The following is a 56,849-nucleotide window of genomic DNA, read 5'->3' as shown; positions in this document are numbered from 1 at the left end:
CTCGGCGGTGTCGCCCGGTCGGTTCCAGTACCCCTGGAAGACCTGGGGTCCGCGCAGAAGCAACTCACCGGCCTCACCGAGCGGTCGGTCGACGGACGGGTCTTCGGGGTCGACCACACGGATGTCGGTGCTCGGGAACGGCACGCCCACGGTGCCTGGACGACGTGACGGCCCGATGGGGTTGCCCAGCGCCACCGGAGACGACTCGGTCATGCCGTATCCCTCGACGAGCAGGCCACCGGTCGCAGCCTCCCACCGGTCGACGGTCGCGACCGGAAGACTCATGGCCCCCGAGATGGCGAAGCGCACGCTGGTGAGGTCGATCGTGCCGCGGGCGGCGGCGCGGGCGAGCTGGTCGTAGATCGGCGGAACGGCCGGCAGGAACGTCGGCGGGCTCTTCTTCGCCGCGGCGGCCACCAGCTCGAGGTCGTACTTCGGGAACAGCACGAGCTTCGCGCCGATGCTCATCGCGAAGGTCAGGCACAGGGTGAGCCCGTAGGCGTGGAACAGCGGCAGCACGCCGTAGAACGTCTCTTCGCCGTCATGCAGCCCCGGAACCCAGGCGCGCCCCTGCATCGCGTTCGCGCGCAGGTTGGCGTGGGTGAGCACGGCACCCTTCGGCGTGCCCGTCGTGCCGCTGGTGTACTGCAGCAGGGCGATGTCTTCGAGCTGCGGACCCCGATGCTTACGCGAGAGCGTGCCCCGCGTGAGCAGCTTCGCCCACGCCGTCGGGCGCTTCGAGGTGGGCGCGGCCGTGAGCTGCGCACGCGCGGCGCGCGCCTTGGCGACCGGCAGGCGCAGGGCGAGGCGTTTTCCGAGCGGAAGGGCGGCGGTGATGTCGACGCTGACGATGTGCTCGAGCGCGAGGTCGGAGGGGAACTCCGCGACGGTGTCGGCGATCTTGTCCCACACGATCGCGAACCGCGCGCCGTGGTCTTCGAACTGGTGACGCAGCTCGCGCTGCGTGTAGAGCGGGTTGTGCTCGATCACGATCGCGCCGAGCCGCAGCGCCGCGTAGAACGCCACGACGTGCTGCGGGCTGTTCGGCAGGATGAGCGCGACGCGATCGCCCGCGCGCACGCCGAGCCGGCGCAGCCCCTCGGCCGCACGCGACACCTGGTCACCTAGTTCGCGGTAGGTCGTCGTCGCGCCGAAGAACTCGAGCGCGGTCTTCTTGCCGTACGCGGCAACGCTCGCGGCAAGCATCTCGGGCAGCGTCTGCGACGGCGCGTCGATGTCGAGCGGCACCCCCTCGGCGTAGGAGGTCGACCACGGACGCGAGGCGTAGGGGGAGTCCTGCATGCTCCCATCCTTGCGCGGACCTCCGACATCGCGGCGGAGGGGCGCCTGTGCGGATGCCGGGAACCCGGCCGGTCTGCATCGGGCCGGCGACACTGGCCATCAGGCGCGGACGGGCCTACCCTGGCGGGCATGTGCCGCAACATCGTCCCCCTGCACAACTTCGAGCCTCCGGCGACGGATGCCGAGTGCCACGACGCCGCGCTCCAGTTCGTGCGCAAGATCGTAGGCACGACGAAACCGTCACGGGCCAATCAAGAGGTCTTCGATCGCGCCGTCGCCGAGATCTCGGCATCCGTCCGGCATCTGCTCGACGACCTCGTCACCGCTGCCGCTCCGAAGGTGCGTGAGGAGGAGGCCGCCAAACGGCAGGCCCGGTCGGCGGAGCGCTACGAGGCGATCCGGGTGTTCCAGGAGCAGAAGCGTGCGGCTCGGGCCGGCTGAGAGCTGACACGACGACGCGACGCCCGCCCTCACCGCGAAAGCGAGGACGGGCGTCGAGCAGGAAAAGCTCAGACGAACTCGGTGTGGCGACGACGACGCGAACGCAGGTACGCGCCGACCGCGAGCAGACCCGCCGCGAGCACCGCGGCACCGATCGGCAGGGCCGCACCCGTCGTGGCGAGGGGCGATCCGTTGCCGCCCTGACCGGCGCCCGTGCCGGCACCGGCACCGGCGCCCGCCGACTGCGAGGGCTCAGGCGTGGGGGCCGTCGTGGGAGCCGTGGTCGGGGCCGGAGCCGCGGCCGCCGACACCGTGACCGAGGTGGTCTTGGTCGTGCCGGTCTGCGTTCCGCGGACCGAGACCTCGTAGGTGCCCTCGGCGTCAGGTGCCGTCGCCTCGAACCGGGACGATCCCCGCAGCGCGTCACGCTGGCCGAGGTCCGCGGCATCCGTCACCGCACCCGTGAGCTGCCAGTCGGCCGCGAAACCGTCGGCCGCCACGATGAAGGTGTCGCCGGGGCGCACCTCCGACGGAACCGACACGGTCGCCTCGGCGCTCAGCGCGGCGAGGTTCTGCTCGAGCGCGAGACCGTTCGCGGCGGTGAAGAACAGGTCGGTCTGATCGGTCAGGCCCACCACGTTGGCCGCGCCCGGACCGTAGCCCGCGATGCGCACCTGCGCTCCGGTGTGCTGCTGCGAGCCACCCTCGGGCGAGGTGCCGTAGGCGACGATCATCGGCTGGCCGTCGGCGGTCAACAGGTGCGTGTTCAAACCGGGGATGGCCGAACCGACGATCTGGCTGGTGTGGGCGTGGTCGGCGGTCACGACGACGAGGGTGTCGCCCTGGGTGCGCGCGAAGTCCATCGCGACCTGCACGGCCTCGTCGAGGTCGACGGTCTCACCGATCTGGCCGCACGCGTTGGCGGCGTGATCCTGCTTGTCGATGCTCGCGCCCTCGACCTGCAGGAAGAAGCCCTCGTCACCGTCGAGCAGGTCGATCGCCTTCGAGGTCAGGGATGCCAGCGACAGTCCGCTCGCGAGACGCTCGGGGTTCTCGGTGCACGACACGGCCTCGGGCAGGTCGCCGCCCGCGGTGAGGTCGGTGGCCTCGGGCCCGTTCCACCGCACCGGGAAGTTGCCCTCGCTGAACAGGCCGAGCAGCGGCTGGTCGGCGTCGGCCCCGGTGACCGCGTCGAGGCCGGCGGCGTCATCGACGAGGGTGTAGCCGCGGTCCTCGGCCTGGGCGAACAGCGTCTCGCCCTTCCAGGCGCCGGCCGCGGCGGTCTGCGTGAAGCTCGCCGCGCCGCCACCCAGGGTGACGTCGGGGCGCACGTTCAGCAGCTGCTCGCTGATCGAGCCGAGGCCGCCGTTCTCGAGAGCCTCCGACGAGCACTTCTCAGTGGTCTGCTCGGGGCCGTAGCAGCCGCGCGCCGAGATGTGCGCGATCTCCGCGCCGGGGGTCGCGTCCTGGATCTCGGCGGTCGAGACGTTGCCCGTCTTCAATCCGTTCGCTTTCGCGATCTCGAGCAGGGTGGACTGCGGCTTGTTCTGGAAGTCGACGCTGAGGCGCCCGTTGACGGTCTTGGTGCCGGTCGACCAGGCGCTGGCCGTCGAGGCCGACTCCGAGGCGTAGTTGGGCTGACCCTGCTCGTTCACCGAGTAGGTCGTGTACTGACCCGTCAGCGGCAGCGCGTCGATACCGGCGAAGCGCCCGCCCGCACCCTCGGCGTAGTTGCGGGCGACCGTGATCTCGGAGTCGCCCATGCCATCGCCGATGAGCAGGATGACGTTCTTGGCGGGGCCGTCGACGATCGACTCGCGCAGCGCGTCGGTCATGTCGCCGTCGTTGCGCGTGGCGCCGCCGTGCTCGGCCACGTCGCCGGGGGTCGCCGCGAGGGCGGGGGCGGCGAGCATCGCCACCGAGGTCGAGGCGGTCAGCGCCACCGCGACCGCGGCGGCGGCCGTTCTGAGGCGTCGAGAAGTGCGTGAGTCCATGGGGGAGTCCTTCGTCCTGTCGAGGCGGTCGTCGACCGCTGTTCCAGACCATCGACGTGAGGGCACCTCAGCCCCGCGCACAGGTGAAGATCAGGTGTCCGATCGGTTGCCACTCGTCCACTTCGGCTCGGTGCGGGGGAGCCGTCCGTAGGCTCGCAGCGATGACCCCCGCCGCCTCGCCTCCCCCCGGCCGGCGCGCCGTCGAGCGCGCGGTGCGGCTGCTGCTCGCGCTGTTCCTGCTGTGCAGCGCGTGGGCGACCACGCACGTGGATGTCGATGCCGGCGATCACGAAGGCACGGCCCACGCGGCCGTCACCGTGGGGTCGTTGGCGCACGCCGACTCGGACGGCGCACCGGCGGTCGATCTCGTCCCTCCCGTCGAGGCGGATGCCGTGCACAGCTCGACCGCTGACGGCACCACGGTCCTCGTGCTCGCTCTGGCCGCCGCGGTCGCCGTGGTGCCGTTCGTCACCCGGCGCGGACCGCGTTCGGTCGACGTCCCCGACGCGCCCCCGCCGCGGCATCCCCTCTCCCTCTCCTCCGTCTCCCGTACCTGATCCGACACGCAGCCGCCCCTCCGCGGCTCGACGGTCGTCACCCGATGGCCGGTTCCCTGTCGATTCAGCTTCGGGAGACCCCCATGTCCGCTGTTCCCGCGATACCTCGTGCCGTCCGTTCCTCGCCGCGCGGTCGCCGACAAGTGCGCCTGGCCGCCGACGACCTCGCCGAGATCATCGAGCTCGCTCTCGCGAGCCCCGGGCCCTCGACGGTCGCCACTCTCGAGCAGATCGCCGGTCACGACAGCGACGGCGCGAGCGAGGTGATCGCGCGGATCCTCGCCCGCACCCGCCCCACCCCGCGTCGCGCTGCCGCCGGTCGTGGCCCGCGCCGCGGCATCCGGATCGAGGGGGTCGTGCCCGCGGGCCTCAGACCCCTCGGCGGAGCCGACGCGCCCGCGCGAGCCGACGGGACCATCAGCGTGGTCGGCGACCCCGGAACCGGCAAGTCCACCCTGATCCGCTGGACGGCGCACCGTCGCGCCCGCCCGCTCGCGACAGTCGACCTCGACGGCGACGAGGCGGTCGATCAGCTCGTCGACGGGGTACGGCACGAGGTGGGTCCCGGCATGACCGTCGCACTGCTGAACGCCCACGGGCGCGAGCCCTCCGCCGTGGCGAGTCTTCTGGCCGCCATCCCGCGGGGATGCCTGACCCTGGTCGAGACAACGGTTCCGGATGCCGTGCCCCCGACCGACCACATCATCACCGTCGAGCTTCCCTCGGTCGACGCGATCGCCGAACTCCTGCACACCGAGGTCGACGGACTCGACCCGCGCGAAGCCCAAATTCTCGCCGCGCTCAGCCTCGGTGAAACGCCCCGCGCGCTCGTGCGCGGGATCGAACGCGCGCGCCGCTTCGCCGCGACGACCACCGTGCCCGGGGCCCGGGCGCTGCGCACGGTCACGCAGGAGAGGTTCGCGGCCCTGCCGCCCGCACGACGTCGCGCGGCCGCCGAGGCGCTGCTGCGCGACGGTCAGCTGAGCCAGCGGGCGGTCAGCGAGCTGACCGGTGTCAGTCGCGACACCCTGCGGCGCTGCGCGGTCTGAACCGGGCGGCGTGCGGCGTCACCGTCGAGTGCGCGCGGAACGGCATCCGGAATCGAGTGCCGAGCAACCGGCGCGTGCGAGGGGAGCGTCCGGTGACGCGCGTGTGAAGACACCCCCGCCGAACGCGGCGACGCCCGCCCCCGCGAAACGGCGGGGACGGGCGTCGACGTGGATGATCGGGCGATCAGACCCCGAAGTACAGCTCGTACTCGAAGGGGTGCGGGCGCTGGGCGATCGGCTGGATCTCGTTCTCGATCTTGTACTCGATCCAGGTGTCGATGAGCTCCTGCGTGAAGACGCCACCGGCGAGCAGGAACTCGTGGTCGGCGCGCAGAGCCTCGAGCGAGTCGAGCAGCGAGTTCGGAACCTGCGGGATGTTCCTGGCCTCTTCGGCGGGGAGCTCGTAGAGGTCCTTGTCGACGGGCTCGTGCGGCTCGATGCGGTTCTTGATGCCGTCGATGCCGGCCATGAGCTGCGCCGCGAACGCGAGGTACGGGTTGCCCGAGGCGTCGGGAGCGCGGAACTCGATGCGCTTGGCCTTGGGGTTGGTACCCGTGATCGGGATGCGGATGGCCGCGGAGCGGTTACCGGCCGAGTACACCAGGTTGACCGGCGCCTCGAAGCCCTTCACCAGACGGTGGTAGCTGTTGAGGGTCGGGTTGGTGAAGGCGAGGACGGCGGGCGCGTGCGCCAGCAGACCACCGATGTACCAGCGGGCGACGTCGGAGAGTCCGCCGTAGCCGGTCTCGTCGTAGAACAGCGGCTTGCCGTCGTTCCACAGCGACTGGTGCGTGTGCATGCCGGAGCCGTTGTCACCGAAGAGCGGCTTGGGCATGAAGGTCGCGACCTTGCCCCACTGCTCGCAGGTGTTCTTGACGATGTACTTGAACTTCAGGATGTCGTCGGCCGCGTGCAGCATCGTGTCGAAGCGGTAGTTGATCTCCTGCTGACCACCGGTACCGACCTCGTGGTGCGAACGCTCGAGCGCGAAGCCCGCCTCGATCAGCTTGAGGGTGATGTCGTCGCGCAGGTCGGCGGTCTTGTCGACCGGCGAGACGGGGAAGTAGCCGCCCTTGTAGGGGGTCTTGTTGGCGAGGTTTCCGCCTTCTTCTTCGCGACCGGTGTTCCAGGCGCCTTCTTCGGAGTCGACCGAGTAGAAGCTCGAGTTCTGCTTCACCTCGTAGCGGACGTCGTCGAAGATGTAGAACTCGGCCTCGGGGGCGAAGAACGCGGTGTCGGCGATGCCGGTGGAGGCGAGGTACTTCTCGGCCTTCTTGGCGACCTGACGCGGGTCCTTGCCGTAGATCTCACCGTTGCGGGGGTTGTAGATGTCGAAGATCATGACGAGGGTCTTGGCCTCGCGGAACTGATCGACGTACGCGGTCGTCACGTCGGGGATCAGCTGCATGTCCGACTCGTGGATGTTCGCGAACCCGCGGATCGACGAGCCATCGAACAGCTGTCCGACGGTGAAGAACTCCTCGTCGACGGTCGAGGCGGGGATGTTGAAGTGCTGCTGCACACCAGGAAGATCCGTGAAACGGATGTCGAGGAACTTGACGTCCTCGTCCTGGATGAACTTGAGCACCTCGGACGAATCTTTGAACATGAAGACTCCAGAGGTAGAACATTCGGGATCATGCCGGCCTCGGCCAGCCTCCTCGACCCTACCCAGAACCGGTGTCCCGGTCATATCTCGCGTGTTTCCGGGATGTTACGTCGGCCCGATTACGCTGGATGCCGTGACCCTCCCCGCAGAGAACGACTATCCGGGCCAACGGCTCGGCCTTCCCCGCGAAGGACGCGGCTCGATCGCGCGCCCGGGCCGGAGGATCGCCGCCCTCCTGATCGACGTGGCGAGCGCGGGACTCATCGGGTTCGCCTTCTTCTCCACCCCCGACCCAATCACGGGAGTGCCGTTCGCGAACCCCGTCGCGACCAACCTGATCTTCTTCGCCGTGCAGATCCTGTTCATCCCGCTCATCGGCGGAAGCCCCGGGCACCGGATCATGGGGATGCGCCTCGAGCTGGCATCCGGAGGCTGGGTCGGCCTGTGGCGCCCGATCGTCCGCACGATCCTTCTGGCCCTGATCATCCCCGCGGTCGTCTTCGACTCCGACCAGCGCGGCCTCCACGACAAGGCGGTCGGAACGATCCTCGTCCGCAGCTGACACGAAACGGCCCCCGCCTGAGCGGGGGCCGTCATCGTATGGGGGTCAGCGCGGGCGCGGAGCGCGCATCTTGGTGGGGTCGACGCCCTTGGGGATCGGCAGCGACGACAGGCCCTGCGACACCGACGACACGCGCTTGATGACGGCGGCCATCGTGGAGCGGTCGACCTTCTTGGGCAGCGCCTTGATGGTCGAGGCGAGCTTGGCGATCGGCACCTCGTCGTCGCCGTGACCGACGTAGAGCACCGTGACCGGCACACCGGCGGCCACGCGCAGCACGCGCGAGCGCTCTTCGCCGACCAGGCGGGTCAGGCGGCTGCGGTTGCCCTCGCCGATCAGCACGACGCCCCCGCGGCCGATGGCGCGGTACAGCGCCTCCTGCGTGCGCGGGTTGACGCCGACGGGCGCCTCGGAGGCCTGCCAGTTGCGGCCGAGCGACGACGACAGCACGTGACCGGTCGCGCCGGGCATGCCGTCGATCTTCTTGTACATGGCCGTCGTCGACAGGCGGGTCATCGTGATCATGCCGGCCAGGATGCCGGCGAGCAGACCGGTGACGGCCCACAGGATGACGCTCCACACCGCCAGCGGCGGGATCAGGAAGCCGACGAGAACGCCGAGGGCGATGCCCACCAGCACGATGCCGGCGAGCAAAAAGGGCAGCCACTTGTACTCCTTCTGCGTGAAGGTGTACAGGGTTTTCAGCTGCGAGAAGAAGCCCGGACGCTTCTCGGGCGTGGTGGTGCGAGCGGCCATGGTGACGATTCTATCTTCGACGCGGACTCTTCCTCCCCAGTGCGCGAATCGGCCCGATCGTCCACGGATCGAGGGGGCGGCTCCGCGCGGCCGAGGGGAGGTCGGCGACCATCGGCGCATGAGCACCGCCACGGCATCCGTCCTCGTCGAATCCTTCGACGCCTACCTTCGGCGGCGCGCCCTCAGCGCCGTCGCACTCGTCCCCGGCGAGGCCGTGACCGCCGCCGTCGGGCTGCTGCGCGGCTGCCGCGCCGTCGTCGGGAGGATCGCGGGCACCACGTGGTGGCTCACGGCGGAGGGGCGCCCCGTGGCCATCCCCGACGAAGCCGGAGGCGATCCCATCGAAGAGACGGCGTCGTGTCTGGAGCGATTGACGGATGCCGCCGGAGACGACGACACGCGAGGCCTCTTGGTCCGCGCGCACGAGACGGTGCTCACGAGACCTCCGCGGGAGTGGGACGCCCTCGAACGGCGGCTGTTCGCGCACGCGACGCCCGAGCCGCTCGTGCTGGGGCCGCTGACCCCCGCGCACGTCGCTCCGCCGTCTCCAGGCGTTCGCTTGGACGAGGGCGAATCGCCGCTGACGCTGCGGCTCGTCGACGCTGATCTGGCCGAAGCCGTCCGTGAAAGTCTCGCCGAGCTGCGCACGCGGTGGCGGTCTTCGCCACGGATGCGTATGGCGCTGATCGGTACGGCGACGGCGGCCGTCCTCACCGTCACCCTGGCAGTTCTGCTCCCGACGGGCGAGCAGCAGCCCGCGTCGGCGACCGCCACGTCGGTCGTGGCGGATTCGCCGACGCCCACCCCGACCGTCGTGCTGTCGACGGCCGAGCCCACCGACGAACGCCTTCCTCTCATCGACGACGTGATCGAGGGCGCTCGCGCGCTGTTCGGCGAGATCGACGCCTGCCAGGACGAACCGGCCTGCGTAGCGGCTCACGAGGAAAACTCGTCGTTCCCGCGCGAACCCCTGCTGCCGATGGCCGCGGCGGGGCAGATCTCATTGATCGACGACTTCGGGGGAGTGGCCGTCGTCTCGATCGAGAGCGCCGACGGCACGCAATACGTCACGCTCGTGCGCCAGAAAGACCGATGGCTGGTCCGCGCCGTCAGAACGGTCGCGGACCAGCCATCATGAGCTGGTGCTCGGTGGGATCAGATCCCGAGGTCGCCCTCGAACTGCGCCGCCTCGAGACGGGCCTTGACCGTGCCCAGGAAGCGGGCGGCGTCGGCACCGTCGATGATGCGGTGGTCGTACGACAGGGCCAGGTAGACGTACGAACGGACCGAGATCGCGTCCTTGCCGTCGACCGAGACCACACCGGGCTTCTTCACGACGGCACCGAGGCCGAGGATCGCCGACTGCGGCAGGAACACGATGGGCGTGTCGAACAGCGCGCCGCGCGAACCGGTGTTGGTCAGCGTGAAGGTGCCGCCGGCGAGCTCGTCGGGCTTCAGCTTGTTGTCGCGCGTGCGGGCGGCGAGATCGGCGATCTCGCGAGCCAGTTGAGCGATGTTCTTGTCGCCGGCGTCCTTGACGACCGGGGTCAGCAGGCCGCGCTCGGTGTCGACGGCGATCGACACGTTCTCGTGGGCCGGGTAGACGATCTCGTCGCCCTCGACCGTCGAGTTGATGATCGGGTAGGCCTTGAGGCCCTCGATCGCGGCGATGGCGAAGAACGGCAGGAACGAGAGCTTGTCGCCCGTCTTCTGCTGGAACTCGCCCTTCATGCGGTCGCGCAGCGCCGACAGCTTGGTCACGTCGACCTCGACGACGGTCGTCAGCTGGGCCGTGGCCTGCATCGACGCGACGGCGCGCTCGGCGATGACCTTGCGCAGACGCGACATCTTCTGCGTCGTGCCGCGCAGGGGCGAGACCTCCACGGGAGCGGGGGCGGCCGGGGCCGACGCGGCGGGAGCCGCAGCGGCGGGAGCCGACTTGGCGGCCTCGGCGGCCTTGAGCACGTCTTCCTTGCGGATGCGTCCACCGACGCCGCTGCCCTTGACCGAAGCCAGGTCGACGCCCTGCTGCTGAGCGAGCCGACGCACGAGCGGGGTGACGTAGGTCACGTCGTCGTTGGACGACGCGGCCGGAGCGGCGGCAGCCGGAGCCGCGGCGGGCGCGGGCTGTTCGGCGGGCTTCTGCTCGGCGGGCTTCGCCTCGGCGGCGGGGGCGGGCTGCTCGGCCGGCTTCTCCTCCGCGGCGGGCGCGGGCTGCTCGGCCGGCTTCTCCTCGGCGGCCGGGGCGGCGGGCGCCTCGGGCTGCGCGGCCGGAGCGGCACCGCTGCCGATGCGGGCCAGAGCGGCGCCGACGTTCACGGTCTCGTCTTCCTGGACGAGGATCTCCTGCAGCGTGCCGGCGACCGGCGACGGGATCTCGGTGTCGACCTTGTCGGTCGAGATCTCGAGCAGCGGCTCATCGACGGCGACGTCGTCGCCGACGGCCTTCAGCCAGCGGGTGACGGTGCCCTCGGTCACGCTCTCGCCGAGCTCGGGGAGCTTGACCTCGGTCGAGTCGCCGCTCGCGGCGGGCGCCGACTCGGCCGCGGGCTGCTCGGCGGCGGGCTGCTCAGGAGCGGCCTCTGCGGGGGCCGCCTCTGCGGCGGGAGCAGACTGCTCCTCGGCCGGGGCCTCCTGCGGGGCGTCGTCGGACGAGGCGGCGCCGGAGCCGTCACCGATCTTCGCCAGGACGGCGCCGACCTCGACGGTCTCGTCTTCCTGCACGAGGATCTCTTCGATCACGCCCGAGACGGGCGAGGGGATCTCGGTGTCGACCTTGTCGGTCGAGATCTCCAGCAGACCCTCGTCCTCCTGGACGGTGTCACCGACCTGCTTGAGCCAGCGGGTGACCGTTCCCTCGGTGACGCTCTCCCCGAGAGCGGGGAGGACGACGGAAGTGCTCATGAATATGTCTCCTTCGTACCGGATGCGGTATCTAGCTTAGTGACCGGTTTGTGGTCAGAGTGCGTGCAGCGGCTTGCCCGCGAGTGCCAGGAAGGCCTCGCCGAGCGCCTCGCTCTGCGTGGGGTGTGCGTGGATGAACGGGGCGATGTCTTCCGGATGCGCTTCCCAGCCCACGGCGAGCTGGGCCTCCGAGATGAGCTCGCCTACGCGGTCGCCCACGAGATGGGCGCCCACGACGGGGCCATCGACGCGGCGGACGATCTTGACGATGCCCGAGGTGCCGATGATCTCGCTGCGGCCGTTGCCCGCGAGGTTGTACTCGTACGCCTTCACGGCCTCGGATCCGTAACGATCCTGAGCCTGCGCCTCGGTGAGGCCGACGGAGGCCACCTCGGGGTGCGAATAGGCGACGCGCGGAACGTCGACGTCGGAGACCAGCACGGGGGAGAGCCCCGCGATCTCTTCCGCGACGAAGATGCCCTGCTGGAACCCGCGGTGGGCCAGCTGGAGTCCGGGGACGATGTCGCCGACGGCCCAGACGTGCGGGGCGGCGGTGCGCAGGCGCTCGTCGGTCTGCACGAAGCCGCGGTCGAGCACGAGGCCGGCCTCCTCGTAACCGAGACCGGCGGTGACCGGACCGCGACCGACCGCGACGAGCACATAGTCGGCGACGAGTTCGCTGCCGTCGTCGAGCGTCACCGTCACGGCGTCGGCCGTCTGGGTGAGCGTGTCGTAACGGCGACCGAGCTGGAACGCGATGCCGCGCTTGCGGAACGCGCGCTCGAGGGCCTTGCTCGACGAGACGTCCTCGGCCGGCAGCAGGTGCGGCAGGGCTTCGACGATCGTGACGTCGACGCCGAACGAACGCCAGACGCTCGCGAACTCCACGCCGATCACGCCGCCGCCGAGCACCACGACGCGGTCGGGGATGACGTCGAGGTCGAGGGCCTGCTCGCTGGTGAGCACGCGTCCGCCGATCTCGAGGCCGGGAAGGCTGCGGCTGTACGAGCCCGTCGCGAGGATCACGTCGGTGCCGCGGTACACGTCGTCGCCGACACGGACGGCGGGTCCGGCCTCGAGCGAGCCCTCTCCCGACACGACACGGATGCCGCGGGCCGAGATCAGTCCCTCGAGGCCCTTGAACTTCTTCGCGACGATTCCTTCGCGGTACGACCGCACGCGCGCGGGGTCGATACCGCCGAAGGTGACGTCGACGCCGATGTCCGCCGCGCCGCGTGCGGCGTCGGCCACCTCACCGGCGTGCAGGAGCGCCTTGGTCGGGATGCATCCCCGGTGCAGGCATGTGCCGCCGAGCTTGTCCTTCTCGACCAGCACGACGTCTTTGCCGAGTTCGGCGAGACGCAGGGCCGCCGCGTAGCCGCCGCTGCCGCCGCCCAGGATGACGACGTCGGCGGTGTGGTCGGTCATCGCGCGCCGCCCGCGGAGATCATCTCCACCAGCGAACGCACGGTGGCGCCCGTCACGCCCTTGTCGGTGTACCCGAAGGGCGCCGCCTTGTTCATGCCGACGCCGGCGATGTCGAGGTGCACCCAGGGGATGCGAGGCGCGTCGGCCGCATCGGACACGCGACCGACGAAGTGGCGGAGGAAGAGCCCCGCGAACAGCGATCCACCGGCGGGGTCGCCGATCTTCGCGTTCTGCAGGTCGGCGATGGGGGAGTCGAGGTCGTCGACCATGTGGTCGGGCAGGGGCAACTGCCACGCGAGCTCGGCGGTGCGCGCCGACGCCGCGAGGTACTCGGCCACGGCCGCTTCCTCGCCCATGACGCCGGTGTGGCGGTTGCCGAGGGCGACGGTGATGGCGCCCGTGAGGGTCGCCACGTCGACGATGAGGTCGGGGTTCTCGCGGCTGGCCGCGGCGAGACCGTCGGCGAGCACGAGGCGCCCCTCGGCGTCGGTGTTGAGCACCTCGACGGTGGTGCCGTCGAGGGTGCGCAAAACGTCACCCGGGCGCGTCGCGCGACCCGATGGCATGTTGTCGGCGATGCACAGCCAGGCGCTGACCTTGACCGGCAGCTCCATCTCGGCGGCGGCCTTCAGCACGGCGAGGACCGTGGCGGCTCCGCACATGTCGTACTTCATCCCGACCATGGACGCCGGCGGCTTCAGCGACAGCCCACCGGTGTCGAACGTGATGCCCTTGCCGACGAGGGCGACGTGACGCTCGGCGCCGGCCGGCGCGTAGTCGAGGCGCACCATGCGCGGCGGGCGGTCGGATCCCTGCCCGACGCCGAGGATGCCGCCGTAGCCGCCCTCGCGGAGAGCGTTCTCGTCGAGCACCTCGACCTCGACCGGCAGGCCCTTCACGGCCTCGACGGCCGCGTGGGCGAAGTCGGCGGGTCCGAGCCACTCGGCGGGGGTCGTCACGAGGTCCTTCACCAGGGCCACGGCGCCCGAGACGGCGGCAACGGCCGCGATGTCGGCGTCGGACGGGGCGTCGGTGCCCGTGACCGTCACCTGGGTGGCGCGGGGCTTGGCGGACTTCTTCTTGTAGTCGGCGAACCGGTAGCCGCCCAGAGCGGCTCCTTCGGCGAGCGGCTTCCAGGCCGAGGCGACCAGCGACTGCACGGCGACGTGCGCGAAACCGGTGAGCTGTCGCAGCCCCGTGCCCGCGGCATCGCGCAGGGCGGCCTCGCTCGGGTCGGTGCCGGCGCCCGCGACGGCGACCGGGGTCGACACACCCGGAACGTGCACGCGCTGGAACGAGCCGGCCGCCCCCGTGAACCCCACCGCCGACAGTGCGGCGAACAGTCCGGACCAGCCGTCCGGATCGGGCGCTCCTTCCGAAACAGTCGGGACGATCAGGAGGATCGCGTCGGCATCGGATTCGAGGGAGGGGGCGGAGGTGTACGCCACGGAGGGGAACGGCATGGGATCCATCCTAGGTTCGCCCGTGTTCGCTAGCAGCGGGACGCACCGCCGCCGACGCATTCGCGACCGCTCGTAGAGTGGAAGCATGCCCTCATCCGTCCCGCTGTACGACCGCGCCCCCGCGGCGCCGCCCGTGCCGTCGGGCCTGCCGCTCGTGATCGCTCTCACCGGGTTCACCGACGCAGGCGGGGCCGTGTCTCGTCTGGTGGAGTACTTCCGAGACGACCTTCAGCCGAACCCCGTGTTCGTCTTCGACAACGACGCCCTCCTCGACTACCGGGCGCGTCGGCCGGTCATCACCTTCGTCGAAGACCACCTGACCGACTACCGCCCCGCGCGCCTCGAGCTGTCACTCGCGCACGACTCGCTGGGGCACCCGTTCCTCCTGCTCGCCGGCTACGAGCCGGACTTCCTCTGGGAGGCCTTCGCCGAGACGGTCCTCGAACTGTCGGCGGGTCTGCAGGTGTCGTCGGTCAGCTGGGTGCACGCGATCCCCATGCCCGTCCCGCACACGCGCCCCATCGGCACCACCGTCAGCGGCACGCGCCCCGACCTCGCCGAGGCCCACTCCGTCTGGCGTCCGCACACGCAGGTGCCCTCCACCGCCGGACACCTGCTCGAATACCGCTTCGCCGAGGCGGGCGCCAAGGTCGCCGGCTTCGCTCTGCTCGTTCCGCACTACCTCGGTGACACCGAGTACCCCGCCGCCGCCTTGGCCGGGCTCGACAGCCTCACTGTGGCGACCGGCCTCGTCTTCTCCGGCGAGGTGCTGCGCGAAGAGAACCGCGAGTTCATCGCCAAGGTGACCGAGCAGGTCGAGGGCAGCGACGAGCTGACCCGCATGCTCGAGGGACTCGAGGAGCGCTACGACGCCTACATGGCCGGCTCCACCTCGGCCACCCCGATCATCCACACGGGCGACCTGCCCAGCGCGGACGAACTCGCCGCGGAGCTCGAGCGCTTCCTCGCCTCGCGCCCCGGCGACGACGACCGCCGCGGCAAGCTCGGCTGAACCCGGCGGCGAACATCCCGGATGCCGGGGGACTCGGCATCCGTCACGCTCTTCTCCCGCAGCGGCAGGCGGTGCTCTCGACCTGACCTGACCGACGGGAATGCGCGGGGGCGCGCAGACGTTGTCTACGCATAGATCCCCGGTCCACGTCAAGTCCCGGTCTGGGGATGTGAGACAATGAAGAACCTGACCCGTTGTCACCCGGTCCAGGAGCCCCGCTCCTCGGCTCGGGACTTGACAAGGGTCTTACTAGTGTCCGAGAACGACCGGCGGCCGTGCAACGTACGTTCCCGGTGAAAGGCGAAACGTGGCAGGCACGACAACCAAGACCCGCTCCCGGAGTGCGAAGGACACCGAGCTCGAGAACTCCGAGGAGACCGTGACGGCGTCGACGACGACGACCGCGAAGAAGGCTCCCGCGAAGAAGGCCCCCGCCAAGGCCAAGGCTGCGCCCGCGAAGGCGAAGACGAAGGCCAAGAAGGACGACGACCTCGAAGACGAAGAGGACGCCGAAGTCGAAGCCGACGTCGACCTCGAAGTCGACGACACCACCGACGCCGACGATTCCGACGACGCGGCCAAGCCCGACGCGAAGAAGACCGACGACGACGATGACGACGAGACCCCGGCGGCGCCCGCCGAGGCTCTTCCCACCGGCGCGATCGTCATCTCGTCGAGCGACGAAGACGACGTCCCCGTTTACTCCGCGCAGATCACCGGCGCCACCGCCGACCCGGTCAAGGACTACCTGAAGCAGATCGGCAAGGTCCCGCTCCTGAACGCGGCCGAAGAGGTCGAGCTCGCGATGCGCATCGAGGCCGGTCTGTTCGCCGAAGAGAAGCTGTCGAACATGTCGGCGGCCGAGAAGACGGGCCAGCTCGGGCTCGACCTGCAGTGGGTCGCCCGTGACGGTCAGCGCGCCAAGAGCCACCTGCTCGGCGCCAACCTCCGCCTCGTGGTCTCGCTCGCCAAGCGCTACACCGGTCGCGGCATGCAGTTCCTCGACCTCATCCAGGAGGGCAACCTGGGCTTGATCCGTGCGGTCGAGAAGTTCGACTACACCAAGGGCTTCAAGTTCTCGACCTACGCCACCTGGTGGATCCGTCAGGCGATCACCCGCGCCATGGCCGACCAGGCCCGCACCATCCGCATCCCGGTGCACATGGTCGAGGTCATCAACAAGCTCGCGCGCGTCCAGCGTCAGATGCTGCAGGACCTCGGTCGCGAACCCACGCCCGAAGAACTGAGCCGCGAGCTCGACATGACCCCCGAGAAGGTCATCGAGGTGCAGAAGTACGGCCGCGAGCCCATCTCGCTGCACACGCCCCTCGGTGAAGACGGAGACAGCGAATTCGGTGACCTCATCGAGGACACCGAGGCCGTCGTCCCCGCCGACGCGGTGGGCTTCACCATGCTGCAGCGCCAGCTCGAGTCACTCCTCGACTCGCTCAGCGAGCGCGAAGCGGGCGTGATCCGCATGCGCTTCGGCCTCGGCGACGGTCAGCCCAAGACCCTCGACCAGATCGGCGACACGTTCGGCGTCACGCGCGAGCGCATCCGCCAGATCGAGTCGAAGACCATGGCGAAGCTGCGTCACCCCAGCCGCTCGCAGTCGCTGCGGGACTACCTCGAATGAGCGCGGAGGCCAACGCCGGCAAGGCGCTCACCGTCACCGTCGAGGGCACCTCGTACGCCCGCATCCCGATCCGCACGCGGGTCGTCATGCCGGGCGACGACCTCGACGCGTTCATCCTCGAGTACGCGAAGGATGCCGTGCAGCCGGGCGACCTGCTGTTCGTCACCGAGAAGATCGTCGCGATCACGCAGGGCCGATCGTTCAAGCTCGACACGATCAAGCCCCGCAAGCTCGCGCTCTTCCTGTCGAAGTACGTCACCCGCACGCCCTACGGCATCGGCCTGGGCATGCCCGAGACGATGGAGATGGCGCTGCGCGAGTGCGGAACGCCCCGCATCCTGTTCGCCGCGGCCGTCTCGGCCGTGACCAAGGCGTTCGGGCGCAAGGGTGACTTCTACCGCATCGCGGGCGACAAGGCGCGCGCGATCGACGGTCCGACCAAGGGCACGATCCCGCCGTACAACCAGGCCGTCGTGCTCGGACCCGAGCGCCCCCGCGAGGTGGCCGCCCGCCTCAAGTCGCTGCTCGGCGGCGACCTGCAGGTGGCCGTGGTCGACATCAACGACCTGGGTGGCAACATCCTCGGCTCCACGATGGACAAGGCCGGCGAGAAGCGCCTCGTCGCGATCCTCAAGGACAACCCGCTCGGTCAGGGCCACGAGTCGACCCCGCTCGGCATCGTGCGCCACACCTGAGACACCTCGTCGGAAGGCCCGTCCCGTTCGCGGGGCGGGCCTTTCGCGTTCCCGGATGCCGCCACCTCGACAACCGAGGTGGCGGGGCCTGTCAAAGCCAGGGACCTCCCAACCGAGGTGGCTGAGCCTGTCGAAGCCACCGGACCCTTCGACAAGCTCAGGGACCTCCCAACCGAGGTGGCTGAGCCTGTCGAAGCCACCGGGTTCCACGCCCTCCCCGAACCCAGGTGGCTGAGCCTGTCGAAGCCACCGGACCCCACGCCCTCCCCGAACCCAGGTGGCTGAGCCTGTCGAAGCCACCGGAGCCCAACGCCGGCCCCGGACCCTTCGACAAGCTCAGGGACCTCCCCAACCCAGGTGGCTGAGCCTGTCGAAGCCAGGGACCTCCCAACCGAGGTGGCTGAGCCTGTCGCAGCCCCCGGACCCTTCGACAAGCTCAGGGACCTCCCAACCGAGGTGGCTGAGCCTGTTGCAGCCCCCGGGCCCTTCGACAAGCTCAGGGACCTCCCAACCGAGGTGGCTGAGCCTGTCGAAGCCCCCAGACCCACGCCGGCCCCGGGCCCTTCGACAAGCTCAGGGACCTCCCGCACCGAGCAGAAGAGGCCCGGCCCCACGCGGGGGACGGGCCTCTCGGCATCCGGGATCAGAACCCGATGGCGGCCTGGTAGCGCGGCTTGTGTCCGGTGCGGATGCCGGTCACGCTCGGCTTGTTCTCGTACACGCCGGCGCCCCAGTTGCCCTCGACGAGCACAGGGCCGTCGGGGCCGACGACGATGTCCCAGCCGACGTACTGCACCTGCGGAACGACGCGCGCGACCTCGTCGACGAACGCCTTGACCTCGTCGATCATCGGCAGCTGGAAGTCGGCGATGCGCGCGCCCGAGTCGGGATGCAGCTCGTGCACGTGACCGTGCGAGTCGTAGCCGGCGCCCAGGGCGTGGCCGTTCTCGTCGAGCATCGTGTAGAAGCCGCCGAAGGTCATCTGGTCGCTGACCGCGCCGCGGCCGAACTTCTGCGCCATGGCGAGGATGTGGGTCTTCTGTCCGTCGAAGAACGCGGTGACCCGGGTGGTGTTGACGGTGCCGGGGCAGACGGCCGCGAGGTCGTCGTGCTGGCGGATGACTTCTTCGACGAGGATTTCGCCGCGCTCGAGCAGTCCGCGGTGGAAAGCGCTCCAGTCGTCGACCTCGGCCGCGTGGTAGCGGTGCACGCCGGTGCCGGCCTGACCGACCGGCTCCTTCGTGACGATGGTGCCGAGGCGCTCGGTGAAGGCGCGCAGGTCGTCGGCGTTGCCGGCATCCACCACCATCCACTCGCGGCGCAGGACCTCGCTGAACTTCCGGTCGAACTCGACCTTGTCCTGGAACAGGCCGCGGTAGTCGGGGTGGTCGTACTTCTGCGAGATCTGGTTCGACACCGGGTGCGTCATGTACGTCGAGCGCTCGGCGGGGGTGAGGATCGCGAAGTCGTAGTCGATGTAGTCCTGGAAGCCGACGTTCTTCACACCGGCCTGGTAAAGCATGTCGGCGACGACGAGCGGCAGGGCCTTGCCGTGCTGGCTCGAGGCCTCTTTGGCTCGTTCGACGACCGAGCCGACATCGATGCGGCGGGCGCGTCCGGCGAGGTAGCGGAGGCGCGTGACGGGGGAGAAACCCTTGTGAGGCATGAGGCTCCGGGGTCGGGGATCACGGACCTCGTTAGTCTAGAGGGGTGACCTCCACGCTCCCTGCCCGCTTGCCCGAGGCCGGGGGAGTGGCACCCGTGGCCCTCGTCTCCGAGTCCGCCCTGCGCCGCAACGCGCCCCTCGCCCTCGCCGCCGGCATCGCGACCGGCGGCGACGACGTGCTCGCCGCCGACGCGTGGGGGCACGGTGCCGAGTGGGTGCGTTCGGTGCTGGAGGATCTCGGAATGGATGCCGCCCCTCTCGATGCCGCGGTCCTGTTCGGCATGCCCGGCTCGCACGCGCAGCCCGTTCTGTCGCTGCGCGGGCGCGCGCTGGGCATTAAGCCGCTGCTGCGCGGGGAGGGCGTCTCGTACGGTTACACGCATCGCGCGCCCCACGACACCACCGTGGCCCTCGTCACCGGTGGCTACGCCCAGGGGGTGGTGCGCTCTCTCGGCAATGCCGCCACCGTCGCGATCGGCGGACGTCGGCATCGCATCGTCGGGCGCGTCGCGATGGACGTCTGCGTGGTCGACGTCGAGGACGCGACCGTCGAGCGCGGGGCCGAGGTCGTCTTCTTCGGCGACCCGGCCGAGGGGCATCCCTCGCTCGAGGAGTGGACGGATGCCACGGACCTCGGCGCCGCGGAGATCGTCGCCCTCGTCGGCGTCCGTGCCGATCGGCGGGTGAGCGCATGAGCGCCGTCTACCGCGTCGACCTCGACGCCTTCGCGCGCAACCTTCGTCGCGTGCGCGAGGCGGTGGCTCCCGCGGCCCACATGCTCGTCGTCAAGGACGACGCCTACGCGCACGGGCTGGAGCCGATCGTGACGCGCGCCGTCGCCGAGGGCGTCCGCTGGATCGGCGCCTTCGACGTGGTCACGGGGGCCGCTGTCCGGCGCATCGCCGGGCCCGACGTGCGGATCCTCGTGTGGCTCATCGGCGGAGCCGACGATCTGGTAGCGGGCATCGCGGCCGACCTCGATCTTGGCATCGGCGACGAAGCACTCCTCGACGACCTCTCCCGGCTCGAGGCCGATCGGCCCGCCCGCGTACACCTCAAGATCGACACGGGCCTGCACCGCAACGGCATCCGTCCGGAACGGTGGGAGGCCGCTCTCGCGCAGACCGCAACGCTGGTCGCGGCGGGGCGCGTGGCGTTCGAAGGAATCTGGTCGCACATCTCCGAGGCCTCGGATGCCGATGACGACGACGCCCGAGCGCTGTTCCTCGCCGCGCGCGAGACGGCCCGCGCAGCGGGACTCGACCCGCGTTTCTCGCACCTGGCCGCCAGCGCGGCCGGTTTCGCGAGGGGCGAGTTCCGCGAAGACCTCGTGCGGGTCGGCGCGTTCTCGTACGGCATCCGTCCCTCCGGAGGCCCGGGGGAGCAGGAGCTCGGCATCGAGCCGATCGCGACGCTGTGGGCCACCGTGACGACCGTGGACGCCGCGGGCGTGCACCTCGACGTGGGGAGCCTGCACGGGCTGCCCAGCGCTCTGGGCGCACGCTTCGACGTGCTCGCCCCCGAGGGACCGCGACGGGTCGAGGCGATCGCGCCGACCGAGACGGTGCTCGCGCCGTGGGCCGGCGCCGCGCCGGGGGATGAGATCGCCCTCTTCGGTCCCGGCGCCCTCTCCAGCGCGACCGATCTCGCCGAACTCATCGACACGATCGGTGAGGAGATCGCGCTCCGCGTCTCGCCGACCGTCGCACGCACCTACGTCTCGACCGCCCCCTGAAACGCGGAACGGGCCCCGTCGCACTCGAAGGAGTGCGCGGGGCCCGTTCCGACGTGATGGTCTCAGTCGGCGGCGTTGAGTCGCGCCGTCTCGTCGTGCCACGAGGTGGCGATGCTGCGGAGCTTCTCTTCGTACTTGCGGCCGTGGTGTGCGCAGAACAGCAGCTCGCTGCCGTTCACCTCGGCGGCGATGTAGGCCTGCGCGCCGCAGGAGTCGCAGCGATCCGCCGCCGTCAGGCGGTGATCGAGGACGGCTGACGCTTCGGGTGCAGTCGTGGTGGTCATGTCGGGTGCCCTCCTCAGGTGGTCGTGGGCGAGTCTCCATATACAACCACGCGGATGTTTCCCTTATGCCGCGGCTTGATCACATTTCGCTGTGCGCGTACGGTGACCCGACCTCGCTGTGTGTCTGGCAGGCGATGTCGGTACCCCCGATTACGCTGGGAAATCGTGACGTCCGAGTACTCCGCCCATCATCTGCAGGTCCTCGAGGGCCTCGAAGCCGTGCGCAAGCGCCCGGGCATGTACATCGGGTCCACCGACTCGCGTGGTCTCATGCACTGTCTCTGGGAGATCATCGACAACTCCGTCGACGAAGCCCTCGGCGGCCACGGGTCGCGCATCGACATCGTGCTGCACGCCGACGGCAGTGTCGAGGTGCGCGACCGCGCCCGCGGCATCCCGGTCGACGTCGAGCCCCGCACCGGCCTCACGGGTGTCGAGGTCGTCTTCACCAAGCTGCACGCCGGCGGCAAGTTCGGCGGCGGCTCGTACGCGGCATCCGGGGGTCTGCACGGCGTCGGCGCCTCGGTCGTCAACGCGCTCTCGGAGCGCCTCGACGTCGAGGTCGACCGCGGCGGCAAGATCTACGCGATGTCGTTCCACCGCGGCGAGCCCGGGCAGTTCGCGGGCGACACCCCCGACTCGACCTTCACGCCCTTCGAGCGCAGCAGCGAACTGCGTGTGGTCGGCAAGGCGCCGCGCGGAGTCACCGGCACGCGCATCCGCTACTGGGCCGACCGGCAGATCTTCACGAAAGACGCCGCGTTCGGTCTCGACGAGCTCGTGCAGCGCGTGCGCCAGACGGCGTTCCTCGTGCCGGGCCTCGAGATCGTCGTGCAAGACGAACGGGGCGAGGAGCGCGTCGAGACGAGCTACCGCTTCGACGGCGGCATCTCGGAGTTCGCCGAGTTCCTCGCGCCCGACGCCGCGGTCACCGACACCTGGCGGCTCACCGGAACCGGCACGTTCACCGAGACCGTGCCGGTGCTGCAGCCCGGCGGATCGATGATCCCCACCGAGGTCGAGCGCGAGTGCGAGGTCGACATCGCGGTGCGCTGGGGCACCGGCTACGACACCACGACCCGCTCGTTCGTGAACATCATCGCCACCCCCAAGGGCGGCACGCACCAGCAGGGCTTCGAGCAGGGGCTCATGAAGGTGCTGCGCGCGCAGGTCGAGCAGAACGCCCGCAAGCTCAAGGTCGGCAATGACAAGATCGAGAAAGACGACCTGATGGCCGGCCTCACGGCCGTCATGACCGTACGCCTGCCCGAGCCGCAGTTCGAGGGCCAGACCAAAGAGATCCTCGGTACGCCCGCAGTGCGTCAGATCGTGGCATCCGTCGTGCAGAAGGAGCTCGCGTCGCGCTTCGCCTCGCCCAAGCGCGACGACAAGGCGCAGACCGCACAGCTGCTCGAGAAGATCGTCTCCGAGATGAAGGCGCGCATCTCGGCGCGCACCCACAAAGAAACGCAGCGGCGCAAGAACGCCCTCGAGTCGTCGTCGCTGCCGGCGAAGCTCGTCGACTGCCGCTCCAACGACGTGAACGACTCCGAGCTGTTCATCGTCGAGGGCGACTCCGCCCTCGGAACGGCCAAGCTCGCGCGCAACAGCGAGTACCAGGCGCTGCTGCCCATCCGCGGCAAGATCCTCAACACGCAGAAGGCCTCGATCAGCGACATGCTGTCGAACGCCGAGTGCGCCTCGATCATCCAGGTGATCGGCGCCGGCTCCGGCCGCTCGTTCGATCTCGACGCCGCGCGCTACGGCAAGATCATTCTGATGAGCGACGCCGACGTCGACGGCGCGCACATCCGCACGCTGCTGCTGACGCTGTTCTTCCGGTACATGCGACCCCTGGTCGAAGAAGGCCGCGTGTTCGCCGCCGTGCCGCCCCTGCACCGCGTGATCGTCATGAATCCGGGCTCCAAGCCCAACGAGACGATCTACACCTACAGCGAGCAGGAGCTGCACGCCCTGCTCGCCAAGCTCAAGCGCGGCAACAAGCGCTGGCAGGAGCCGATCCAGCGTTACAAGGGTCTGGGCGAGATGGATGCCGACCAGCTCGCGACCACGACCATGGACCGCGCCGGCCGTATGCTGCGCCGCGTGCGCGTGCAGGACATGGAGGCCGCGGCATCCGTCTTCGACCTGCTCATGGGCAGCGACGTCGCCCCGCGCCGCGAGTTCATCATCGACTCCAGCGACCGCCTGGCGCGCGAGCGCATCGACGTCTGAGCCTGCCGGGGTCCGTCGTCGAGCGGGCTCGCCGTCCTGCGGACGAGAACTCCGACACGCCGTCCCGCCGACGGCCGAACCGGCGTGTCGGCACCCGCGTCCGCACGACGGTCGAGCACACGGCCTCCGCCGCCGTCCTGCGGATTCCGCCCCCGACACGCCGCCGCTTCGGCCGGTCGGACCGGCATGTCGCCGACGGCGTCCGCACGAGGGTCTCACACGGCCCGCGACCGCCCTGCCGCCGCCCCGCCGCCGTCCTGCGGACGAAAACCCCGACAGGCCGTCCCGCCGACGGCCGGACCGGCGTGTCGGCACCCGCGTCCGCACGACGGCAGCCGCGACCGACCCGGCCCCGCCGGGCCGCGGGCTCAGCGGACGACGGTGCCGATCGCGCCGACGACGGCGTCGAGGGGCTGACCTGAGGCGTCGCGCTTGGCGCCGGCATCCGGCAGCGCACGCACCGAGCCGTCGGGGCCCACCGCGCGGGGATCGGTGCCGACCCACGCGAGCACGAGGGCGTCTTCGCCGCGCAGGAGGCGCTGAGCGCGCACTCCGCCGGTGGCGCGCCCCTTGGCGGGGAACTCCGTGAAGGCCGAGACCTTGGCGCTCCCGGCATCGGTGCCCGGCAGCGCGGCCGACGATCCGGCCACGGTCACCACCACCGCGTCGAAGGCCGAGGCCCCGACGACGGCGAAGTCGATCACCCGTGCGCCGTCGGAGAGGCGGATGCCGGCCATGCCGCCCGCCGATCGTCCTTGGGGTCGCACGGAGGAGGCCTCGAAGCGCAGCAGCTGCGCATCGCTCGCGATGAACACGAGCTCGGCGTTGTCGCCGGCGGGAGCGGCGCCCACGACCCGGTCGCCGTCGCGCAGCGAGATGATCTCGATCTCGTCCTTCGTGCCGAGCTCGGTCGCGGCGACCCGCTTGACGACGCCCTGCTCGGTGCCGAGCGCGATGGTGGGGGAGTCGACCAAGGGCACGAGGGCCACGACCTTCTCGCCCTTCGCGAGCGCCAGGTACTGCTCGACCTTCGTGCCCGCGGCGACCTGCACCGAGTTGGCGGGGACGGACGGCAGATCCACCGGCGAGAAGCGCACGAGACGCCCGGCGGAGGTCACCGCGCCGATGTCGCCGCGCGTGGTCGTGTCGACCGACGAACGGATCGCGTCGTGCTTCGACCGGCGCGCGGGCGGCACCACACCGCCGGCGGGGGCGTCGGCGACGAGCTCGGCGCGCACCATGCGTCCGGTGGCCGACAGGTACACGCGGCACGGGGCGTCGGCGATCTGCAGATCGACGGCGGCGGCCGCGGCCCTCGCCGAACGGGGCTGTACAGGTCCGCCGTTGAGCAGCATCGTGCGGCGCGGGGTGCCGTAAGCGTCGGCCGCGGCATCCAGTTCTCTCGCCACCTGCTGGCGCAGCAGCGTCTCGCTGCCCAGCAACTCGACCAGCTGCGCGATCTCGGCGTTCAACTGGTCGCGCTCGGCCTCGAGCTCGATGCGCGAGAACTTCGTGAGGCGACGCAGCCGCAGCTCGAGGATGTACTCGGCCTGCGGGTGCGAGAGGTCGAAGACCTCCTGCAGGCGCGTGCGCGCTTCTTCGCTGTCATCGGACGAGCGGATGACCTGGATGACCTCGTCGATGTCGAGGATCGCGATGAGAAGACCCTCGACCAGGTGCAGGCGCTCGCGCTTGCGCGCCAGACGGAACTCGCTGCGCCGCGTGACGACGCGGATGCGGTGATCGATGTACACCCGCAGCATCTCGCGCAGGCCCAGGGTCTGCGGCTGGCCGTCGACGAGGGCGACGTTGTTGATGCCGAAGGAGTCCTCGAGGGGCGTGAGGCGGTAGAGCTGCTCGAGCACGGCCTTGGGGTCGAAGCCGGTCTTGATGCCGATCACCAGGCGCAGGCCGTTGTTGCGGTCGGTGAGGTCGGTGACGTCGGCGATGCCCGTCAGCTTCTTCGCCTGCACGGCGTCTTTGATCTTCTCGATCACGCGCTCGGGACCGACGAGGTAGGGAAGTTCGGTGATGACGATGCCGGTGCGGCGCGGACCGAGCGACTCGATCGAGGCCTTCGCGCGAGTGCGGAACGTGCCGCGACCGTTCGTGTACGCGTCTTTGATGCCGTCGAGACCCACGATGATGCCGCCCGAGGGCAGGTCGGGGCCGGGCACGAACTCCATGAGCTCTTCGACGGTGGCATCCGGATGCTGCAGCAGGTGGATCGCGGCGGCGACGACCTCGATGAGGTTGTGCGGCGCCATGTTCGTCGCCATGCCGACCGCGATGCCCGTCGCGCCGTTGACCAGCAGGTTGGGGAAGGCGGCCGGGAGCACCTCGGGCTGCTGGAACTGACCGTCGTAGTTCGGGATGAAGTCGACGACGTCCTCGTCGAGGTTCTCGGTCAGCGCCATCGCCGGGGGAGCGAGGCGCGCCTCGGTGTACCGGGGCGCGGCGGGACCGTCGTCGAGCGAGCCGAAGTTGCCGTGGCCGTCGACCAGGGGCACCCGCAGCGAGAAGTACTGGGCCAGGCGCACGAGGGCGTCGTAGATGGGGGCGTCGCCGTGGGGGTGGAGCTTTCCCATCACCTCGCCGACGACGCGGGCGCTCTTGACGTGCCCGCGGTCGGGCCGCAGCCCCATCTCGGCCATCTGGTACAGGATGCGGCGCTGCACCGGCTTGAGTCCGTCGCGGGCGTCGGGGAGGGCCCGCGAATAGATGACCGAGTAGGCGTACTCGAGGAACGACCCCTGCATCTCGGTCGAGACATCGACGTCTTCGATGCGCTCGACGACGGGTGACGTCGCGGATGAGGAGGAACGGGAATCGGGCATAGGTGCGGCCTCGGGTCGGGCGGGCGTCGCGTCAGGACGGGGATCGGGAGTCGTGTGGAAGACTTGCCGAGATGACACTCAGCCTACCGGCGGACCCGCCGCGCTCCCGGAGCCTCACCGGTGTGGTGGAGCAGTCGATCGCCGCCCTGGCCGGCGAATCGGAGTGGTTCAACCCCGCGCGCAGTGCCATCGTGTTCCTCATCGACGGCCTCGGCTCGCACAACCTCGCCGCCCGTCGCGGTCACGCGCGCTTCCTCGGCTCGGTCGGGGGCCGGCGCGACGTGGCGCGCACCGTCTTCCCCTCGACCACCGCGGCGGCTCTTTCGAGCCTGCTGACGGGCACCGATCCGGGCGTGCACGGCATCGTCGGCTACCGCGCCCGCATCCCCGGCACCGATCTGGCGCCCAACCAGCTGCACGGGTGGGAGACCGACGGCCTCGACCCGCACACCTGGCAGCGCAGCGAGCCACTGTTCGCCCGCCACGCCGCCGCGGGACGACCGAGCTTCGTCGTGTCCCGCCCCTCGTACACCGGCACCGGCTTCACCGAGGCGACGCTGCGCGGGGCGGAGTTCTTCCCCTCCGACGATCTCGACGAGCGCGTACGTCTCGCGGCCGACCTGGCTGCGCGGCATCCGGGATCGATCACGTATCTGTACGCCCCCGAACTCGACACCGCTGGTCATCGTGACGGGTGGGAGTCCGACCGCTGGACCGACACTCTCGAGCGGGTGGATGCCGCGGCCCGCCGCCTCGCCGAGGGTATCGACGCGCACACGGGCGTGCTGGTCACGGCCGATCACGGCATGGTCGACGTGCCGGCGCACAAGCACGTGCTGCTGCGCGAGGGCGACGCACTGCTCGACGGCGTCGACATCGTCGGCGGCGAGCCGCGCATGCTCCACCTGTACACGGCCGAGGGGCGGGCGGATGCCGTGGCCGCGGTCTGGCGCGAGAGCGAGGCCGCGCGAGCCTGGGTCATGGCCCGCGACGAGGCGATCGAAGCAGGGCTCTTCGGCCGGGTCGACGACGAGGTGCGCCCCCGAATCGGAGACGTGCTCGTGGCCGCGCGCGGCCGATTCGCCTACTACGACGACCGCGAGGCCGACAGACGACCACAGCGCATGGTCGGCCAGCACGGATCGCTCACCGACGAGGAGCGCACGGTGCCGCTCCTGCGCCTCGGCGCCTTCGCCTGACGCGAGGCCGAGACGCGGCATCCGGATGCCGTCGTGCGGATCTCACGCGCGACGCGCCGTCGACAGGCACGACTCGTCCCGCGGGTCGGATGTCCGATCCGCAGGACGGCGGGGTGTCAGCTCTCGTCGGAGCGGGCGCCGAACACGATCTCGTCCCACGACGGCATCGACGGACGACCCTTCGTGCGTCGCGCGCCATCCGCCTGCGGGCGCTCGGGCTCCGGCGTCTTCTCGTCGGCGTCGTCGACGTAGCCCGACTCCGCGGCGTCGAGCAGCGCCACCGGCGGGGCCGAAGGACGCGGCTCGGGCTCGACCTCGGTCACGCCCGGAAGCGGCTCGCGCTGTCCGCGGCGCCGACGCAGGGCCTCGAGCAGATCGGCCGTCTCGGATGAGGCGACCGGGGCGTCGGGGGAGCGCTTGATGGCCGCGGCCTGCACGGCCGGGGCGACGGGACCGGTGGCCTCGACGCCCGGCTCGTCGTCGATGTCGAGACGACGCGGCCCGAAGGCTCCGCTGTCGAAGCGCGAGTCGTCTTTGGTCATGCTGTCGAGCGCACGCAGTCGAGGGATGAGTCCCTCGGGCAGCGAGCCCTGGCGGGACAGCTGGATCGCATCGGCGTTCTGCGGCGACAGGCTGCTGCGGCGCGGGTCGAAGCCCCAGCGGGCGTCGTGATCGATGCCGTTCGCGGTGAACTCGAGCTTGACCATCCAGCCCGTGCTCTCCTTCCAGCTCGTCCAGCGCTCGGCCGACGCTCCGGCCTCGGCGAGCTTCGCGCGCACGGCGGCGCCGAACGTGACGGGGGCGTCGTGCTCGAGCGTGCCGCCCAGCAGCACGGGCACGGCGAGGGCCTGAGCGACGACGTGCTCGCGCTCGGCCAGCACCGGGCCCTCGAAACGCTCGACGTCTTCGACGCGGGCGTTCAGCAGAGTCGCGACCTCGCGCGCCGACATCCCGGAGCGGATGTGCGCCTGGATCTCGCGGGGGCTCGGCCGGGGGGCACGATCGTCGTCGGCGCGGTCGCGGCGTGCGCGGCGCGCCTCGGCGCGCAGCACATCGTCGATGGCGAGGGCGAATCGCTCGCCCGCCTGCGTCGCCACGACGAGGACGTCATCTTCGGTTCCGATGACTTTGAGCTGCTCCATACGAAACACCCCTCCGATCTGCGGTCAGGGCCCATGCTGACATGCGCGCCCCGTGCTTTCGGGAATATCGCGGGCGCGCCGCGAGTTTCCCGTCTCGCCAGGACACGCACGCCCACCGGCGAGCATTTGCTTATCGGGATCGGGTCATGCAAACTATGGCCGCCCGATCGGGCACCCGATAGGGCACAGCACCACGAAATCCGGAAGTAGAGACCTGCACGCATGGCAACCGATTACGACGCACCGCGCAAGACCGAGGACGACAGCGAGTCGATCGAGGCCCTCAAGGAGCGCGTGCCCGACAAGGCGTCGGGGTCGATCGACAACGAGGATGCCGACAACCCCTCGGGCTTCGAACTGCCCGGCGCCGACCTTTCCGACATCGAGCTCGATGTCGTCGTCCTTCCCCCTCAGGAAGACGAGTTCACCTGCATGAACTGCTTCCTCGTGAAGCACCGTTCGCAGATCGCCGAAGAGAGCGGCCCCGGCTTCATCTGCCTGGAGTGCGCAGCCTGACCTGAGCGCGCTGGATCGCCGCCACCAGGCGGTCCGGCGTGCGGGTGGACACCACCCACATCGGGGTCGGATCGTCGGGGTCGGTCACGGGTACCGTGACGATGCCGTCGATCCCGCCCCGGATCACATGCCACGCCCGGTGGTCGAGACCACTCCCACGGGCGGTGCGGGCCTCTTCCGCGACGACGCCGGCGGGAACTCCCAGCAGATCGACGGGAATGTGCGCGCGACCGGCTCGCAACTCCCCGTCGCGCACCTCCACCACGGGCGAGAACGCCAGCAGGGCGACGACGATCGCGACCGACACCACCAGCCCGATGAACAGGGCGAGGGTCGTGTCGAGCGGCGAGAAGACGACGGCGGCCATCGGGCCGCAGACGGCGGCTGCCACCAGCGCCCACAACGACGGACTCAGGCGCTCGCGGTACTCGGCTGCGGTGCGGATGCCGCACCTCCTCTTCTGCATTACCCTCGGGGGGTGACCGAAACGGTGGACGTCCCAATTGTCGCATCCGAGCCCCCGGTCTTCGCCCACCCCGGCGACGCCGGAGCCGACCTGACGGCCGCCGAGGCCGTCCGCCTTGAGCCCGGCCGGCGCGCGCTCGTGTCGACCGGCGTGCGCATCGCGCTGCCCGAGGGATACGCCGCGTTCGTGGTTCCGCGCAGCGGCCTGGCCGCCAAGCACGGCATCACCATCGTGAACTCCCCCGGCACCATCGACGCGGGATACCGCGGCGAGATCAAGGTCGCCCTGCTGAACACCGACCTCGACGAGGCCTATGACATCGCGGTCGGAGACCGCATCGCCCAGCTCATCGTGATGCCCGTCCCGCCCGTGCGCTTCGTCCCCGTCGACGAACTTCCCGACAGCGTGCGCGGCGACGGCGGTTTCGGATCGAGCGGATACCAGAGCTTGCAAGGGAGCACCCGATGACCGACGACGAGTCGCAGACCACCACCACCGCCGCAGACGAGGCGGGCACCGATCTGGCCCCCGCGACCAAGAGCGCGCCCCTCGACCGCGAGAACGCGGGCCCGTTCGACGAGTCCGAGGCCAACCCCGTGCGCCCCTACATCGACCTGGGCGGCATCAAGATCCTGCCGCGAGAGGGCCTCAACCTGCGTCTCGAGGTCGAGGAGCAGACAAAGCGCATCGTCGCCGTCGGTCTCGACTACGCCGAGTCCACCCTGCAGGTGCAACCGTTCGCCGCGCCGCGCACGAGCGGCCTCTGGGAGGAGACGCGCGAGCAGATCCGCCAGCAGGTGAAGCAGCAGGGCGGCCGTGTCGAAGAGCGTGAGGGCCCGCTCGGGCCGGAGCTACTCGCCGAGGTCCCCGTGGCCGGAGCCGACGGCGCGGGCAAGCGCCTCGCGCGCTTCGTCGGTGTGGACGGACCGCGCTGGTTCCTCCGCGGCGTCATCGGGGGAGCGGCGACCAGCGACGTGGAGGCCGCGGCCGCCGTCGAAGACCTCTTCCGCTCGATCGTGGTGGTGCGCGGCTCGTCGCCCATGCCCCCGCGCGATCTCATTCCTCTCCGGATGCCGTCGACCCCCGGCACGGCATGAGCGACGACTCCGTCCGTCCCGGGCGCGAGGACGACCGCGTCCCCCTCGACCCGCCGTCGGCGGCCGACAGCGTGAGCGCCGCACTCGGCAACGCCGCGCGCCGTGCGGGCCTCGACCCCGCCAAGCACTCCAGCACCGGCGCGGCCGTCTGGGCGGCGATGGGCGGGGTGCGCGGCATCCTGGAATCCGTCCTGCCGTCACTGGCGTTCGTCGTGCTCTTCACGGTCACCATCGACCCCGAGACGCGCCAGGGCAACCTGTGGCTCAGCTTGGGCGTCTCGGTGGGTCTCGCGGTGGTCTTCACCCTCGCGCGTCTCATCGCGAAGTCGCCGCCCAACGCCGCGATCGGCGGTCTGCTGGCCACGGTCGGCGCCGCCGTGCTCTCGCTGGTGACCGGCCGCGGGCAGGACAACTTCGTGCTCGGCTTCTTCACCAACGGCGCGTACGGCACGGCCTTCCTCGTGTCGGCGCTGGTGGGCTGGCCGCTGATCGGTCTCGCCGCGGGGTACCTGCTGGGCGAGGGCACGCGGTGGCGCGCCGACAAGCGCAAGCGCCGCGCCTACACGTGGCTGTCGATCGCCTGGGCCGCGCTCTTCGCGGCGCGCCTGGCCGTTCAGCTCCCGCTGTATTTCGCGGGAGACGTGACCGCGCTCGGCACTCTGAAGATCGTCATGGGCCTGCCGTTGTTCGCGCCGATGCTCGCCGTGACGTGGCTCGTGGCGCGTGCTCTGCACCCCAGGCGCGAGTCCTGATAATATCTTGACATCAAGATAAATCCGACGCCCTGCGCGGTTAGGTCGACCTTCCTGGTTTCGACCGAGCGGCACGGGGAAGATGGAGAAATGCGGGCCTGAAGCCTGCGCATTCGCCGACGAAGGAGACGATCGTGTCCACGGTTGACAGCTTCGGTGCAAAGAGCACCCTGACGGTCGGCAGCACCGACTACGAGATCTTCCGGGTCGACACGGTCGCCGGTTACGAGAAGCTCCCCTTCAGCCTGAAGGTGCTGCTCGAGAACCTGCTCCGCACCGAAGACGGTGCCAACGTCACCAAGGAGCAGATCCAGGCGCTCGGCTCGTGGGACCCCACGGCCGAGCCCGACACCGAGATCCAGTTCACGCCCGCCCGCGTGGTCATGCAGGACTTCACCGGTGTGCCCTGCATCGTCGACCTCGCCACCATGCGCGAGGCCGTCACCGCCCTCGGCGGCGACCCGAACAAGATCAACCCGCTCTCGCCCGCCGAGATGGTCATCGACCACTCGGTCATCGCCGACCTGTTCGGCAGCGAGAACGCCCTCGAGCGCAACGTCGAGATCGAGTACGAGCGCAACGGCGAGCGGTACCAGTTCCTGCGCTGGGGCCAGACGGCGTTCGACGACTTCAAGGTCGTTCCCCCGGGAACCGGCATCGTGCACCAGGTCAACATCGAGCACCTGGCCAAGGTCGTCTACGACCGTGCTTCGACAAGCTCAGCAACCGGTGAAGAGGTCCTCCGCGCGTACCCCGACACCTGCGTCGGCACCGACTCGCACACCACGATGGTCAACGGCCTGGGCGTGCTCGGTTGGGGCGTCGGCGGCATCGAGGCCGAGGCGGCCATGCTCGGCCAGCCCGTGTCGATGCTCATCCCGCGCGTCGTCGGCTTCAAGCTCAGCGGCGAGATCCCCGCCGGTGTGACCGCGACCGACGTCGTGCTCACCATCACCGACATGCTCCGCAAGCACGGCGTGGTCGGCAAGTTCGTCGAGTTCTACGGCGAGGGCGTCGCCTCGGTGCCGCTGGCCAACCGCGCCACCATCGGCAACATGAGCCCCGAGTTCGGTTCGACCGCCGCGATGTTCCCCATCGACGACGTCACGATCGACTACCTGCGCCTGACCGGCCGCGACGAGCAGACCATCGCGCTCGTCGAGGCGTACGCCAAGGAGCAGAAGCTCTGGCACGACCCCGACCGCGAGCTGGCCTTCAGCGAATTCATGGAGCTCGACCTGTCGACGGTCGTCCCCTCGATCGCCGGCCCGAAGCGCCCCCAGGACCGCATCCTGCTGTCCGAGGCCAAGTCGCAGTTCGAGAAGGACATCCTCAACTACGCCGACACCTCGATCTCCGACTCGATCGTCGATCTCGAGGTCGACGGCACGTTCCCGGCATCCGACCCGGGTTCGGTCCCGGGCGAAGAGCACGAAGACGTCACCGACAGCGACGTGCTCATCTCGTCGGGCCACCCCGTCAACGCCTCGAAGCCCGTCAAGGTCACCACGCCCGACGGACAGTCGTACCTGCTCGACAACGGTGCTGTCACGCTCGCGGCGATCACCTCGTGCACGAACACCTCGAACCCCTCGGTCATGATCGCGGCGGGCCTGCTCGCCAAGAACGCCGTCGACAAGGGCCTCAAGCGCAAGCCGTGGGTCAAGACGACGCTCGGACCGGGCTCGAAGGTCGTCACCGACTACTACGAGAAGTCCGGCCTCGACAAGGCGCTCGAGGGCCTCGACTTCTACACCGTCGGCTACGGCTGCACGATCTGCATCGGCAACTCGGGACCCCTCATCGAAGAGGTCTCCGAGGCCGTCAACGAGAACGACCTCGCCGTCACGGCCGTCCTCTCAGGCAACCGCAACTTCGAGGGCCGCATCAGCCCCGACGTGAAGATGAACTACCTGGCCTCGCCGCCCCTCGTGGTCGCGTACGCCCTCGCCGGCTCGATGAACTTCGACTTCGAGACCGACGCCCTGGGCAAGGACCAGAACGGCGACGACGTCTTCCTGAAGGACATCTGGCCCGCTCCCGACCAGGTGCAGACGATCATCGACGCGTCGATCTCGCGCGAGCAGTTCATCCAGCAGTACGCCACGGTCTTCGAGGGCGACGAGCGCTGGAAGAACCTGCCCACCCCGACCGGCCCGATCTTCGAGTGGGATGCCGACTCCACGTACGTCCGCAAGGCTCCGTACTTCGAGGGCATGACCATGCAGCCCGACCCGGTGCGCGACATCACCGGCGCGCGCGTCATGGCGACCCTGGGCGACTCGGTCACCACCGACCACATCAGCCCGGCCGGCAACATCAAGGCGGGCACCCCCGCCGCGCAGTACCTGATGGAGCACGGCGTCGCGCAGAAGGACTTCAACTCCTACGGCTCGCGTCGTGGAAACCACGAAGTCATGATCCGCGGCACCTTCGCCAACATCCGCCTGAAGAACGAGATGGTCGCCGCCGTCAACGACGGTCAGGTCATCGAGGGCAGCTGGACCCGCGACTTCACGCAGGAGGGCGGCCCGCAGACGTACATCTACGACGCGAGCCAGAACTACCAGGCGCAGGAGACCCCGCTGGTCATCTTCGGCGGCAAGGAGTACGGCTCCGGCTCGTCGCGCGACTGGGCGGCCAAGGGCACCAAGCTCCTCGGCGTGAAGGCGGTCATCACCGAGAGCTTCGAGCGCATCCACCGCTCGAACCTCATCGGCATGGGCGTCGTCCCGCTGCAGTTCCCCGCCGGCGAGAGCTGGAAGTCGCTGGGCCTCGACGGCACCGAGATCATCTCGATCGAGGGGCTCGAGCAGCTCAACGAGGGCGTCACCCCGAAGACCGTGAAGGTCACCGCCGAGCCGAGCGAGTTCTCGCCCGAGGGCAAGCAGACCATCACATTCGACGCCGTGGTCCGCATCGACACCCCCGGTGAGGCCGACTACTACCGCAACGGCGGCATCCTGCAGTACGTGCTGCGTTCGCTGGTCTGACCCACGAACGACGGTGCCCCGGGAGCCTCGAGCTCCCGGGGCACCGTCGTTCGCGCAGAGAGTACACGGCGGCCGAACGCAAGCCGTTGCCGGGCCCGCAGCACCCCCGGAGACTAGAATCGACCCGTACGCGCGCCCCCGCGCGCACCGCACGAGAGGAGTCGTATGGCTCTCCTACCCGGTATCCATGGACCGCGCGACCTCGACGCGCTGAACCCCGACCAGCTGCGTCAGCTGGCCGCCGAGGTCCGGTCCTTCCTCGTCGAGAACGTCGCCCGCACCGGCGGGCACCTCGGTCCGAACCTGGGCGTCGTCGAGCTGACGATCGCCTTGCACAAGGTCTTCGACTCGCCCTCCGACCCGATCATCTTCGACACGGGACACCAGTCGTACGTGCACAAGATGCTCACCGGTCGCCAGGACTTCTCGCTGCTGCGCTCGCGCGGCGGCCTCGCCGGCTACCCGCAGCGCTCCGAGAGCGAGCACGACGTCGTGGAGTCGTCGCACGCCTCCAGCTCCCTCAGCTGGGCCGACGGCGTCTCGCGGGCCTTCAGCCGCACCGGTCGCCGCGATCGTCATGTCGTCGCCGTCGTCGGTGACGGCGCCCTCACGGGCGGCATGACCTGGGAAGCGCTGAACAACATCAGTGACGACAACGATCGCAACCTCGTCATCGTCGTCAACGACAACGGTCGCTCTTACGCCCCGACCATCGGGGGCATGGCGCGGTACCTCAACCGCGTGCGCACGAACGACGCCTACCGCACGCTGCACCGCGGCTCCGACACGCTCTTCCGTCGCCTGGGCCCCGCGGCACGTGCCGTCTATCGCGGCGTCCGCGGTGGCACACACGGCTTCTTGTCGCGCTTCACCAACAACGAGGCGCTGTACAGCAACCTCGACATCAAGTACCTCGGCCCCATCGACGGCCACGACTTCGAGTCGCTCATCGAGACCCTCGAGCTGGCGAAGTCGTACGGTGCTCCGGTCATCGTGCACGCCATCACCGACAAGGGCAGCGGTTACGCCCCGGCGATGAGCGACGAGGCCGACCAGTTCCACGCGGTGGGCAAGATCGACCCGATCACGGGCGAGGCACTGGGCTCGGGCGGCGGTCTGCAGTGGACCGACGTCTTCGCCGAGGAGCTCTTGAAGGTCGGCGCCGAGCGCCAGGACATCATCGCGATGACCGCGGCCATGCTCCGCCCCACGGGTCTTCAGCACTTCGCCGAGAGATTCCCCGAACGGGTGTACGACGTCGGCATCGCGGAGCAGCACGCCGTGGCATCCGCCGCCGGTCTCGCCTTCGGCGGTCTGCACCCCGTCGTCGCGATCTACGCGACGTTCATGAACCGGGCGTTCGACCAGGTCATGATGGACGTCGCCCTGCACAAGGCCGGCGTCACGTTCGTGCTCGATCGCGCCGGGGTCACCGGCCCCGACGGCCCGAGCCATCACGGCATCTGGGACCTCGCGATGCTGCAGCTGGTCCCCGGCATCCGCATCGCCGCCCCGCGCGACGCCGCGCGCCTGCGAGAAGTATTCCGTGAGGCGACCGCGGTCGAAGACGCGCCCACCGTGGTGCGCTATCCCAAGGGCAAGGTCAACGACGACGTCGAGGCGATCGAGCGACTTCACGACGGCGTCGATGTGCTGAGCCGCGGCTCGAGCGAAGACGTGCTGCTGGTCGGCATCGGTCCGATGGTGCACCTCGCCCTCGAGGTCGCGGAGCGTCTCAAGGCGCAGGGCATCGGCGCGACGGTCATCGACCCGCGCTGGGCGATCCCGGTGCAGCCCTCGATCGTCGAGCTGGCGCGCGAGCATCGACTGGTGATCACGATCGAAGACGGCATCCGCGTCGGCGGCGTCGGCACCCGCGTGCGGCAGGTGCTGCGCGAGGCGGGCGTCGACACGGCCGTCGACGAGCTCGGCATCCCCGACGAATTCATCGACCACGCGACGCGCGAGCAGATCCTCGACGACGCCGGCCTGACGGCGGCGAAGATCGCGCACGACGTGGTCGCCCAGGTGCTCGGCACGCGCATCCCCATGGCGCGGCAGACGCCGACCGGCTCGATCCCCACGATCGAGCAGTGGGAGAAGTCGCGCCCGTAAGCGCTCGATCGACGCGGAACAGGCCGGGATGCCATCATCCCGGCCTGTTTCACGTCTCGGCCCCACATCACGGCGTCACGAGAACAGGGCGATGCACAGAGAACAGGACGAAACGGCCGCAAACGCCCTGTTCTCGTCGCGCCGCCTGTTCTGGTGACGGCGCACCGCCCGCACGACCGACAGCGGCGCCGCCCCATCGGGGACGACGCCGCTGTCGTCTCCGGGGTCAGGCCCCGATGCCGCGGATGGGCGGGTGGTGGAACGTGTCGCCGAAGGCGCGCTCCGACGCCCCCTCGCGGTCGAGGTAGGGCGAGGCCCCACCGTCGATGAAGGGCCAGCCGGCGCCGAGGATGAGGCACAGGTCGATGTCCTGCACCTCGGGGACAACGCCCTCGTCCAGCATGATCTTGATCTCCTGGGCGAGGCCGTCCTGCACGCGGGCGAGGATCGTCTCGGGCGCGACGGGCGTCTTGCCGGTCACGAGCACCTTCTGCGCGGCCTTGGTCCAGCCGGTCACCCGACCACCTTTGTCCTTCTCGACGACCTCGGGCAGGGCCGCGAGCTCGTGGAAGTTCTCCGACGAGAAGAACCGGTCGGGGAACGCGTGCGCCATCGTGTCCTGCACGTGGGCGGCGACCTTCCAGCCGACCAGGTCGATGAGCTGGAACGGCCCCATCGGCAGACCGAGGGGCGCGAACGCCTTCTCCACCACCGTGATCGGTGTTCCCTCGTAGACCGCGCGAGCGGCCTCTCCCATGACCTTGGCGAGCAGGCGGTTCACGACGAACCCGGGCGCGTCCGCCGTGAGCACGGCGTTCTTCCCGAGTCCCTTCGCCACGACGAACGCGGTCGAGAGAGCGGCGTCGGATGTGGCATCCGTCTTCACGACCTCGATGAGCGGCATGACCGCGACCGGGTTGAAGAAGTGGAAGCCGACCAGGCGCTCCGGGTTCTGCAGCACCGAGCCGATCTCGGCGACCGAGAGCGACGAGGTGTTCGTGGCGAGGATCGCGTCGTCGGCGACGATCTTCTCGATGGCCGAGAAGACCTCCTGCTTGACACCCACCTCTTCGAAGACGGCCTCGATGACGAAGTCGCAGTCGGCGAACTCCGACCGGTCGGTCGTGCCGTGCACGAGGGCGCGCAGCTGGTTGGCCGTGTCGCCGTCCAGGCGGCCCTTGGCCTCGAGCTTGCCGATCTCGTCTCGAATGGATGCCACGCCCTTGTCGACCCGCCCCTGATCGAGGTCGGTGATGATCACGGGCACCCGCAGCTTGCGCACGAACAGCAGCGCGAACTGCGAGGCCATGAGGCCGGCGCCGATGACGCCGACCTTGGTGACCTTCTTGGCGAGCGCCTTGTCGGGGGCTCCGACGGGACGCTTGGCGCGCTTCTGGACGAGATCGAAGGCGTACATGGATGCCGCGAACTGGTCGCCCGTGATGAGCTCGGCCAGCGCCTCGTCTTCGCGCGCGAAACCCTCGGCCTTGGTGCCGCTCCTCGCCTTGTCGAGCAGGTCGAGCGCGACGTAGGGGGAGCGGGGCACGGTGCCGATCTTCGACTCGAGCATGCCGCGGGCCATCTTGATCGCGATGGGCCACTTCGTCAGGCGCTCGAGCTTGCCGGGCTCGTTCTTGCGCTCCACCCGGACTCGCCCGGTGAGCACGCCGTCGGCCCACCGCAGCGAGTCCTCGAGGTAGGAGGCCGCCGGGAAGATGGCATCCATGATCCCGAGATCGAACGCCTGCTGGGGCTTGAGCATGCGGTTCTGCTTGAGCGGGTTCGAGATGACGACCTCGAGCGCGTTCTCGATGCCGATGAGGTTCGGCAGCAGGTAGGCGCCGCCCCAGCCGGGGATGATGCCGAGGAACACCTCGGGCAGCGCGACCGCCGCGGCCGACGAGTCGACCGTGCGGTAGGTCGAGTTCAATGCGATCTCGAGACCGCCGCCGAGGGCGAGGCCGTTCACGAACGCGAACGAGGGCACGCCGAGCTCCGACAGCGAGCCGATCACCTGGTGACCGCGCTGCGCGATGAGACGGGCGACGTCTTTCGAGGGCAGCTTCGCCACGTCGGACAGGTCAGCGCCTGCCGCGAGGATGTACTGCTTGCCCGTGATCGCGACCGCGTGGATCTCGCCCTTGTCGGCACGCTCCTTCAGCGTCTCGAGCGTCTGCCCGAGCTCGGCGAGGGTCGCGGGTCCCAGCGTGTTGGGCCGGGTGTGGTCGCGACCGTTGTCGAGCGTGATCAGCGCCAGCACGTTGCCCGAGGGGAGCCGCACGTCGCGGACGGGGGAGTGGGTCACCACCTCGTCGCCGGTGAGGGCGTCGAGGGGCGTGAAGTCGATCGAGGTGTAGTCGGTCACTTGCGCTTCTTCTTTCCGTCGAAGAACGGGTTCTCCCAGATGACCGAGCCGCCCTGTCCCAGGCCCACGCACATGGCGGTGAGGCCGTAGCGCACGTCGGGACGCTCGGCGAACTGCGCGGCCAGCTGGATCATGAGACGCACTCCGGATGCCGCGAGCGGGTGGCCCAGGGCGATGGCACCGCCCCACGGGTTCACGCGCGGGTCGTCGTCGGCGATGCCGAAGTGATCGAGCAGCGAGATCACCTGGATGGCGAAGGCCTCGTTGAGCTCGAACAGGCCGATGTCGTCGATCGTGAGCCCGGCCTTCTTGAGGGCCTTCTCGGTCGAGGGGATCGGTCCGATGCCCATGATCTCGGGCTCGACGCCCGCGAACGCGAACGAGACCATGCGCATCTTGGGCGCGAGGCCGAACTCCTTCACGGCGCCGGCGCCCGCAAGCAGGCTGATGGTCGCGCCGTCGGTGAGCGGCGACGACGTACCTGCTGTGACCCGCCCGTGCGGGCGGAACGGCGTCTTGAGCGTCGCGAGGCCCTCGACGGTGGTCTCGGGTCGACGACCCTCGTCCTCCGTGGCGAGGCCCCAGGCGCCCTCGGCGTCCTTGACGGCGACCGAGACCAGGTCGGGCTGGATCTTGCCCGCCTCGTAGGCGGCCTGCACCTTGTGCTGGCTGGCGGCGCCGAAGCGATCGGCGCGCTCTTTCGTGAGGTGCGGGAAGCGGTCGTGGATGCGCTCGGCGGTGACGCCCATGTTCAGCGCACCCGGGTCGACGAGCTTCTCGGCCACGAAGCGCGGGTTCGGGTCGACGTTGCCGCCGATGGGGTGGCGGCCCATGTGCTCGACGCCGCCGGCGAGGGCGAGGTCGTACATGCCGACGCCGATCGAGGCGCCCATCGTGGTGACGCTCGTCATGGCGCCGGCGCACATGCGCTCGATCGCCAGGCCCGGCACGGTCATCGGCAGACCCGCGAGGATCGCCGCCGTGCGTCCGAGGGTCAGTCCCTGGTCACCGGTCTGCGAGGTCGCGGCGATCGCCACGTCGTCGATCCGGTCCTTGGGAACGTCGCCGTTGCGCTCCATCAACCCGATGATCGCCTTGACCACGAGGTCGTCGGCGCGGGTGTTCCAGTACATGCCTTTTTCGCCGGCGCGCCCGAAGGGGGTGCGCATTCCGTCGACGAAGAAGACGTCCGTCATCTCGGCCACTCTGCCTCCATAGTTTGGGATGACCCCAGCCTAGGAAGACCGATCAGGGGAGAGGAATCGGTTGTCCGAACCTACGAATCCGTGCCGGACGGCTCGTCGACCTCGTTGACGGAATCTACAAAGCTATCGACGATCACCTGTGCGGTCTGCTCAATCTGCCACGGGCGGGCACCGAGCTCGGCGAGAGCCGCGCCGACGGCCTCGACCGTCATCTCCGCGGGCGGCGCCCACGCCACGCGGCGCAGCGTCTCGGGGGTGAGCAGGTTCTCAGTCGGCATCCGGAGCTCTTCCGCCCGCGCCTCCACCGCCGGTCGCGCCGCCTTCAACCGCTGATCGGCGTCGGGGTTGCGATCGACCCACGCGCGGGGCGGGGGGAGCGTGTCGCTGGGCACGCGGTCGGGCGGCAGATCGGTGGCCTCGCGACCGGCGACGATGGCGTTCCACCACCGGTCCAGCTGCGTGCGGCTCGCCCGGCCGTTGAATTCCTTGACGCCGGCGAGGGCCTGCTTGGTGGCGGGGTCGGCCATCACGACGGCGACCAGAGCGCGGTCGGGCACGAGGCGTCCGGGGGCGACGTCCTGCTCACGGGCGTAGTCCTCGCGCGCCTGCCAGAGCGAACGGGCGACGGCGAGCGACCGGCGACCGCGCACGCTGTGCAGACCGCTGAGGCGGCGCCACGGGTCGTCGCGCGGCGGCTTGGGCTCGCGATCGAGCACGGCCTGGAACTCCTGGCGGGCGATCTCGGTCTTGCCCTGCTCGATGAGTTCGGCGTCGAGCACGTCGCGCACGTCGATCAGGTGCTCGACGTCGAGGGCGGCGTACTCGAGCCACGATGCCGGCAGGGGGCGCGTCGACCAGTCCGCGGCCGAGTGGGCCTTGGCCAGCGTGATTCCCAGCGTCTGCTCGACGACCGCCCCGAGGCCCACGCGCTCGTGACCGAGCAGGCGCGCGCCGAGCTCGGTGTCGAAGATGCGCGGCGGCTCGAGACCCCGCTCGCGCAGCGACGGAAGGTCCTGGCTCGCCGCGTGGAACACCCACTCGACGTCGCCGATGGCGTTCTGCAGGGGCGAGAAGTCCTCGATCGTCGACGGGTCGAAGAGGAACACCCCCGCCTCACGGCGGAAGACCTGAATGAGGTAGGCGCGCTGCGAATAGCGGAACCCCGAGGCGCGCTCGACGTCGACGGCGACCGGGCCGGTGCCACCCGCCAGGGTCTCGCAGGCGGCGAGGAAGCGCTCGGCGTCCTCGATGACGTTGTACTCAACCACGCGTGGGCCTCCGGGCTCCGAACACGGCAACGCCCTCCGACCCCGGGGGGAGGCCGGCGAGCATGCACACGAGCTCCGCCCACGCCTCGAGGTGCGGGCGGAAGGGACCGCGCGGCGACCATGACGCGCGAAGTTCGATCTGCGATCCCTCACCCTGGGCGGCCAGCGCCCCGAAGCCGGTGGAGAGCGTCTTGGTGGCGGTGCCCGACTCGGAGTGCCGGTCGGCACCGCGGGAGTCGAGGGCGTCGATCAGCCACGACCAGGCGACCTCGGCCAGCAGCGGGTCGATCCCGATCTCGGGCTCGAGAGGAGCCTGAGCGAAGCAGACGATGCGCCACGCCCCACCCCACGGCTCGGGCTCGTCGGGGTCGTGCAGCAGGATGAACCGGCCCGTGCCGAACGGCGAGTCGGTGGCGTGCTCCTCGGGCCGAACGTCGCCGGCGAGGGCGAGCGAGAACGGGGCCAGACCCGTCGGGGAGGGGATCTCTCGGACCACGAGATCGTCGCGGAACGAGGTGTCGCGTACCTCCGCTGCAGCTCGCGCGAAGGGGCTGTCGGCCTCCGCCGGGCGCTGGTCACTCACGGCAGCAGACTAGAGTGAGGCCACGATGAACGCTCCCAGGCGCGCCGCGGGTTCCCGCGCATCGCGGCGCACGACCACCGGCCTCGGCATCGCCCTCTCAGCTCTGAGCGTCACTCTGGCGGCCTCGGCCGCCGCTCTCGGCGCCGTGTCCCTCCGCGTCGCGCGCACGGTTGTGCGCCCCGCCGGACGCCGCCCCGACACCCGCATCGTGCGCCTCGACGCCGCCGCCCAGACGATCACGCTCGCGCGCACCCCCGACACCTCTCTGCCCGGCCGCTACGGCCTGTTCACCGTGGGCTCGGCCGACTACCTGCGCCTGGGCTCGATCGTCGGCAGCGACGAATCCACCGTCACGCGCAAGCTCCTCACCCACGTGCCCGCCGACGGCGACCTCGCGGCCGAGGCGGCGTTCAGCGGCTGGTACTTCGACAAGCCCGAGCAGCTGCACCTCCCCGTCGAAGAGGTCGACATCGACACCCCGGTCGGCGCGTGCCCCGCGTGGCTGTTCCCCGCGGCATCCGCCACCGACGTCTGGGTCGTGCAGGTGCACGGTCGCGGCACCACCCGCGCCGAGGCCCTGCGGGCGGTGCCGGTGTTCCACGACCTCGGGATCACCTCGCTCGTGGTGTCGTACCGCAACGACGGCGACGCCCCGCACAGCGCGTCGGGCACCTACGCGCTCGGGGCGACCGAATGGCGCGACCTCGACGCGGCGATCGGCTACGCCCGCCGCCACGGCGCGAAGCGCGTCATCCTCATGGGCTGGTCGATGGGCGGCGCGCTCTCGCTCCAGGCGGCGCTGGAATCGCCGCACGCCGATGTGATCGCCGGTCTCGTGCTGGAGTCGCCCGTCGTCGACTGGCGCACGGTGCTCAGCTTCCAGGGCCGCATGATGCGCCTGCCGCTGCCCGTGGTCACGCTGGCGCAGTCGACGATCGCCTCGAACTGGGGTGCCGCGGTACTGCGCAGCGGCGAACCGATCCCGCTCGATCGCCTCGACGGCGTCGCACGGGCCGCGGAGCTGCGGCATCCGACGCTCATCCTGCACAGCGACGACGACGGCTTCGTGCCCTCCGACGCCTCGCACGCCCTCGCGGCGGCTCGCCCCGACCTCGTGACGATGGAGACGTTCACCGTCGCCCGGCACACGAAGCTGTGGAACTACGACGAGATGCGCTGGACCACGGCGATCCGCGACTGGGTGCGCGCGCAGGATCTCACCCGCGACTGAGCGCGGAACGACGGATGCCGGGTCTCAGGCCTCGCGCTTGGCGCGCACCTGGCGCTTGACGCGCATGAGCATGCCGGTCATCCCGGCGATGCGGAGGGGGCTCACCGCGCGGGTGAGTCCGATGCTCTGCGGGAAGTCGTCGGGCACCGCGAGCACCTCGTCGGCCGACAGTCCCGTGAGCCCTTGCGACAGAATGCTCGCGAACCCGCGGGTCGTGGGCGCCTCGGCCGGAGCCGTGGCGTGCATCGCCACCCGCTCGTCGCCGTCGACGGTCACGATGATGTAGACCGGCGACTGGCACTCGACGACGCGCTCGCGCATCTCGGGGTGGTCGGCGTACTCGGCCGGCACCTCGGGGAGCTCGTGCGAGAACTCCAACAGCAGCTCGAGGCGGTCGGGCTCCTCGAGTTCGAGGAAGTCGTCGCGGATCTCGGCCAGGCGGGCGGGGAGGGCGGTATCGGACATCTCCGTCATCCTCCCACGCCCGCGGCATCCCGGATCAGCGGGAGGGGACCTCGCCGGGCTCGGACCCGGCGACGATCGGCACGCGCACCGCGCTGCCCCACTCGGTCCACGACCCGTCGTAGTTGCGCACGTCGTCGAAGCCGAGCAGGTGCTTCAGCACGAACCACGTGTGGCTCGACCGCTCGCCGATGCGGCAGTAGGCCACGACCTTGTCTCCGTCGGCCAGCCCCGCGCCGTCGCGGTAGATGGCGTCGAGCTCGGCACGCGACTTGAACGTGCCGTCCTCGGCGACGGCCTTGCCCCACGGCACGCTCTGCGCGCTCGGGATGTGACCCGCACGCAGAGCGCCCTCTTCGGGGTAGGCGGGGGCGGTGGTGCGCTCACCGGAGTACTCCTCGGGCGAGCGCACGTCGATGAGCGGGTTGCCGAGGTGGGCGAGCACGTCGTCCTTGTAGGCGCGCAGCGCCGAGTCGTCGCGCTCGACGACGGGGTAGTCGGTGGGCTCGACGACCGTCTTGTCGGTCGTGATCGGGCGACCTTCGGCGATCCAACGGTCGCGGCCGCCGTCGAGCAGGCGCACGTCTTCGTGGCCGAACAGCGAGAACACCCACAGGGCGTAGGCGGCCCACCAGTTGTTCTTGTCGCCGTAGATCACCACGGTGTCGTCGCGCGAGATGCCCTTGCGACTGAGCAGCTTCGCGAAGCCCTCGCCGTCGACGTAGTCGCGCACGACGGGGTCGTTCAGCTCGGTGTGCCAGTCGACCTTGACCGAGCCGGGGATGTGACCCGTCTCGTACAGCAGCACGTCTTCGTCGGACTCGACGACGACCAGGCCGGGCTGACCGAGGCGCTCCTGCAGCCAGTCGCCCGTCACGAGCCGGCCGGGCTCGGAGTAGTCGGCGAATTTGGGGGACGTGGTGTCGAACTCGACGGTCACGGAGAACTCCTCGGTCAAGGCGGCGGATGCGGCGGCATAGGGTGGACACCGCACCTTCGACCCTAGATCCGCGGCGTCGGGGCATGCACCCCCTCGTAAGACTGCGACACAGGACGGCCATGACCTCTACGCCCGCGACGACCGGCCTCATCCACCTCACCGATCGAGAGCCCGCGGTGTCGGGAGCCGAGATGGTGAACGCGCTGGTTCCGCCCCCGCAGTTCGACGGCGCGACCTTCGAGTCGTATCGGGCGGATGCCGCGTACCCGTCGCAGCAGGAGGCGAAGGAACTGCTGCAGACCTTCGCCGGCGCGCAGTCGGCTCCGGCGAGGAAGGGCGGCTTCTTCCGCCGCGCCGAGAAGACACCGCCCGTGAAGCCGGGGGTCTACCTCGACGGCGGCTTCGGTGTCGGAAAGACCCACCTGCTCGCCGCGATCTACCACGCGATGCCGGCCCGCCGGAAGTACTTCGGCTCCTTCATCGAGTACACCGCGCTCGTGGGCGTGCTCGGCTACGCCAAGGCGGTCGAACTGTTCCGCGGTTCCGACCTGCTGTGCATCGACGAGTTCGAGCTCGACGACCCGGGCGACACGATGGTCATGACGCGCCTGCTGGGCGAGCTCGTGGCATCCGGAACCCGCCTCGCGGCGACCTCGAACACCCCGCCCAACGCCTTGGGCGAGGGCCGGTTCGCCGCGCAGGACTTCCTGCGCGAGATCCAGTCGATGTCCGACAGCTTCCGCACCATCCGCATCGACGGCACCGACTTCCGCCAGCGCGCCGTCGACGGAGAGGCCCAGACGCTCTCCGACGAGGCGTACCGCGAGGCGCTCGACGCCGCGGCTGCGGGGGGAGTGGCATCCGACGACTCCTTCACCGATCTGGTGACCCACCTCGCGCGCGTGCACCCGTCGCGCTTCATCCGGCTCATCGACGGAGTGGACGTCATCGGCCTGCGCGACGTGAAGGTGCTGCACGACCAGTCGGCGGCCCTGCGTCTGGTCGCGTTCGTCGACCGCGCCTACGACGCGCAGATTCCGATCCGCGCGACCGGAGAACCCCTCAGCAGCGTCTTCAGCGAAGAGATGCTGGGCGGCGGATACCGCAAGAAGTACCTGCGCGCGGTGTCGCGTCTGGTCGCGCTCACGCATTCGTAAAGGGCGTTCATCAGCGGCTCGCGGCCACGCGAAACGCGATGTTTACCGGAGCGGCCGGGCTGTAACGCCCCCGAAACACGACTCGAACGCCCGCGGAAACCGGGGCTGACGAAACTGTGGGGACCCGACGCTACACCTGCGTCCCCGCAGAGAGGTTTCCTCCGAGATGGATCAAGGCAACACCGCATTCATCCTGATAGCAGCGGCACTCGTGCTGCTCATGACGCCAGGACTCGCGTTCTTCTACGGCGGCCTCGTCAAGGCCAAGAGCGTCATCAGCATGATGATGATGAGCTTCGGCGCGATGGGCCTCATGGGCGTCCTCTGGGTGCTCTACGGCTACTCGATCGCGTTCCCGACCACCGCTGAGGGCACGACCCAGTTCCCGTGGGCGATCGACCCGACCAACTTCAGCCTCGCCGGCGTGCTCGAGACGCCCGAGGGTGCGGCCTACCCGCCGCTCGCCTTCGTCGCCTTCCAGGCCACGTTCGCCATCATCACCGTCGCGCTCGTCTCGGGCGCCATCGCCGACCGCGCCAAGTTCGGTGCGTGGATGATCTTCGCCGGTATCTGGGCCACGGTCGTCTACTTCCCGGTCGCCAGCTGGGTCTTCAACTTCGGCCTCGCCGACGACGCCTCCTTCGCCTACGGCGGCTGGATCACGCACGGCATGCAGGACGTCTTCGGCGTCGGCGCGATCGACTTCGCCGGTGGTACCGCGGTGCACATCAACGCCGGTGCGGCCGCCCTCGCCCTCGCCCTGGTGCTCGGCAAGCGCGTCGGGTTCCAGAAGGGCGCTCACGTTCCCCACAACCCGCCGTTCGTGCTCCTCGGCGCGGGCCTGCTGTGGTTCGGCTGGTTCGGCTTCAATGCCGGTTCGGAGCTCGCCGCCGACGGCACCGCGGCCCTCGCGTTCGTGAACACGATCGCCGCCCCCGCCGCCGCTCTGCTCGCGTGGCTGATCGTCGAGAAGATCAAGGACGGCAAGCCCACCTCGGTCGGTGCCGCCTCGGGTGCCGTCGCCGGTCTCGTCGCGATCACCCCGGCCTGCGCCGCGCTGACTCCCTTCTGGGCGATCGTGCTCGGCCTGCTCGCCGGTGCCGTCTGCGCCCTGGCCATCGAGCTGAAGTTCAAGCTCGGCTTCGACGACTCGCTCGACGTGGTCGGCATCCACCTCGTCGGTGGTCTGCTCGGAACGCTGTACCTGGGCATCTTCGCCAACACCAGCGGCCTGATCTACAGCGGCTCGTTCAACCAGCTGATCGTCCAGGCGATCGCGGCCATCGCCGTTCTGGTCTACTCCTTCGTGCTCGCGTTCGTCATCGGTTTCGCAATCGAGAAGACGATCGGCTTCCGCGTGAAGAACGAAGACGAGATCGCCGGAATCGACACCGTCGTGCACGGCGAAGAGGGCTACGTACTCTCGGACGCTCGCGCCTGACCCGCATCACCCCCTGAACGGGGCGTCGCCGATTCGTCGGTGGCGCCCCGTTCCGCGTGTCTAGGGTGGGCGGTATGTCAACCACGTCTCGTCTGCTGTCGGCCGTTCTGGGGTTGTTCTCGTCGTCGAAGCCGACGCGTACGGCCGCTCCCGAGCGACCGTCGGCGCCGTCACGACGCCCGAGCGCCCCGGCGACGGCCCCAGAGGGGGCCCAGACGGTCGAGATCGACCCGCCGCGGCGTCTCACCCTCACCTACGCCCCCGAGCGCGACAACGCGCCCGACGGCGGCGAGATCGTCTGGACGTGGGTGCCGTACGAGGAGCGCGACGGTCGCGGCAAGGACCGCCCCGTGCTGGTCATCGGGCGGGCGGATGCCACCCGCTCGTACGCCGTGCGACTGACGAGCAAGCCGCACGACGGCGACCGGCAGTACCTCTCGCTCGGCACGGGGGAGTGGGACCCGCAGCGGCGGCCGTCGTGGGTCGACATCGAGCAGGTGTACCTCGTGCACGATTCGGGAATGCGGCGCGAGGCGGCCGCTCTCGACCGTAAGCGGTTCGACATCGTCGCGGCAGCGCTGAGGGCACGCTACGGATGGACCCGCGGGTGAACGAACCGCTGATCGAGGGACCTCGGGGGAGGCGGCTCTGCCTCGACTATGCGTGTCGCGTGCGCGACGTCAGCGAACTCGTCGGCTTCTACGCCTTCCATCACGTCGATGAGCGCTCGACGGTCATCGCCATCGGCGACGGGGAGCACGCGCCGATCCCCGACCCCAGCGTGGGCGACATCGCGCAGGCGCTCACCTCGGCATCCGGAACCCCGGTCGACGACGACGCCCTCGCCTCCGCCATGCGCGTCACGGTCGACGTCGCGCGGTACTGGCAGGAGCCCGACACGCTCGACCGGCTCGCCGCCGAACCGCGCATCATCGAGGCCCTCCGGCCACTCGCGCGCGAGCTGCTCGCCCACGCCGGACCGTCGTGGCGTCTCGAGCGGTCCGACCAGCAGTGGGCGGTGCAGTGGCATCTTCGCGACGGCGCTGGCCCTGTGGCCCTCGATGCGGCCGACACCCTCGAGACCTGGGACGCCGGCCTGCGCGCGGCTGAGGAGCGCGCACGACGGGAGTGGCCGACCGATCCGACAGCGCGTTTCTCGGGCGAGTGGTGGTCGGTGCCCGTCTGGATGCTGTCGACCCGGGGGAGTATCGCCGCCGCGCTCGACCTCGTCGAAGACGCCTTCGGTGACGAGGTCGCGACGGTCATCCCGGTCGCCGGTGAAGGGCGGACGCTCGAGATCCACGGACCTGCCGACTGGGCCGACCTGTGCCGGCGGTATCCGCTCGAGGTGACGGCCTCGCACCGGCACGACTGGTATCGCACGACGGGACGAGACGGGCGCTGGCTTCAGCCCGACTGGCGGCGTATCGCCCGCGAGTGGGACGCCGTGCACCTGACCACCCTCGGCTACCTCATCGGCGCGACGGGAACGATCGAGGTCGACGACGACTACGCGAGCGTCATCGCCGGCTGGGCGCCCGATTCCACCATCTGGCTGACCGACGCAGCGACCGAGAGCGGGCCGCGCCAGGACTGGAGACGAGAGCATCCGGATGCCGCGTGGACGAGGGTCGAGTGAGCCTCGCGCCCCACGGAAACGACGAAGGCCCCCGGAGAACCGGGGGCCTTTTCGGTGGGCGATACCAGACTCGAACTGATGACCTCTTCCGTGTGAAGGAAGCGCGCTACCAACTGCGCCAATCGCCCGCATCCCGAACGGGACTCATCGATCGTACCGGATGCCGAGAGGTGCTTTCGACCACGATGCCCGCCGCCGCAGATGACACGCGCGGGGCGCGTCTCGTTTTGCGCAGCCGCCCAGATCGGGTAATGTCTTACGAGTGCTCGGGGCAAGCCCCGGGAACGAAATGCGGATGTAGCGCAGTTGGTAGCGCACAACCTTGCCAAGGTTGGGGTCGCGAGTTCGAGTCTCGTCATCCGCTCGAGTGGAGGGATCTCCGTCTGGGAAACCGACGGAGAATCACGACACGTGGGTCGAACCACATCACGGTGGCGTGGCCGAGCGGCTAGGCACCGGCCTGCAAAGCCGTTTACACGGGTTCGAATCCCGTCGCCACCTCAACTCACAACAGAACAGCCTGTATAGGCGCGATTGGCGCAGCGGTAGCGCGCTTCCCTGACACGGAAGAGGTCACTGGTTCGATCCCAGTATCGCGCACCACCGAAAACCCCCGGTTCGCCGGGGGTTTTTTCGTGCGTGCGCAGCAGCGTGGCGTGCGGCCCGCCGCCTGAAGTAGCCCGTACCCCCACAGGGTCCCCCGGGATGCGGCCCGCCACGTGACGCAGCCCGTACCACCACAGACGCCTCGGCGACGCCGAGACTGCATCTCGCTGACAACCGCGCGTCAGGCTGCAGCTGAAGTGTCAGCGAGATGCAGTCTCGCGGGCAAGCGAGCCCTGCGAGCAACCACCGACGGGCACGACCACGTCGCGATGGGTCGCGGCACCAGAAAGCGCAAGCGGGGCGTCGCCACGCCGAGACTGCATCTCGCTGACGAACCTGCGTCAGGCTGCAGCCGGCTCGTCAGCGGGATGCAGTCTCGCGGGCGTGGGCGTCCACATCGACGGCCACTGACACGGAGCGGGAAGAGGCCGTTCCCGCCGCCAGTAAGGGGGGCTGCGGAGTGCCTGGCGGCGGGAACAACACGACGCTAAAGCATGTCCACCGAATGGGGGACACCTATTCGTGTGAATTGAGCCGACGTTGTGGGTTCCTTGCGCTGGCCTTGAGGTTCGCGGGGTCCGTGCCGTCGGCTCAGAGCACCCCGATGCTCTCCAGATACTGCGCGACCCGTTCGTGCTCGATCGGACTCACCGACCGCCCCTCGGGGGTGTGCACCGAGGTCAGGAGCATCATCGTCTCGTTCGACAGGCCGAACCGGAGCGTCTGAAACGACACCACCACTCCCCCCACCATCGGCACGTCATAGTTCCCCACGATCGCCACCGTAGGCAGAGACAACCTTGTCATGGAAGCGTTCCCACAGAGTCTGCGCGCATCGGCCAGCGGCCCGGACACTCCCACCGTCGTCGTGCAAGCCCCGCCGACGACACGACGGGATCGCTAGCGTGACACCATGACCGTCCCCGACACCCTCTGGCGCGAGATCGCGGCATCCGACTTCGTCACCTTCGGCACGTACCGCCGCAACGGCGAACTCGTCGCTGTTCCCGTGTGGATCGCTCGCGACGGCGACGAGCTCGTCGTCACCAGCGAGCGCACGACCGGCAAGGTCAAGCGCCTGCGCAACGACTCGCGCGTGGTGCTGCGTCCGTGCAGCCGCATGGGCAAGGTCGAGCCGGATGCCATCACGGTCGAGGCGCACGCGCGCATCGCGGGACCGGCGCAAGACGACCGCCGCGCCGACTCCGCCCTGAAGCGCAAGTACGGCTGGCAGTACCGCGCGATCATCGGCTTCGAGGCGATCGTGCGCAAGGTGCAGCGCAAGCCCGGCGACCGCGTCATCCTGCGCGTCAGTCGCACCGCCTGAGCGATCGCGCCGATATCCCGAGGGCGCGGCGCTCGCAAGGGGCTGGACCGCCTTCGTGGTCGCGCGAGAGGCTGAGCCCACGGGTCGTCAGCCGGCCGTCGCGTTCGAGTTCTCGCCGGAGACGCGCGCGGACCGGGCAGACCAGTCTGGGGGCCAGCATGGGCAAGTTCATCTACGACGGCAACATCAAGGTCGATTTCGAAGACCGGCTTCTCGCTCACCTGCAGGCCGTGATCATGGCGAAGGTGCGGCGCGGAGAGAGCTTTCCGTTCTCGTGGAAAGACGACATCAGCACGGGTGGCGGGCGCACGACCGTGTACATCCACCCCAACGTGTCGCTCGTCTTCAAGTACCACGGCAGCCGTTCTCCCCAGCTGAGCCCGGCGTGGCTACACGCACTGACCTACAACGCCAACTCCGGTCGGGGTCTGTACGTCGTGCCCGAGCCCGACGAATCCGCGCCCCGCGAGAGCGTCCGGCGCGAGGAGATGGTGTTCCGCGAGGTTCCGAACGAACAGATGCCGGAGCCGGCTCGCGCCTGAGCGGAATGACCGACGGCGGTCGGCACGTTGCAGAAGGAATGACCAACTGGACCACCGTCGCGCCGTACTTCGAGACCGACGTCGTCGCCCACCTCGCGACGCTGATGAAGGACGGATCGCCGCACTCCATCCCGCTGTGGGTCGCCGTCGAGGGGGAGCGGCTCGTCCTCTTCACCGAGGTCGACACGCTGAAGGACCGCAACCTGCGCCGTGACCCGCGCGTCGCGATCTCGGTGGTGGCCGCCGACAACCCGTACTCGATGGCGTTCGTCCGCGGCACGGCGGTGGAGCGCATCGACGGTGACGACGCCCTCGCGTACGTCGACCGCATCTCGCGGCTCTACACCGGAGAGCCGTACGGCATGCGGGAAGGGCTCGCGGTGTGGTTCATCGAGCCGACGAAGGCCTGGGCCCGCGCCTACGAAGGCTGACGCTCACCGCACCAGCGGCAGCACGCCCAGCAGCAGGATGAGCGGGGCGATCACGGCGCCGAGCAGCACGAAGCGGCTCCAGCGCACCTCGACGCCCGCTGCGACGAGCCGGTCGTGCCACAACAGCGTCGCCAGCGACGCCCACGGGGTCACGATCGGTCCCGCGTTCACGCCGATCAGCAGGGCCGCGAGGCGCACAGGGGAACCCGCGACCGACTCGAGCGCGAGGTAGGCCGGCAGGTTGTTGATGCCGTTCGCCACGAGCGCCCCCACCCCGGCGAGCTGCCAGAGCGAGACGAGGTCGTCACCGGTGCCGGCCAGCACCGTGGTGACCTGGCCGATGCCGAGCGCCTCGAGCGCGCCGACCGCCAGGAACAGGCCACCGGCGAACACCAGCAGAGACCAGGGCACGAGGCGGATGCCGAGAGCCCGCGGCGCGCGCCAGGCGAAGGCCGCGATGAGCACGACCGCGGCCCCCACCGCGGGGATCCACGGTTCGAGCCCCACCACCAGCAGGGGGAGGAGAGCCAGGGTGACGACGCCGGAGACGCGCAAGAGGAGCGTGTCGGATACGCGGGGGGAGTCGGCATCCGGATACGTCTTCGGCAGACGCCGCAGGAACACCACCGTGAGCACGACGACCGACACCGCGATCGCGATGAGAGCCGACGGACCCAGCAGGGCGAGGAACGCGACAGGATCGTGGCCGCCGCCGAGCGCCTCGGACGCCAACAGGTTGGTGAGGTTCGACACCGGCAGCACGAGAGAAGCGGTGTTGGCGAGCACCACGGTGACGAAGGCGAACGGCAGGGGATCGAGCTTGCGGGCGACCGCCATCGACACGACGACCGGCGTCAGCAGCACCGCCGTGGTGTCGAGCGAGAGGAACGCGGTCGCCACCGTCGCGAGGGCCACCACCAGCACCCACAGCAGCGCCGTGCGGCCGCGGGCGAGCTTCGCCAGACGCGCGGCCACCACGTCGAACAGTCCCGCCTTCGACGCCAGTTCGGCCACGATCGTCACCGCGACGACGAAGAGCAGGATCGGCCACACGCGGTCGGCGACGGCGATCGCGTCGTCGGCGGGGAGGGCGCCGGTGAGCAGCGCGATGATCCCGAGGATCCACAGCACGCCGCCGATGATGGCCAGAGTCACCGCTCCACTATGAGGCACGTCCGGTGCCGTCGAGACCACGCCCGCCCGGTAGCCTGGAAACGACCCCTTCAGGAGATGTTCTGTGACTGATTTCCCCGCCGATGGCTTCGCCCTCTTCCCCGACCGTTCGGTCGTCGCTCTGCGCGTGAACGGGGAGTTGAAAGACCTGGCCACGACCGTGACGGCCGACGACCAGGTGGAGCCGGTCACGATCGACAGCGCCGACGGCCTCTCGATCCTGCGCCACTCGACCGCGCATGTGCTCGCGCAGGCCGTGCAGCGTGTCAAGCCCCAGGCCAACCTCGGTATCGGCCCGCCCGTCACCGACGGCTTCTACTACGACTTCCAAGTCGACGAGCCCTTCACTCCCGAAGACCTCAAGGTCATCAAGAAGGAGATGGAGCGCATCGTCCGCGAGAACCAGCGCTTCGTGCGTCGCGTCGTCACCGACGACGAGGCCCGCGCCGAGCTCGCCGACGAGCCGTTCAAGCTCGAGCTCATCGGACTCAAGGGCGGGTCGGCCGAAGCCGCCGAGGGTGCCAGCGTCGAGGTCGGGGCCGGCGAGCTGACGATCTACGACAACGTCACCCGCGACGGCGAGACCGCGTGGAAAGACCTCTGCCGCGGACCCCACGTGCCCGGCACGCGCCTCATCGGCAACGGATGGGACCTCACCCGCATCGCCGGCGCCTACTGGCGCGGTAGCGAGAAGAACCCCCAGCTGCAGCGCATCTACGGCACCGCGTGGCCCACGAAAGACGAGCTGCGCGCCTACCAGCACCGGCTCGAAGAGGCGGCGAAGCGCGACCACCGCAAGCTCGGCAAGGAACTCGACCTGTTCTCGTTCCCCGACGAGATCGGCCCGGGGCTCGCGGTGTTCCACCCCAAGGGCGGCATCGTGCGCTACGAGATCGAGCGCTACATGCGCGAGCGCCTGCTCGCCAGCGGCTACGAGGTCGTCAACACCCCGCACATCACCAAGGGCGACCTGTTCATGACGAGCGGCCACCTGCAGTGGTACGCCGACGGGATGTACCCCCCGATGGTGCTCGACGAGGTGACGGATGCCGATGGCCACGTCTCGCGCGAGGGCCAGGAGTACTACCTCAAGCCCATGAATTGCCCGTTCCACAACCTGATCTTCCGCTCGCGCGGACGCAGCTACCGCGAGCTGCCGCTGCGCCTGAGCGAGTTCGGATCGGTCTACCGCTACGAGAAGAGCGGAACCCTCTCGGGCCTCACGCGCGTGCGCGGCATGACCCAGGACGACACCCACATCTACGTCACGGCCGACCAGGTCAAGGGCGAGCTGACGCACAGCCTCGACTTCGTGCTGCAGACGCTGCGCGACTACGGCCTGAACGACTTCTACCTTGAGCTGTCGACCAAGGAGGAGGGCAACCCGAAGTTCATCGGCGACGACACCCTCTGGGCCGAGGCGACCGAGACGCTGCGCGAGGTCGCCGAGGCCTCGGGCCTCGAGCTCGTGCCCGACCCGGGTGGGGCGGCGTTCTACGGCCCGAAGATCTCGGTGCAGGCGCGCGACGCGATCGGGCGCACCTGGCAGATGTCGACCATCCAGCTCGACTTCAACCAGCCCGAGCGCTTCGAGCTCGAGTACACCGGCCCCGACGGCGAGAAGCACCGCCCGGTGATGATCCACCGCGCCCTGTTCGGCTCGGTCGAGCGCTTCTTCGCGATCCTGCTCGAGCACTACGCCGGGGCGTTCCCGGTGTGGCTCGCCCCGGTGCAGGTCGTGGCCGTGCCCGTCGCCGCCGAGTACGGCGACTACCTGCAGGGCATCGTCGCCGATCTCAAGACCAAGGGCGTCCGCGCCGAGGCCGACCACAGCGACGACCGCATGCAGAAGAAGATCCGCACGCACACCACGCAGAAGGTGCCGCTCATGCTGATCGCCGGCGAGCAGGACCGCTCCAACGGCACGGTCTCGTTCCGCTTCCGCGACGGCACGCAGCTCAACGGCATCCCGGTCGACGAGGCCGTCGCGCGCATCACCGGCGCGATCGCCCAGCGCACCCTGGTCAACACCGCCGAGGACCTGGCGTGATGAGCGATCCGGATGCCGTCGCGGCGGGCTCGTCGTCGGACTCCGGCTCGATGCCGGCCGTCGACGGCTCCGGATCGCCCACGACCGATGCGGAGCTCGTCGACGCCGCGACCCTTCCGGGCGTGCCCGACGAGTTCCAGCGCCTGTGGACGCCGCACCGCATGGCGTACATCTCGGCGGGGCGCGAGCCGATGGAGAAGACCTGTCCGTTCTGCGCCGCTCCCGGCAAGAGCGATGAAGACGGGCTGATCGTGGCGCGCGGGAAGACGGCGTACGTGCTGCTCAACCTGTTCCCGTACAACTCGGGCCACCTGCTCGTGTGCCCGTACCGTCACATCGCGACCTACGACCAGGCCACCGATGAAGAGGTCGCCGAGATCGGCGCCCTCACGCAGCGCGGTATGCGGGTGCTGCGCGCAGTGTCGAACTGCGACGGCTTCAACCTCGGCATGAACCAGGGAGCGATCGCGGGGGCTGGCGTCGACGCGCACCTGCACCAGCACATCGTTCCCCGGTGGGCGTCGGATGCCAATTTCTTCCCCATCATCGCGAAGACCAAGGCCCTGCCGCAGTTGCTCGGCGATGTGCGCCGCACGGTCTCCGAAGCCTGGAACGCCTAGAACAGGGTTGTCCACAAGCCCGGTTCGCGGTGGCGTCGGTCTGGCTACCGTGGGGCCATGCACGCTCGCCTCCGCCCCCTCGCCCTCGGTCTCGCCCTCGTCGCGGTGCTCGGGGTGACGACCGCGTGCATCCCGCTGCCGAGTCCGCTCCCACCCGATGCGGAGGCGTCTCCGGCGACCGAGGACTCGGGCACGCCGGTTCCGGAATACAGCGGCACCGTCGCCCCCGACGGCGTCGAAGACGTCTTCGCGGAGCGCGAGGAGTATTTCCGCGAGCAGCAGCTGCCGATGGACGGGTCCCCGCTGGTGGCGGTGACGCCGGCGCAGCAGGAGTTCATCGCCCAGCAGCGCGCCTACGTCGAGCAGCAGGGCCTGTCGTGGACCGCGGCCGACGAGAGCCTGTCGCTCGCCCTCGCCGGCGACGCCTGCGAGACGGCGATCCTCAGCCGGCACGAGGTCGACGCGTCGACCCTGCAGGCGCACGTGGCGACCTCGCCCCTGTTCGCCCAACTGGTGCCCGCCGACGCGCAGGGCGACGCGCGCCTGCAGGCGGAGGCGCCGATCGCGAGCGTCATGGTGTTCGGCACGACGTTCATGTGCCCCGACGACGGCGACATGTGGGTCGCGGCGTATCAGGACGTGTACGGCGGTTGACGACCCCCTGCGCGACGCGAGGTGGCTGAGCTTGCGCGAGCTCCCGGTCCCTTCGACAGGCTCAGGGACCTGCCTTTCGCGAGGTGGCTGAACCTGTCGAAGCCACCGGACCCACGAGACCTGCGCAAGCTCCCGGTCCCTTCGACAGGCTCAGGGACCTGCCTTTCGCGAGGTGGCTGAGCCTGTCGAAGCCACCGGACCCACGAGACCTGCGCAAGCTCCCGGTCCCTTCGACAGACTCAGGGACCTGCCTTTCGCGAGGTGGCTGAGCCTGTCGAAGCCACCGGACCCACGAAACCTACGCAAGCGACCGGGCCCTTCGACAGGCTCAGGCACATGCCTTTCGCGAGGTGGCTGAGCCTGTCGAAGCCACCGGACCCACGAGACCTACGCAAGCGACCGGTCCCTTCGACAGACTCAGGGACCTGGCGTTCGCGCGGCGGCTGAGCCTGTCCAAGCCACCGGACCCACGAAACCTACGCAAGCGACCGGGCCCTTCGACAGGCTCAGGCACATGCCTTTCGCGAGGTGGCTGAGCCTGTCGAAGCCACCGGACCCACGAGACCTACGCAAGCGACCGGTCCCTTCGACAGGCTCAGGGACCTGGCGTTCGCGAGGTGGCTGAGCCTGTCCAAGCCACCGGACCCACGAGACCTACGCAAGCGACCGGTCCCTTCGACAGGCTCAGGGACCTGGCGTTCGCGAGGTGG

At 69.8% G+C, this 56,849-nt stretch carries 49 protein-coding genes, 4 tRNA genes and 1 CRISPR repeat array (1 of these 54 cut by a window edge); of the genes, 32 read left to right on the top strand and 21 right to left on the bottom strand.

Annotated elements, in window-relative coordinates; all coding sequences use genetic code 11:
• Window positions 1-1,302, bottom strand: the 5' portion of a protein-coding gene (locus FS769_RS11690; protein WP_144833595.1) for a long-chain-fatty-acid--CoA ligase. The gene continues 393 nt to the left of window position 1, outside the view; the window shows 1,302 of its 1,695 coding nt (coding positions 1-1,302); it begins with the start codon at window positions 1,300-1,302; its stop codon lies off the left edge, out of view.
• 129 nt (window positions 1,303-1,431) lie between these two features.
• On the opposite strand from FS769_RS11690, the gene FS769_RS11685 reads away from it, so the two are divergent.
• On the top strand, window positions 1,432-1,743 hold the full coding sequence (locus FS769_RS11685; protein WP_144833593.1) for a DUF2277 domain-containing protein: 312 nt from the start codon (window positions 1,432-1,434) through the stop codon (window positions 1,741-1,743).
• 68 nt (window positions 1,744-1,811) lie between these two features.
• On the opposite strand, the gene phoA is transcribed toward FS769_RS11685, so the two are convergent.
• Entirely contained in the window at window positions 1,812-3,737 is a 1,926-nt protein-coding gene (gene phoA / locus FS769_RS11680; protein ID WP_222123931.1) for an alkaline phosphatase, read from the bottom strand.
• A 161-nt stretch (window positions 3,738-3,898) separates the two neighbouring features.
• Between phoA and FS769_RS11675 the strand changes: the two genes are divergently transcribed.
• Both FS769_RS11675 and FS769_RS11670 read left to right on the top strand, forming a co-directional pair.
• Window positions 3,899-4,294, top strand: a complete 396-nt coding sequence (locus FS769_RS11675) for a hypothetical protein (RefSeq protein WP_144833591.1) — start codon at window positions 3,899-3,901, stop codon at window positions 4,292-4,294.
• A gap of 83 nt (window positions 4,295-4,377) precedes the next feature.
• Window positions 4,378-5,343: a hypothetical protein gene (locus FS769_RS11670; protein ID WP_144833588.1), complete on the top strand. Its 966-nt coding sequence runs from the start codon at window positions 4,378-4,380 to the stop codon at window positions 5,341-5,343.
• A gap of 184 nt (window positions 5,344-5,527) precedes the next feature.
• On the opposite strand, the gene glnA is transcribed toward FS769_RS11670, so the two are convergent.
• Window positions 5,528-6,952 (bottom strand): type I glutamate--ammonia ligase, encoded by a 1,425-nt coding sequence (gene glnA, locus FS769_RS11665; protein ID WP_144833586.1) that lies wholly within the window; start codon window positions 6,950-6,952, stop codon window positions 5,528-5,530.
• Between the two features lie 133 nt (window positions 6,953-7,085).
• Here glnA and FS769_RS11660 point away from each other — a divergent pair, with 133 nt between their 5' ends.
• Complete coding sequence (locus FS769_RS11660) at window positions 7,086-7,514, top strand: RDD family protein (protein WP_260979750.1); 429 nt, start codon at window positions 7,086-7,088, stop codon at window positions 7,512-7,514.
• Window positions 7,515-7,559: 45 nt separating this feature from the next.
• Here the strand turns inward: FS769_RS11660 and FS769_RS11655 are convergent, their stop codons facing one another.
• Window positions 7,560-8,270: a DUF4191 domain-containing protein gene (locus FS769_RS11655; protein ID WP_144833585.1), complete on the bottom strand. Its 711-nt coding sequence runs from the start codon at window positions 8,268-8,270 to the stop codon at window positions 7,560-7,562.
• A gap of 118 nt (window positions 8,271-8,388) precedes the next feature.
• On the opposite strand from FS769_RS11655, the gene FS769_RS11650 reads away from it, so the two are divergent.
• Entirely contained in the window at window positions 8,389-9,408 is a 1,020-nt protein-coding gene (locus tag FS769_RS11650; protein WP_144833583.1) for a hypothetical protein, read from the top strand.
• Window positions 9,409-9,425: 17 nt separating this feature from the next.
• Here the strand turns inward: FS769_RS11650 and sucB are convergent, their stop codons facing one another.
• Genes sucB through FS769_RS11635 form a run of 3 tightly spaced genes read right to left on the bottom strand, consistent with a single transcriptional unit; the run spans window position 9,426 to window position 14,065 of the window.
• On the bottom strand, window positions 9,426-11,174 hold the full coding sequence (sucB, locus tag FS769_RS11645; protein ID WP_144833580.1) for a 2-oxoglutarate dehydrogenase, E2 component, dihydrolipoamide succinyltransferase: 1,749 nt from the start codon (window positions 11,172-11,174) through the stop codon (window positions 9,426-9,428).
• 54 nt (window positions 11,175-11,228) lie between these two features.
• On the bottom strand, window positions 11,229-12,602 hold the full coding sequence (lpdA, locus tag FS769_RS11640) for a dihydrolipoyl dehydrogenase (protein ID WP_144833578.1): 1,374 nt from the start codon (window positions 12,600-12,602) through the stop codon (window positions 11,229-11,231).
• Window positions 12,599-14,065: a leucyl aminopeptidase gene (locus FS769_RS11635; protein ID WP_144833576.1), complete on the bottom strand. Its 1,467-nt coding sequence runs from the start codon at window positions 14,063-14,065 to the stop codon at window positions 12,599-12,601. Before FS769_RS11635 ends, lpdA begins: the two co-directional genes overlap by 4 nt.
• 85 nt (window positions 14,066-14,150) lie before the next feature.
• Between FS769_RS11635 and FS769_RS11630 the strand changes: the two genes are divergently transcribed.
• The 3 genes from FS769_RS11630 (at window position 14,151) to FS769_RS11620 (ending at window position 17,408) form a co-directional block, all read left to right on the top strand.
• Window positions 14,151-15,077, top strand: coding sequence for a proteasome assembly chaperone family protein (locus FS769_RS11630; RefSeq protein WP_144833574.1), 927 nt, complete (start codon window positions 14,151-14,153; stop codon window positions 15,075-15,077).
• 307 nt (window positions 15,078-15,384) lie between these two features.
• Window positions 15,385-16,713 carry an RNA polymerase sigma factor gene (locus tag FS769_RS11625; RefSeq protein ID WP_144833572.1) on the top strand — a complete coding sequence of 443 codons (1,329 nt, stop codon included), beginning with the start codon at window positions 15,385-15,387 and terminating at the stop codon, window positions 16,711-16,713.
• Window positions 16,710-17,408, top strand: coding sequence for a coenzyme F420-0:L-glutamate ligase (locus tag FS769_RS11620; RefSeq protein ID WP_144833570.1), 699 nt, complete (start codon window positions 16,710-16,712; stop codon window positions 17,406-17,408). Before FS769_RS11625 ends, FS769_RS11620 begins: the two co-directional genes overlap by 4 nt.
• Window positions 17,409-17,523: 115 nt before the next feature.
• Window positions 17,524-17,791: a CRISPR direct-repeat array (repeat unit 28 nt; unit sequence AGGTGGCTGAGCCTGTCGAAGCCACCGG).
• A gap of 260 nt (window positions 17,792-18,051) precedes the next feature.
• Here FS769_RS11620 and FS769_RS11615 read toward each other — a convergent pair.
• A complete protein-coding gene (locus tag FS769_RS11615) occupies window positions 18,052-19,074 on the bottom strand; it encodes a sugar-transfer associated ATP-grasp domain-containing protein (RefSeq protein WP_144833568.1) in 1,023 nt (340 codons plus the stop codon).
• Window positions 19,075-19,118: 44 nt separating this feature from the next.
• Here FS769_RS11615 and FS769_RS11610 point away from each other — a divergent pair, with 44 nt between their 5' ends.
• Both FS769_RS11610 and FS769_RS11605 read left to right on the top strand, forming a co-directional pair.
• Window positions 19,119-19,769, top strand: coding sequence for an alanine racemase C-terminal domain-containing protein (locus tag FS769_RS11610; protein ID WP_144833566.1), 651 nt, complete (start codon window positions 19,119-19,121; stop codon window positions 19,767-19,769).
• Complete coding sequence (locus tag FS769_RS11605; protein ID WP_144833564.1) at window positions 19,766-20,809, top strand: alanine racemase; 1,044 nt, start codon at window positions 19,766-19,768, stop codon at window positions 20,807-20,809. Before FS769_RS11610 ends, FS769_RS11605 begins: the two co-directional genes overlap by 4 nt.
• Before the next feature lie 62 nt (window positions 20,810-20,871).
• Here the strand turns inward: FS769_RS11605 and FS769_RS11600 are convergent, their stop codons facing one another.
• The gene (locus FS769_RS11600) at window positions 20,872-21,093 is read right to left on the bottom strand and encodes a hypothetical protein (protein WP_144833563.1); all 222 of its coding nucleotides are present in this window, start codon (window positions 21,091-21,093) and stop codon (window positions 20,872-20,874) included.
• Between the two features lie 165 nt (window positions 21,094-21,258).
• Here FS769_RS11600 and FS769_RS11595 point away from each other — a divergent pair, with 165 nt between their 5' ends.
• Window positions 21,259-23,328, top strand: a complete 2,070-nt coding sequence (locus tag FS769_RS11595) for a type IIA DNA topoisomerase subunit B (RefSeq protein WP_396652420.1) — start codon at window positions 21,259-21,261, stop codon at window positions 23,326-23,328.
• Between the two features lie 368 nt (window positions 23,329-23,696).
• Here the strand turns inward: FS769_RS11595 and FS769_RS11590 are convergent, their stop codons facing one another.
• Entirely contained in the window at window positions 23,697-26,165 is a 2,469-nt protein-coding gene (locus FS769_RS11590; protein ID WP_144833562.1) for a DNA topoisomerase (ATP-hydrolyzing) subunit A, read from the bottom strand.
• Window positions 26,166-26,236: 71 nt separating this feature from the next.
• Here FS769_RS11590 and FS769_RS11585 point away from each other — a divergent pair, with 71 nt between their 5' ends.
• Window positions 26,237-27,364, top strand: coding sequence for an alkaline phosphatase family protein (locus FS769_RS11585; RefSeq protein ID WP_144833560.1), 1,128 nt, complete (start codon window positions 26,237-26,239; stop codon window positions 27,362-27,364).
• A gap of 116 nt (window positions 27,365-27,480) precedes the next feature.
• On the opposite strand, the gene sepH is transcribed toward FS769_RS11585, so the two are convergent.
• The gene (sepH, locus tag FS769_RS11580; protein WP_144833559.1) at window positions 27,481-28,506 is read right to left on the bottom strand and encodes a septation protein SepH; all 1,026 of its coding nucleotides are present in this window, start codon (window positions 28,504-28,506) and stop codon (window positions 27,481-27,483) included.
• 222 nt (window positions 28,507-28,728) lie between these two features.
• Between sepH and FS769_RS11575 the strand changes: the two genes are divergently transcribed.
• Window positions 28,729-29,022, top strand: coding sequence for a DUF4193 domain-containing protein (locus tag FS769_RS11575; protein WP_056231545.1), 294 nt, complete (start codon window positions 28,729-28,731; stop codon window positions 29,020-29,022).
• Here the strand turns inward: FS769_RS11575 and FS769_RS11570 are convergent.
• A complete protein-coding gene (locus FS769_RS11570) occupies window positions 28,997-29,488 on the bottom strand; it encodes a DUF3093 domain-containing protein (RefSeq protein WP_144833557.1) in 492 nt (163 codons plus the stop codon). The genes FS769_RS11575 and FS769_RS11570 overlap by 26 nt on opposite strands.
• 12 nt (window positions 29,489-29,500) lie before the next feature.
• Between FS769_RS11570 and dut the strand changes: the two genes are divergently transcribed.
• From dut to dxs, 5 genes are all read left to right on the top strand, one after another.
• Window positions 29,501-29,956, top strand: a complete 456-nt coding sequence (gene dut, locus FS769_RS11565; RefSeq protein ID WP_186325527.1) for a dUTP diphosphatase — start codon at window positions 29,501-29,503, stop codon at window positions 29,954-29,956.
• A complete protein-coding gene (locus FS769_RS11560; RefSeq protein ID WP_144833555.1) occupies window positions 29,953-30,585 on the top strand; it encodes a DUF3710 domain-containing protein in 633 nt (210 codons plus the stop codon). The genes dut and FS769_RS11560 overlap by 4 nt, the downstream gene beginning before the upstream one ends.
• Window positions 30,582-31,337: a DUF3159 domain-containing protein gene (locus tag FS769_RS11555; protein WP_144833553.1), complete on the top strand. Its 756-nt coding sequence runs from the start codon at window positions 30,582-30,584 to the stop codon at window positions 31,335-31,337. The genes FS769_RS11560 and FS769_RS11555 overlap by 4 nt, the downstream gene beginning before the upstream one ends.
• A gap of 134 nt (window positions 31,338-31,471) precedes the next feature.
• Entirely contained in the window at window positions 31,472-34,330 is a 2,859-nt protein-coding gene (gene acnA / locus FS769_RS11550) for an aconitate hydratase AcnA (protein WP_144833551.1), read from the top strand.
• A gap of 165 nt (window positions 34,331-34,495) precedes the next feature.
• Window positions 34,496-36,445, top strand: coding sequence for a 1-deoxy-D-xylulose-5-phosphate synthase (gene dxs / locus FS769_RS11545; protein WP_144833550.1), 1,950 nt, complete (start codon window positions 34,496-34,498; stop codon window positions 36,443-36,445).
• A 226-nt stretch (window positions 36,446-36,671) separates the two neighbouring features.
• On the opposite strand, the gene FS769_RS11540 is transcribed toward dxs, so the two are convergent.
• From FS769_RS11540 to FS769_RS11525, 4 genes are all read right to left on the bottom strand, one after another.
• Window positions 36,672-38,810, bottom strand: coding sequence for a 3-hydroxyacyl-CoA dehydrogenase NAD-binding domain-containing protein (locus FS769_RS11540; RefSeq protein WP_144833548.1), 2,139 nt, complete (start codon window positions 38,808-38,810; stop codon window positions 36,672-36,674).
• A complete protein-coding gene (locus FS769_RS11535; protein ID WP_144785045.1) occupies window positions 38,807-40,015 on the bottom strand; it encodes a thiolase family protein in 1,209 nt (402 codons plus the stop codon). The genes FS769_RS11540 and FS769_RS11535 overlap by 4 nt, the downstream gene beginning before the upstream one ends.
• A gap of 71 nt (window positions 40,016-40,086) precedes the next feature.
• The gene (locus tag FS769_RS11530; protein ID WP_144833546.1) at window positions 40,087-41,283 is read right to left on the bottom strand and encodes a ribonuclease D; all 1,197 of its coding nucleotides are present in this window, start codon (window positions 41,281-41,283) and stop codon (window positions 40,087-40,089) included.
• On the bottom strand, window positions 41,276-41,866 hold the full coding sequence (locus FS769_RS11525; protein WP_144833545.1) for a DUF3000 domain-containing protein: 591 nt from the start codon (window positions 41,864-41,866) through the stop codon (window positions 41,276-41,278). Before FS769_RS11525 ends, FS769_RS11530 begins: the two co-directional genes overlap by 8 nt.
• Window positions 41,867-41,891: 25 nt before the next feature.
• Between FS769_RS11525 and FS769_RS11520 the strand changes: the two genes are divergently transcribed.
• Entirely contained in the window at window positions 41,892-43,097 is a 1,206-nt protein-coding gene (locus tag FS769_RS11520) for a S9 family peptidase (protein ID WP_144833543.1), read from the top strand.
• Between the two features lie 24 nt (window positions 43,098-43,121).
• Here the strand turns inward: FS769_RS11520 and FS769_RS11515 are convergent, their stop codons facing one another.
• Together FS769_RS11515 and FS769_RS11510 are read right to left on the bottom strand one after the other, a co-directional pair.
• Complete coding sequence (locus FS769_RS11515; RefSeq protein ID WP_186325526.1) at window positions 43,122-43,562, bottom strand: SufE family protein; 441 nt, start codon at window positions 43,560-43,562, stop codon at window positions 43,122-43,124.
• A 34-nt stretch (window positions 43,563-43,596) separates the two neighbouring features.
• Entirely contained in the window at window positions 43,597-44,499 is a 903-nt protein-coding gene (locus tag FS769_RS11510) for a sulfurtransferase (protein ID WP_144833540.1), read from the bottom strand.
• Between the two features lie 119 nt (window positions 44,500-44,618).
• On the opposite strand from FS769_RS11510, the gene zapE reads away from it, so the two are divergent.
• The 4 genes from zapE (at window position 44,619) to FS769_RS11490 (ending at window position 48,736) form a co-directional block, all read left to right on the top strand.
• Window positions 44,619-45,656: a cell division protein ZapE gene (zapE, locus tag FS769_RS11505; RefSeq protein ID WP_144833537.1), complete on the top strand. Its 1,038-nt coding sequence runs from the start codon at window positions 44,619-44,621 to the stop codon at window positions 45,654-45,656.
• A 166-nt stretch (window positions 45,657-45,822) separates the two neighbouring features.
• Window positions 45,823-47,097: an ammonium transporter gene (locus tag FS769_RS11500; RefSeq protein WP_144833536.1), complete on the top strand. Its 1,275-nt coding sequence runs from the start codon at window positions 45,823-45,825 to the stop codon at window positions 47,095-47,097.
• Window positions 47,098-47,171: 74 nt separating this feature from the next.
• The gene (locus FS769_RS11495; RefSeq protein ID WP_144833534.1) at window positions 47,172-47,708 is read left to right on the top strand and encodes a type II toxin-antitoxin system PemK/MazF family toxin; all 537 of its coding nucleotides are present in this window, start codon (window positions 47,172-47,174) and stop codon (window positions 47,706-47,708) included.
• Window positions 47,709-47,767: 59 nt separating this feature from the next.
• Window positions 47,768-48,736, top strand: coding sequence for a hypothetical protein (locus FS769_RS11490; protein ID WP_144833532.1), 969 nt, complete (start codon window positions 47,768-47,770; stop codon window positions 48,734-48,736).
• 55 nt (window positions 48,737-48,791) lie between these two features.
• Here FS769_RS11490 and FS769_RS11485 read toward each other — a convergent pair.
• Window positions 48,792-48,864 (bottom strand) — tRNA-Val (locus tag FS769_RS11485).
• A 163-nt stretch (window positions 48,865-49,027) separates the two neighbouring features.
• On the opposite strand from FS769_RS11485, the gene FS769_RS11480 reads away from it, so the two are divergent.
• The 3 genes from FS769_RS11480 to FS769_RS11470 all read left to right on the top strand — a co-directional run bounded on the left by FS769_RS11480 (window position 49,028) and on the right by FS769_RS11470 (window position 49,339).
• A tRNA-Gly gene (locus tag FS769_RS11480) sits at window positions 49,028-49,100 on the top strand.
• Window positions 49,101-49,166: 66 nt separating this feature from the next.
• Window positions 49,167-49,237: transfer RNA gene (locus tag FS769_RS11475), tRNA-Cys, on the top strand.
• A 27-nt stretch (window positions 49,238-49,264) separates the two neighbouring features.
• A tRNA-Val gene (locus tag FS769_RS11470) sits at window positions 49,265-49,339 on the top strand.
• Window positions 49,340-49,933: 594 nt separating this feature from the next.
• On the opposite strand, the gene FS769_RS11465 is transcribed toward FS769_RS11470, so the two are convergent.
• A complete protein-coding gene (locus tag FS769_RS11465) occupies window positions 49,934-50,116 on the bottom strand; it encodes a hypothetical protein (protein ID WP_144833530.1) in 183 nt (60 codons plus the stop codon).
• 139 nt (window positions 50,117-50,255) lie between these two features.
• Between FS769_RS11465 and FS769_RS11460 the strand changes: the two genes are divergently transcribed.
• The 3 genes from FS769_RS11460 (at window position 50,256) to FS769_RS11450 (ending at window position 51,642) form a co-directional block, all read left to right on the top strand.
• Window positions 50,256-50,669, top strand: coding sequence for a PPOX class F420-dependent oxidoreductase (locus FS769_RS11460; RefSeq protein ID WP_144833528.1), 414 nt, complete (start codon window positions 50,256-50,258; stop codon window positions 50,667-50,669).
• 158 nt (window positions 50,670-50,827) lie between these two features.
• Window positions 50,828-51,211 (top strand): ATP-dependent DNA ligase, encoded by a 384-nt coding sequence (locus FS769_RS11455; protein WP_144833526.1) that lies wholly within the window; start codon window positions 50,828-50,830, stop codon window positions 51,209-51,211.
• Window positions 51,212-51,249: 38 nt separating this feature from the next.
• On the top strand, window positions 51,250-51,642 hold the full coding sequence (locus FS769_RS11450) for a TIGR03618 family F420-dependent PPOX class oxidoreductase (protein WP_144833524.1): 393 nt from the start codon (window positions 51,250-51,252) through the stop codon (window positions 51,640-51,642).
• 3 nt (window positions 51,643-51,645) lie between these two features.
• Here the strand turns inward: FS769_RS11450 and FS769_RS11445 are convergent, their stop codons facing one another.
• The gene (locus FS769_RS11445) at window positions 51,646-52,797 is read right to left on the bottom strand and encodes an SLC13 family permease (protein ID WP_144833522.1); all 1,152 of its coding nucleotides are present in this window, start codon (window positions 52,795-52,797) and stop codon (window positions 51,646-51,648) included.
• An 82-nt stretch (window positions 52,798-52,879) separates the two neighbouring features.
• On the opposite strand from FS769_RS11445, the gene thrS reads away from it, so the two are divergent.
• Genes thrS through FS769_RS11430 form a run of 3 tightly spaced genes read left to right on the top strand, consistent with a single transcriptional unit; the run spans window position 52,880 to window position 56,139 of the window.
• Entirely contained in the window at window positions 52,880-54,865 is a 1,986-nt protein-coding gene (thrS, locus tag FS769_RS11440) for a threonine--tRNA ligase (protein ID WP_144833520.1), read from the top strand.
• 50 nt (window positions 54,866-54,915) lie between these two features.
• Window positions 54,916-55,485, top strand: coding sequence for an HIT domain-containing protein (locus tag FS769_RS11435; RefSeq protein ID WP_144833785.1), 570 nt, complete (start codon window positions 54,916-54,918; stop codon window positions 55,483-55,485).
• 57 nt (window positions 55,486-55,542) lie between these two features.
• Window positions 55,543-56,139, top strand: coding sequence for a hypothetical protein (locus FS769_RS11430; protein ID WP_144833518.1), 597 nt, complete (start codon window positions 55,543-55,545; stop codon window positions 56,137-56,139).
• The last annotated feature ends 710 nt before the right edge of the window (window positions 56,140-56,849 follow it).

It is taken from the genome of Microbacterium sp. BH-3-3-3, from assembly GCF_007679045.1.
Classification (GTDB): Bacteria; Actinomycetota; Actinomycetes; order Actinomycetales; family Microbacteriaceae; genus Microbacterium; species Microbacterium algihabitans.
Note: the sequence above shows the minus strand (reverse complement) of the source record. Positions and strands in the feature narration are given on the sequence as shown.

Excerpts from the sequence above, each read along its gene's own strand:
- zapE (WP_144833537.1), top strand. The coding sequence starts at position 44,619 with ATGACCTCTACGCCCGCGACGACCGGCCTCATCCACCTCACCGATCGA.
- sucB (WP_144833580.1), bottom strand. The coding sequence starts at position 11,174 with ATGAGCACTTCCGTCGTCCTCCCCGCTCTCGGGGAGAGCGTCACCGAG.
- FS769_RS11675 (WP_144833591.1), top strand. The coding sequence starts at position 3,899 with ATGACCCCCGCCGCCTCGCCTCCCCCCGGCCGGCGCGCCGTCGAGCGC.
- FS769_RS11570 (WP_144833557.1), bottom strand. The coding sequence starts at position 29,488 with ATGCAGAAGAGGAGGTGCGGCATCCGCACCGCAGCCGAGTACCGCGAG.
- FS769_RS11615 (WP_144833568.1), bottom strand. The coding sequence starts at position 19,074 with ATGCCTCACAAGGGTTTCTCCCCCGTCACGCGCCTCCGCTACCTCGCC.
- dxs (WP_144833550.1), top strand. The coding sequence starts at position 34,496 with ATGGCTCTCCTACCCGGTATCCATGGACCGCGCGACCTCGACGCGCTG.
- FS769_RS11515 (WP_186325526.1), bottom strand. The coding sequence starts at position 43,562 with ATGTCCGATACCGCCCTCCCCGCCCGCCTGGCCGAGATCCGCGACGAC.
- FS769_RS11655 (WP_144833585.1), bottom strand. The coding sequence starts at position 8,270 with ATGGCCGCTCGCACCACCACGCCCGAGAAGCGTCCGGGCTTCTTCTCG.
- FS769_RS11450 (WP_144833524.1), top strand. The coding sequence starts at position 51,250 with ATGACCAACTGGACCACCGTCGCGCCGTACTTCGAGACCGACGTCGTC.
- FS769_RS11605 (WP_144833564.1), top strand. The coding sequence starts at position 19,766 with ATGAGCGCCGTCTACCGCGTCGACCTCGACGCCTTCGCGCGCAACCTT.
- FS769_RS11435 (WP_144833785.1), top strand. The coding sequence starts at position 54,916 with ATGCCGGCCGTCGACGGCTCCGGATCGCCCACGACCGATGCGGAGCTC.
- FS769_RS11575 (WP_056231545.1), top strand. The coding sequence starts at position 28,729 with ATGGCAACCGATTACGACGCACCGCGCAAGACCGAGGACGACAGCGAG.
- FS769_RS11685 (WP_144833593.1), top strand. The coding sequence starts at position 1,432 with ATGTGCCGCAACATCGTCCCCCTGCACAACTTCGAGCCTCCGGCGACG.
- FS769_RS11630 (WP_144833574.1), top strand. The coding sequence starts at position 14,151 with ATGCCCTCATCCGTCCCGCTGTACGACCGCGCCCCCGCGGCGCCGCCC.
- lpdA (WP_144833578.1), bottom strand. The coding sequence starts at position 12,602 with ATGACCGACCACACCGCCGACGTCGTCATCCTGGGCGGCGGCAGCGGC.
- FS769_RS11650 (WP_144833583.1), top strand. The coding sequence starts at position 8,389 with ATGAGCACCGCCACGGCATCCGTCCTCGTCGAATCCTTCGACGCCTAC.
- FS769_RS11590 (WP_144833562.1), bottom strand. The coding sequence starts at position 26,165 with ATGCCCGATTCCCGTTCCTCCTCATCCGCGACGTCACCCGTCGTCGAG.
- sepH (WP_144833559.1), bottom strand. The coding sequence starts at position 28,506 with ATGGAGCAGCTCAAAGTCATCGGAACCGAAGATGACGTCCTCGTCGTG.
- FS769_RS11670 (WP_144833588.1), top strand. The coding sequence starts at position 4,378 with ATGTCCGCTGTTCCCGCGATACCTCGTGCCGTCCGTTCCTCGCCGCGC.
- FS769_RS11555 (WP_144833553.1), top strand. The coding sequence starts at position 30,582 with ATGAGCGACGACTCCGTCCGTCCCGGGCGCGAGGACGACCGCGTCCCC.
- FS769_RS11560 (WP_144833555.1), top strand. The coding sequence starts at position 29,953 with ATGACCGACGACGAGTCGCAGACCACCACCACCGCCGCAGACGAGGCG.
- FS769_RS11500 (WP_144833536.1), top strand. The coding sequence starts at position 45,823 with ATGGATCAAGGCAACACCGCATTCATCCTGATAGCAGCGGCACTCGTG.
- FS769_RS11620 (WP_144833570.1), top strand. The coding sequence starts at position 16,710 with ATGAGCGCGGAGGCCAACGCCGGCAAGGCGCTCACCGTCACCGTCGAG.
- FS769_RS11520 (WP_144833543.1), top strand. The coding sequence starts at position 41,892 with ATGAACGCTCCCAGGCGCGCCGCGGGTTCCCGCGCATCGCGGCGCACG.
- FS769_RS11430 (WP_144833518.1), top strand. The coding sequence starts at position 55,543 with ATGCACGCTCGCCTCCGCCCCCTCGCCCTCGGTCTCGCCCTCGTCGCG.
- FS769_RS11600 (WP_144833563.1), bottom strand. The coding sequence starts at position 21,093 with ATGACCACCACGACTGCACCCGAAGCGTCAGCCGTCCTCGATCACCGC.
- FS769_RS11460 (WP_144833528.1), top strand. The coding sequence starts at position 50,256 with ATGACCGTCCCCGACACCCTCTGGCGCGAGATCGCGGCATCCGACTTC.
- FS769_RS11635 (WP_144833576.1), bottom strand. The coding sequence starts at position 14,065 with ATGCCGTTCCCCTCCGTGGCGTACACCTCCGCCCCCTCCCTCGAATCC.
- phoA (WP_222123931.1), bottom strand. The coding sequence starts at position 3,737 with ATGGACTCACGCACTTCTCGACGCCTCAGAACGGCCGCCGCCGCGGTC.
- glnA (WP_144833586.1), bottom strand. The coding sequence starts at position 6,952 with ATGTTCAAAGATTCGTCCGAGGTGCTCAAGTTCATCCAGGACGAGGAC.
- FS769_RS11455 (WP_144833526.1), top strand. The coding sequence starts at position 50,828 with ATGGGCAAGTTCATCTACGACGGCAACATCAAGGTCGATTTCGAAGAC.
- FS769_RS11585 (WP_144833560.1), top strand. The coding sequence starts at position 26,237 with ATGACACTCAGCCTACCGGCGGACCCGCCGCGCTCCCGGAGCCTCACC.
- FS769_RS11495 (WP_144833534.1), top strand. The coding sequence starts at position 47,172 with ATGTCAACCACGTCTCGTCTGCTGTCGGCCGTTCTGGGGTTGTTCTCG.